This is a genomic window from Rhizobium sp. CCGE531, assembly GCF_003627795.1.
GTDB lineage: Bacteria > Pseudomonadota > Alphaproteobacteria > Rhizobiales > Rhizobiaceae > Rhizobium.
Window position 1 is genome coordinate 1 of record NZ_CP032688.1, and the last position, 56,974, is coordinate 56,974.

The window sequence follows — 56,974 nt, forward strand, 5'->3', positions numbered from 1 at the left end:
TGGTGTTAGTTGCGACTAACTACGCCAAATCTCTGAAATTGTGTTGGTTTCTGGACTGCTTCGGATTCTGCTTCGACCCATGAATCTGGATCTGGCATCAAAGGCGCAGGAACTGTGATACTGAAGGGACGGAAATCCAGCTCGTCGCTGTCCAACTGCGGGTGAGGGCGTGTACAAGAGACACGGCAGCGCTTAAGGCTTTCAAGGCGTTCGTTTTTACTTCTCGGTTTAGGGAAGAAGATAAGGGCTAGCGGATCCTGGCCGGAAGCTAATCGCAGGCTCTCGACGACTCGAGCCAGCGGTCGTTAGTCGTGACTAACCAGGCCAAGCGATTGAAATCGAGCCATTTTCTTAGATGGTGATCAGCGGCCTGCCACCGCCCGGGCCGCCAGGGTGGCGCTATTTTGAGCTGGACCCTTCGGAGCTCCATTGCGGTTGCCAGCTCTTCTGCATACTAGACCGACGACTGCCGCGATCTGGTCGCCCGACGTAGCAACCGTGAGATCGTCGAGCGGGGGCGTTACGCGTTGCGGTGCGACATCCTGCCCGCATCCGGCCGAAAGCGAGCATGATATCGGCATCGTCAGTCGGAATGTTCCAGCCCGTTGGCGGATCGGCGTCAATCCACGGTCGTCTGTTAGAGAACTTTCGCCCGTTCTCCGTAGGACCACAGCGACCGTCTCCCGCACAAGAACGATCCAGGATCACTATTGCCGCCTATACTACTGGATCACGATGCGCTGTTTGTCCCGAGCCGGCGCCTATGAAGGACAAGGAGATCGTCCTGCGTGGCAAAACTTGGCTCTTTACTGGCCGATTGAGCAAAGTGTGGCGGAAGTTTCGGGACTTTGCGCGAGCAGAGGGCTTACCGATGAGTTTTAAACAGCTGCGCTTTTTCTGGCGGCCACCAAAAAGGCACTTTCCAGCCGCGGCAGCAGTGGCGAGCCAGTCGTCGGGCCATCGATCCCGAAGATCCGCAAAGGGCGCATCATCGTGAGGCGCTCGATCTCCCCGCGCTGTTCGGCGTGTTTGATCGGATTGTCGTTCTTTAGCTTTTGCAAGTTGAGGATCTTCCAGCGGACGGCCGGCAACGCGAGTGCGTGCGGCAATCCGATAACTTCGAAGTTGGGTTCACTATCGTGAAGCGACAGTAGAAACGTGTGAGCCTTATCATCAAGGCGCGCCTGGATGTCTTTCAGGAACCGCTCCCGGACGTCCAGCAATTTGTCCAGTGAGACCTTGTCGATTGTCATCCCATCGAATTCCTGATTGAAGACATGCGCGATGTCGGCTCGGCTGGGTCGCAGCAACTCGTGGGGTGGGCGTCCGGAACTCGCCACGTAGACGAGGAAGGTGCGAAACAGCGGGTCCGTCAGTCCCTCGTGTTCGTAGAGCAACTTGATGTCGAAGAGATCGCGCGGATGCTGGCGATCGACCGCTGCATGCATCTTGCCGCCGAAGAGATCTTCGAAGGCGACAACCTGCATTTCTGCAAAACCAAATTGGTCTTCAACCCGCTCGCTGACCCTGCGTCGTTCGACGGGGTGTACCGTGCCGCGGGCGACCGGAGAGGTTTCGATCTTAATTGCGGTCTGAGCCCGCCTCACCTCGACGCGCGTATCGCCGCCGCCACCGCCGGCTATTCGCTTTGCCCGGACGCCCTTGATCCTTTCGACCTTCGCAGCGACGCGGTCGAGGGCCTCGTTGATTTCGACCAAGCTTTCATCCCTCGGTTTGAGCGGAAGGTAGGTCAGGTCGATATCGACCGAGAGGCGCGGGAGGTCTCTGTAGAAGAGATTGATGGCAGTTCCACCCTTCAATGCGAAAACCGGTTCGTCGGCAACCATCGGCAAGGCCTGAACTAGGAGTTCGAGCTGGGAAATATACTGGTCACGGGCCATCGCTGCCCTCGGGCTTTTCAGGAAGGTACTCTTCGGGAATGGTGATACGGTATGTGGGATGCAGTTTGCCACCCTTGATGAATGAGCGGTCGCCGCTTCCAAGATCTATGATCGATCGGTCGACATGCTTGAGCCAGGCGTGCTCGTGGCGGTCGGCAAAAACGAAGAAGAGCCGTTTCACCTGGACCTTGGTGCAGTCGGCCAGAAGCTCGGTGATGCGGCGCGGCCGTATGTTGGTCAGACCCTCGAAGATCGTATCGATGTTGTGAAAGCTTTCGTTGTCCGGCAGTTCGTCCAGCGCTTCGAGGATGGCCCGTTCCGGCGTTGAGGCCCATATCGTCCAATTCTGTAGAGACAGGATGGCGTTGCCGTCCGGTTCGGCCGCGAGGGGTTCGATCCCGAGATCTGCCGTCTTGAACAGACGCGTGCTGCGGAGGAGGGGGAGGCCGTTGATGGGGAGGTTTGCGAGCCAGCGTGGCGCATCGCCATAGAGGAAGATTTTTTCGGCGTCCCCCAGCGCCAGGTAATGCACATGTCCACGAAGCCCCAGTGCCGTGCGACCGCCGACATGGAACTGGTACTCCATGATCGTCTGTGCTGACATGACCGCAATGCGCCAGTCGATGCGTTCTTTTGCTGAACCATCCCGCCCTAAGGGACGCCGATAGACGCCATGCATGACGGGTTCCAGCCAGCCGCGGCGGAGATAATCATATGTCGAGCTCCGGCGGATCTCCATTTTCCGCATCCATGCGGAATCCACGATGAAGCCTGCCGGAACCTCATCGAGCATTGACTTTAATTTGTCGCGTTTTAGATCGCTCATGACGGACAAAAATGGCACTAATTAAAGTGCCTGACAAGGCCACTTTAGAAAGAAGGAGAAATGTCCGTTTCTAACGGACTTTCGAAGCCCATCATGGGGTGGCGAGACCCGCCTGACGGGACCGGAAGGTGCAATCATGGCCGGTCGTGTGGCACGCTCTTGGTCGACGGCGAGGATGTCGGAAACGTCCTGATCGGGGAGGGCTTGCGGTCCCCTTCGTATGCAGCGGTTCGCGCTGTCCCCCCACGCCGCGCCCGTGGTGCGGCTAACCATCCGTTCGGCCTGCTTGACGCGTTGTCGCACGCCGGTCGTGTTTATCAGATGGACGACATATACCCACCCGATGTTCCCCGTTTCGGAGGCGCAGGAGCCTGCTGCCGTATCGGCTGAGACCGAAATCGACCGGCGGAAAAAACAACCGGCAGCAGGTGACGACGGCTCTGGCGCCGCATCCAGTGTTCTGTGCGTCGCACTTGCGGGCCGGGCTGTCGGCGGAGCGGAGGCTCCCTTCCGGTCTTCCCCCTGCGGGCGTCCATCCCTGACGCTGAAGACCAGCGTGGCCTGTTTATCTCTGAGGAATGAGCATCGGGAAAGCTTGATCGGAACCGCTTGCCGGAGGCAGTCGGTCCCGGTTTCCGCCCGATGGGCGGCGCTATGCTAAACCTCCTGCGGCTGCCCTTTTAACCGGCCAAGCGGTGCGCGAACTGGCTCCGGCCGCGCCGCGCCCTTCGCCTGGTACGCTCTTCTTACCGAGCTGGAAGAATTGCCGGCGCGGAAGCGCCTCGCATCACCGATGAACCCTAAAATTTTAGGGTATTCGCAATCCGTGCCGCTTGCGACCTATCTGCCGCAATCCTTCAGCGGACGCAGGCTGATCAGGGTCTGTGAGGCGGCGACATTGACTCTTGCACCGACCTGACCGAAAACGCGTGGAATAACCTGAGGATCATCGATGGCTGACGAAGAAGTCCTTACACCGCCTGATAGCACGGCAACAAAGCCTGAAGCGGAGCATGCAGCGACTGCCGTTCGGGGTAGACGGTCAAGCTCCAAGAAAGCAGCGGCGGGGAAGGCTGACGCGGTCAGTCAAAAGGCGGCAAAACCCAAGTCACGCGGTTTGAGTGATGAAGAAAAGCTCATGAAAATCAAACAGGTCGAAGCTGCCGTTGCCGGTGGCACGACATTGAAGGATGCCGTGAGTGCTGCAGCGATATCCGATCAGACCTACTACACATGGAAGAAAGCCTTTGCGGCGGCGAGTGGTGAGGCTCCGGCAGGCACGGTCGCATTCGACGATGAGCTCGCCGAGTTCACCCAGCTTGAGGAAGAAAATCGTCGGCTACGCAAGTTACTCGCAGAAAAACTTCGCGCCGAAAACGCCGCGCTGCGTAGGCGGCTGGGCATGAGCTAAACAAGGCAGCAAATTTCGGATGACACAATTAACGATTCAGTGGTCACCACGCTGCTGCAATCGATAGGCATTGGACGAGCGATGAAAACACCACGGCGCAACTTCGTGGTCGAATACAAGACAAATCGGCGGCAAGCCCCAGCAAGCCCTCCATCCATTTGGGGCAATCTTGATCTGCAGGCGGTCGCGCGGCAGGTAGAGGCCGATGGCATCTTGGTTGACGCGGCTCGGCTCGATCCGCATGTCACGAACAGTGGCAAAGCTCCAATCGCAGCGATTGCCCCCTCGCAACATTCCCAAGCGCCAGTCGAGGACCCTACTCTCGCTTCAACCGAGCTGACGGTAGCTAGTGACGACGGTGTATCCCAGGAAGAGCTTCCACAGGAGCTTCCGGCCATTGAGGCGCCAGCGGTGCACGATCACGGGCGGATCGCCGATAAATCCGCCAATTCTTCGATTCGTGACGAGCGCGTGCCCATTCAGGAGCGGACCGTCGTCGAAGGTTGCTTCGAAGTTTCCGCTCATCGCGACGGCGAGGACGACCTTGACGCGCTCGAGGAAGAAAATCGCGGATTGAAGAGGCTGATGATCATCAAGCTTCGTCAGGAAAACGCCGAGCTGAGATCGATGCTGAAGCGTTTCGACGCCGAGTAGATCGAAAGATCTACCTGAATACTGGTCTATGGGTTCTGCGCTTGATTGGAGCGACTGAAGATCTTTCGTTTTCTTCGCGTCGCCTTTCGGACAGTGCCGGCCGCCGTCTTTCGGGCTTCCCACACGATTCATCTGGACGAAACCTGATCTCTTGTCATCTAATCGAGTCCGCGCTCTTTTCATGCGGGCCAGCGCGCCGGCATGAACAGCTTCTTTGGGCTGCGATCCATGCCTTGTTGTGAGTGAAAAGATGAAAGATCGTCCCCGCTCGAAACCGCTGCTCGGCGAATACAGACCGCTTAAAGGCAGAGTGCGCAAGCCGCGCGACCCGTCCCAGCCGAACCTGCCCTTCGATCCGATGCCAGAACGGGTCGAGCCGTGTCTGGCACTTCTCAAACAGAAGCCGCCGTCCGGACCACAATGGCTCTACGAGGTCAAGTTCGACGGCTATCGGCTGGCGATCCATGTCGATCATGGGCGCGTACGTGTCGTCACCCGCGGCGGCCACGATTGGACCGATCGATTTCCGGCCATCGTCGCCGCCGCGCGCAAGCTCGATGTCGCCACTGCCATTCTCGACGGCGAGGCCGTGGTCCTAGACCAGGAAGGGCGGCCGGACTTCGGCGCGTTGCAGCAATCGCTCGGCGGGCGCGGCGGCAGATTGCCGTCCGACGCGATCTTTTATGCCTTCGACCTTCTGTATTTCGACGGCCACGACATTTCGGGGATGGAACTGTCGAGCCGGCGCCACCTGCTCGAAAGCCTTGTTCACGGCGACGATAGCGCGATCCGGCTTTCCGAGACAATCGAGGGTTCAGGCGAACAGATCTTCGAGGCTGCCTGCAGCCACGGTCTCGAAGGCATCATCGCCAAGGATCGAGACAGCGCCTATCGGTCTGGACGCACGGGCGACTGGCTGAAGATCAAATGTGCCGCGAGCAACAGTTTCATGATCGTCGGCTACGAGCACTCGGCTGCTGCGCGCGGCCGGATCGGCAGTCTCATCCTGGCGGCTTACAGGAAAGCCGTGCTCGTGTATGTCGGCTCTGTCGGAACTGGGTTCAAAGAGAAGCAGGCGGCGGAGCTGCGGAGCCTTCTCGACCGGCTGGTGACCAAGAAGCCGCCGGTCGCCGTCGAGGGGCGCCGGCCGGATGTCGTCTGGGTGGAGCCGGCGCTGATCGCCGAGATCGAGTACCGTGGCTTCACACATGATGGAAAGCTCCGGCACGCCTCCTACAAGGGGCTGGGGGAGGTGCAGGACAATGCCGCCGTCTTCAAGATCGAGGACTGAGGTCGTTTAGCCGCTCGTCATTGGACGATGCCAAAACTCCTGGGTTAATCGACGGACATTGCGGTATTGGCTGAATTCAACCGATCCTGCATCTCCTTGCCTGCCTTGAAGAATGGTACCCACTTTTCTTCGACAAAGACGGACGTGCCGTCTCTTGGATTGCGGCCTGAACGAGGTGCGCGGTTGCGAACGGAAAATACCCCGAACCCGCGAAGCTCAACCCGTCCGCCCCGTGCGAGGGTCTCGGCGATTTCCTCGAGGACCGTCTCCACGATCCGTTCCACGTCATTGTGATAGAGATGCGCGTTTCGACTGGCGATCAGCGAGGCGAGCTCGGATTTTATCACGTGGGACCTCAACTAAAAGGGAGGGGGCAGGCGCCGAACAAAAGTATCGAATAGCGGGTTGCGCGGACGCTGATCAACCAGGCGGTGGGGGTGGATCGCGGCGGGGTTCAAACGGGCGGCATAGAGGGAGAGGAGGGAAGGGGGATTTGTGGCGGGTCAGGAGGCTGGAGAGAGGCTCCGGCCGGCTCGCCGCGGAGAAACGACATGGCTCAGGCTATGGAGAAAATCACCCTCAGTGCAGCCAGGGATATTCCCTTCAACAAGCTGGTGCTCAGCCAACAGAACGTCCGCAAGATCAAGGCGGGCGTCTCGATCGAGGACCTGGCGGAAGACATCGCCCATCGCGGGCTGCTCACCAGCCTTAACGTCCGTCCAGAACTCGATGGCGAGGGCAAAGAGACCGGCATCTACCGCATCCCGGCGGGTGGGCGCCGTTATCGCGCCCTTGAGCGGTTGGTTGCGCAGAAGCGACTGGCCAAAACCGCCGGCGTTCCCTGTGTCGTCAGCAAGGGCGAGACGCTGGAGGTCGAGGACTCGCTCGCCGAAAACGTCCAGCGCGTCAGCCTTCATCCGCTGGATCAGTTCCGCGCCTTCCAGACCTTGCGCGAGCAGGGGCTCGATGAGGAGGAGATTGCGGCGCGCTTCTTCGTCTCGGTTGCCACCGTCAAGCAGCGCCTGCGGCTGGCCTCCGTCTCGACGCGACTGCTCGACCTCTATGCCGAGGACGAGATGACGCTCGAACAGATCATGGCGTTTTCGATCACGAACGACCATGTTCGTCAGGAGCAGGTCTGGGATACGGTCTCGCGCTCCCATAGCCGGGAGCCTTATTACATCCGTCGCTTGCTGACGGAGACCGCGATCCGCGCCAGCGACCGCCGCGCCGTCTATGTCGGCATCCAGGCTTACGAGGCTGCGGGTGGTGTGACGATGCGCGACCTGTTCGACCAGGACCAGGGCGGATGGCTACAGGATCCGGCCCTGCTGGAGCAGCTCGTAATGGAAAAACTGAAGGCCGACGCCGAGGCGATCCGCGTGAGCGAAGGCTGGAAATGGGTCGAAGCCGCCTTCGATTTCCCTTACGGCCACACGTCTGGTCTGCGCCGCTTCTACGGCGAGCAGGCCGAGATGACCGAGACGGACTTGGTCCGCTATGACGCCGCCCGTGCCGAATACGACAAGCTCGACGCGGAATATGCGGAGGCAGACGAGTACTCGGAAGCGACCGAACAGAGGCTGGAGGAGCTTGGCAACGAACTCGACCGGCTCAACTACCGTCCGCACGTGTTCGATCCGCAGGAGGTCGCCCGCGGCGGTCTCTTCGTCTCGCTCGGCGCCAGTGGCGAGCTCAAGATCGAGCGAGGCTTCGTGCGGCCTGAGGACGAGCCGAAGGATGAAACTGATCCCTCGGCTGATGTCGGTGACGATCGTGGCAGTGATCTTCCGGCAACCGGTGACGCCGGCGGCGAGGGCACCCAACCGGACGACGAGGACGAAACCATCAAGCCGCTTCCCGACCGCCTGATCTTCGATCTGACAGCAGCGCGCACGGTTGCCTTGCGCAATGCGCTCGCGAACGATCCTGTCATCGCCTTTATCGCGGTCCTGCATGCCTTCGTCCTGAAGACCTTCTACGTCTACGGCTCGGATTCATGCCTGGAGGTGACGCTGCAAAGCGCCCGCTTCAGCCAGACGCCGGGGCTCGGCGATACGGTCTGGGTGAAGGAGATCGATCAGCGGCATGAAGGTTGGGGCCAGGATCTCCCCAATGATCCCATCGATCTCTGGGATTTTCTGATCATGCTGGACGAGGTCAGCCGGCAGGCGCTGTTTGCGCATTGCGCCTCGTTGTCGGTCAACGCGGTGATTGAACCATGGAACAAGCGCACCCGGGCGATCGGTCATGCCGATCAGCTGGCCCGCTCGATCGGATTCGACATGGTGGAAGCCGGCTGGACACCGACCGCGGACAACTATCTCGGCCGTGTCACCAAGGCGCGCATCCTGCAGGCGGTCCGGGAAGCCAAGGGTGACCAGGCGGCAGAGCTGATCGGCCATCTCAAGAAGACCGACATGGCTCGTGAGGCCGAACGGCTGATGACAGGCTGCGGCTGGCTGCCTGAACCCCTTCGCATGACGGTCGTGGATGGCATCAGCGAAAGCGACGCTGTCGTCGATGACACCTCCGTCGGGTCCGATGAGGGGAAGACTGCCTCGGAACGTCCCGGCCTGCCGGCCTTCCTGCTCGACGAGCCGGAAACATCTGACGGCGAGACAGAAAGTGCGATCGACGGCAAGCATCTCGCCGCCGCCGAATAGGTTCAACAGCATGACATTGGTCTGACCCGATCGCCGTGGCGGTCGGGTCTTCCTTGCAAAACAGCCCGGCCAACGCGCCGGGCTTTTCCGTTTCAGGAGGCACCTATGCCAGACTTCACCATCGAGACCACCTACCACCTGCCGGTCTTCCGGAATCGTACCTATTCGGCTGACACGCTGGAGGCGGCGTGCCGTGCTGCCATCGCAGATGATGACTGGGACAATTCCAAAAAGGACTACGATTCCTGCGGCGAAATCCATGTCACTGGTATCTGGGAGGGCGCGGACACTGCCTATGCGCGGCCGCCAATTCAAATCCCTTCCCAATTTGAAGAAGCCGTAATACGCCGTGCATACCATTTTGAGATCCTGCTCGGACTGCTGAAGATCCTGTTCGACGACGTCCGAGCGGCGCGGCCACCGTCGCTCGATTGGCTCGCCCGATCGGCTCGGGAGATCGCCCGAGGGCAGGCCATTCTCGCCGGAGAGCCGGATCCTGAAGAGCCGGTCAACCTGCCCAAGCCTTCCCACGTCCTGATCCGGCTTCAGGAGGATGGTGTGCGCGGCGCTATCACCGCAGTGCTTGAAGTCGACCCGAGTTTTAAAGCTGTACGGCCGGAGGCCGTGACCGACGACGAGGTCCACGCCGCGTGCGTTTCCATCGCCACAACAATGGATTTCTCTGACGCGGTCGGCAGTGCCGAATTTCAGGCGGCGCTCTTGGCGATCCGGTCGGCGCACCGCCGGCTGACGTCCGATTGATGCTTCTTCGCCCCCAGACATCCCTCAACCTCGCCCGGCCATCGCGCCGGGTTTCCGATTTATGGAGACAATCCAATGAATACCCTGGCTTCCAATACCCGGACTGTTTCATCCGGCTTCAACGTCGACATCTCCCGCGGCGAGCGGATCGCCCGCGTTTCGTCGGAATGGTTTTCGCGTCCCGATGACGAACGCTTCCTGTCGCTGACCGATCTCTACGATACGGTCCGATCCCGCGCCGAGCGCGCCCATACCAGAACGATCGAAAGTGCTGCTATTCGCGTCGAGGCGACACGCGACAATGCAGAACGGCTTGAGCTTCTCGTTCCAGGTCAACGCCAAGCCATCGCACCGACTCATTGGAGCTACGGCCAGCTTTGCAGTTTGGTCGGCGCACCATCCACCTATATGCGTCAGCTGCCGGCGCCGCTGGCTGCCATTAACCTGCAGCACGGCCTGCTCAATCACCGTGCAGAGCTGGTAAAAACGCTCGAGATGGATGATGGACGGATGGAACTGCGGGCCGTCACCGGACCGGAATACGGCCGCATCTGGGACCATGAACTGGTCTCAGCCGTAATGAAGATTGCCGGTAACGGGACCGGCGACACGATGTGGAAGGTGCCGGGCGTACTGGATTGGGCGACGATGACGCACAATCCGTTTGTCGACATCACCAAGGATACGACCACGCTTTACGCCAGCGACCGCGACGTCTTCCTGTTTCTCGTTGACGATACACATCCTATCGAAGCCGGGCGTCTCCCGAACGGCGAACCGGATCTCTACTTCCGCGGCTTCTACGCCTGGAATTCCGAGGTGGGTTCAAAGACGCTCGGCATCGCCTCCTTTTATCTCCGAGCTGTTTGCGCTAACCGAAACCTCTGGGGAACCGAAAACTTCGAAGAGATCACTATCCGACACTCGAAGTTTGCCGCCCAGCGCTTCGCGCATGAGGCGGCGCCTGCGCTGACAAGCTTCGCCAACTCGTCTCCGGCACCGTTCATCGCCGGCATAAAGGCGGCTCGCGAACGGATCGTCGCGCGCAAGGACGACGACCGCGAAACCTTCCTGCGCCGGCGCGGCTTTTCGAAAGGCGAAACCGGCAAGGTGATCGAGATGGTGTTGTCGGAGGAGGGTCAGCCGCCGGAATCGATCTTCGATTTCGTGCAGGGCATCACCGCGCTGGCACGCACCAAGACCAATCAGGACACGCGGCTCGAACTCGAAGGTAAGGCGAAGAAGCTGCTCGAAAGCGCCTCCTGACATGTTCATGGGCGCCGGGCTCAGACCCGGCCGCGTCTGCAAACCCCATCGTCGTCATCCCAGAGCCCGGTCAAGCGCCGGGCCTCATTTAGTCTGGAGCACACCAATGGCTATCCCCGATCATGCCCGCGTAAACTTCGACACCCTGCTGCGCGCCGCAGCCGACGGCAATCTTGCTCTTATGGAATGCCTCGACGCCGCCACACGCGAGCCGCGTTATGTGCTTTGCGCCGTCGGCCGCAGTGACGGCGAATACGTCTTCACGCCGTTTGGCCATCTTGCCGACGCCAACCCGTACGACGCCTACCTGCCGCCTGATCCCGACGATCCCACCGGTTTCATTGTTAGCCCGGCAACCTGAGCACTGATGATCGCCGACAATTTTGGCCGGCGATTCCCGATCCCTCCCTGGCTGCCCCGATTTCGCTCCTCCGACCCCTTCGGCAGGGCGCTGGGCCCCGCCGTTCTTTCCTCAATCTGGAGCATCTTTCGATGAATATCATCTCGCATCCTCAAACCGTTTCCACCTCTCCACGTCCTGCGACCAAAACCGGCGCTGAGGCACTTCTCAAGGCTGCCGAACAAGTCACGTCGCTTATGGAGCATGGTAAAGTCGTCACTGCGGGTGACTTGCGGCAAATCATGACGGCGATATTCGGAGGCAGCGATGCCGAGGGTCTTTGGCTCTGGAAAGATGCCTACGAGGCGACCGAAATCGCACAGCTCATGTTTCTGCGCAAATTCCACGCGCTCGTATCCCGATCCCAGTCTCCCCAATCGACGCTCGTGATGCTGACGAAAGTGGCAAGGCTCCTGCCGACCCATACACGCCGATCCGAAGAGAGCCAGGCCCTGCAGCAGTTCTCGACTCCGATCCCGCTCGCCTATGTCGCATCACTTGCTGCCGCCATCAAGACCGATGACGTGGTGCTCGAACCGTCAGCTGGAACCGGCCTCATGGCGATCTTTGCGGAGCTCGCGGGCGCGCGCCTGGTGCTCAACGAATATGCTGCTGTCCGGCGCTCGATGATTGGCCAAGTTTTCCCCGGTGTTCCGACATCGCAGCACGACGGCGCGCATATCGACGATTACCTCGACCGTTCCGTTCGGCCGACCGTGGTGCTGATGAACCCGCCATTCTCCGCTGGTGTTCATGTCGAAGGTCGTGTCACCGACGCTGCTTGGCGGCATCTCACATCCGCATTCGCCCGCCTTGCCCCCGGCGGTCGGTTGGTCGCGATCACTGGGGCCAGCCTTTCTCCGGAGAATTCGACATGGCGCGATGCTTTCGTTCGCCTTCAGGGGCAGGGCACGGTGCTGTTCGCCGCGGCGATCGACGGAAGCATCTACGCCCGCCATGGCACGACGATGGAAACGCGCCTGATCGTCATCGACAAGATCCCGGCGGGCGATCCCTCGAAGCTGGTGACGTCGAGCGGCACTGCGCCCGATCTGGAAACATTGTTGACCTGGATCACCGGTCTTCCAGCCCGCTCGCCCGCGACGGCGCCGAACTCTACCGGTGCGCTCTCCAACGGTCTGCTGCACGCGGACACAATGCGTCCAGCAGCAAGCGCCACGTCGCATCGCCATGCGGTTGGAGGACAGGCGAGGCCTGCAGCAACGGTGCGTCCGATACCTGTCGATGATGAGATCATCGAACTCTCCTATGAGGTGCGAGACGCTCGGCCGAAGGATGAGACCAATGCCGCGGATGGCATCTACGAGGCCTACCGGCTGCAATCGATCCATATCCCCGACGCAAAACCGCATCCCGACAGGCTGGTTGAATCTGTGGCGATGGCATCCGTCACGCCGCCGAAGCCGAGTTATCGTCCACACCTGCCGAAGCGCGTCGCCACCAGCGGGGATCTTTCCGACGCCCAGCTCGAAAGCGTTATCTATGCGGGCGAAGCTCATTCCGGCTATCTCGCTGGCCATTGGAGCGTCGATTCCTCCTTTGACAATCTGAAGGCGGTCGCATCGGATGCAGAACATGCTGTCCGCTTCCGTCGCGGTTGGTTCCTCGGAGACGGAACAGGCGCCGGCAAGGGTCGCCAGGCCGCCGGCATCATTTTGGACAACTGGCTAAAAGGCCGCAGACGCCATGTCTGGATTTCAAAATCGGACAAGCTGATCGAGGATGCCCAGCGCGACTGGAGCGCGCTTGGGCAGGAGAAGTTGCTGGTGACGCCGCTATCCCGTTTCCGACAGGGCAAGCCGATCAAGCTGGAGGGGGGCATCCTCTTTACCACCTTTGCGACGCTGCGCATTGACGAGCGTGAGGGCAAGCGCTCGCGTGTGCAGCAGATCGTCGACTGGCTTGGAAGCGATTTTGACGGTGTTATCATCTTCGATGAAGGCCACGCCATGGCCAACGCCGCGGGCGGCAAGACCGAGCGCGGCGATAAAGCGGCATCGCAACAGGGCAGGGCAGGGCTCCGCTTACAGCGCGCCCTTCCGGACGCCCGCGTCGTCTATGTCTCTGCAACCGGCGCAACAGACGTCGAATCCCTCGCCTATGCGGAACGGCTCGGTCTCTGGGGCAGCAGCGACTTTCCCTTCCCGACCCGTTCCGAGTTCATCGCGGCTGTCGAGGATGGCGGTGTTGCGGCGATGGAAGTGCTGGCCCGCGACCTCAAGGCCATGGGTCTTTACGCATCGCGCTCGCTCTCCTTCGAAGGCGTGGAATACGAAATCCTCGAACACGAGCTGACCGAGGAACAGGTCCGCATCTACGACGCCTATGCCGTGGCGTTCCAGGTCATCCACAACCATCTCGACGCTGCAATGGAGGCCTCGGGTATCACTGGGAAGTCCGGGACGCTCAACAAAAACGCCAAGGCGGCCGCGCGTTCAGCCTTCGAAAGCTCGAAGCAGCGTTTCTTCAACCATCTTCTGACCTCGATGAAGACGTCGGCCCTCCTCAAAGCGACCGCTACGGATTTGGACGATGGTCATGCTGCCATCGTCCAGCTCGTCTCGACGGGAGCGGCTTTGACAGAGCGCCGGTTGGCGCAGATCCCGACCGAGGAATGGAGCGATCTGCAGGTCGACGTCACGCCGCGGGAATATGTCATCGACTACCTGATGCACTCCTTCCCGGTGCAGTTCTTCGAGGAGTTTTCCGATGCTGATGGCAATCTGAGTTCCCGGCCCGTCCATGACGTGGATGGCAACCCTGTCATCTGCCGAGAGGCCGAACGGCGTCGCGACGAACTGGTCGAGACGCTGGGCAGCCTGCCGGCCATCCCGACGGCCCTCGACCAGATCGTCCAGCATTTCGGCATCAGCAAGGTCGCTGAGATCACCGGCCGCTCCCGCCGCATCATTCTCCGGGAGGACAGCAGCTCCATCGCCCGCTATGCCGTGCAAAACCGACCGGGCAGCGCCAATCTCGACGAAGCCCGTGCCTTCATGGATGACGAGAAGGGCATTCTTGTCTTCAGCGACGCCGGCGGAACCGGCAGATCCTACCACGCGGATCTTGCCGCCAAAAATCAGCGCCTGCGTCTTCATAACCTCCTGGAAGCGGGCTGGCGCGCCGACGTAGCAATCCAGGGGCTTGGGCGCAGCCATCGCACCAACCAGAAACAGCCGCCCCGGTTTCGGATGATCGCCACTAACGTCAAAGCAGAACGACGCTTCCTCTCGACAATCGCCCGGCGCCTCGACACGCTCGGCGCCATCACACGCGGTCAGCGCCAGACCGGCGGGCAGGGGATGTTCCGGTCCGAGGACAATCTCGAATCGCAATATGCCCGCGACGCGCTGCGGCAATTCTACGGACTGCTGCATGTCGGCAGGATCGAAGGCTGCTCGCTGGAGACTTTCGAAAGCATCACTGGCCTGTCGCTGACCTCGGAGGAGGGCGGACTGAAGGATGAGCTGCCGCCGATCCAGACCTTCCTCAATCGCATGCTGGCACTAACGATCGCGATGCAGAACGTGCTGTTCGAGGCCTTCGAGCAGTTGCTGGCCGCACGTATCGAAGGGGCGATTGCCGCCGGCATCTATGACAAGGGGCTTGAGACGATCACCGCCGACAGCATGACGGTTACCGACCGGCGGCTGATTTACACCCATCCCGTCACCGGCGCCCAATCGCATCTCTTGACCATCGAGCGCCGGGATCGCAACGCACCGATGCAGCTCAAGGACGTTCAGAGCCTCGTCGGGCAGGATTCACGCGCCAGGCTGATGATCAACGGCAAGTCGGGTCGGCCGGCGGTGATGGTCCCGACCCGCTCGATCATGCTGGACGACGGCTCCATTCAACCGCGCGTGTCGTTGATCCGGCCAATGGATGAGCTCCGCTTCGAAGCCCGGCAGCTCGAAGAGACGAGTTGGGAAGAAGCCGACGAAAAGGTCTTCGCAAATGCCTGGGATGCCGAGGTCGCTGCCGTGCCGGAATTCTCGACGTCGACTATGCATATCGTCAGCGGGTTGTTGCTGCCGATCTGGAAGTTATTGCCGCAGGACTTTTGCCGGGTGCGGCGCCTGCAGACCGACGATGGCGAACGGATCGTCGGCCGTGTCATTACGCCGGATCGGCTGGCCAGCCTGTGCCGCAACTTCGGCATCGATCAGACGGAGGCGCTGAGCGCTGACCAAGCGTGGGCGTCGCTGCTCGATGGATCCTCCATCGTCGGGCTTGCCAGCGGCATGACGCTGCGCCGGGTGCGGGTGATGAACGACTACCGCGTCGAACTAATGGAATTCACGGACGGCATGCGGGACTGGCTGCGGTCGATCGGTCTGTTCTCCGAGATGATCAATTGGAAGCTGCGTTTCTTTGTGCCTGTCACAGACGAGGGTGCGGCGATCCTGTCGAAGCTGATGCTGCGTCATCGCCTCGTCGACATCGCGCGTCGGTCGTGACGGAGGTCTGTCATGCTTTCCGCCTCCGATCTGGCGGGCCGTCTCGCGAACGACGCGGAGGCGGTCTGCCGCCACTATCTCTCCGCCGGCCGCCGGGCCGGCAACTACTGGCTTGTCGGCGATGTCGGCAACAACAAGGGCCGGTCGCTCTACGTGCATCTGACCGGCCCGCGCGCCGGCCGTTGGACGGATGCGGCGACCGGCCAGTTCGGTGATCTGCTCGATCTCGTCCGTGAGACCTGCGGCCTCATCGATTTCCGGGATGTTGCCGAGGAGGTGCGTCATTTCCTGAGCCTACCGAAACCTGCGCCTATGTGGTCAAGTAGGGCTTACGGCGATGACAATCGCCCTCTCGATAGGCCAGCCGCGGAACGGGCGCGCCGACTGTTTCGGATGACCGTACCCCTGGTCGGCGCTTTAGCAGACGCATATTTGCGCGAACGCAGCATCCTACGGGCGTCCTCGCATACAGCGCTCCGGTTCCATCCGTCCTGCTACTACCGCGATCTCGTCACCGGCCGGACGACAAGTTATCCGGCACTGATCGCAGCCGTCACCGATGCGGCCGGAGCGATTACCGGCGTCCACCGCACCTGGCTCGATGCGGATGGCGACGGCAAGGCCAAGGTCGACGATCCCCGCCGTGCGCTCGGCGGCCTGCTCGGCAACGCGGTCCGCTTCGGCTTTCCGATCAACGATCCTGTGCCGGTCCTGGCGGCGGGCGAGGGGCTCGAAACCATGCTGTCGCTCTCGCATGTGATGCCCGCCATGCCGATGGTCGCCGCCCTGACGGCCAATCACCTCGCGGCCTTCAACTTCCCTCCCGAATGCCGGCGCATCTATATCGCCGCCGACGCGGATGCGGCCGGCCGCCACGGGATCGAGGGACTGAGCCGCAGGGCACAGGGATGCGGGATCCTGCCGCTGGTGCTGTCGCCGGAACTCGGCGACTTTAACGAGGATCTGCGCTGGCTGGGTCCCGACCGGCTGACCGCAAGCCTCAGGGCTCAACTCACTCCGGAAGATGCGACGGCCTTCCTGCCCTGATGAGGCTGTCGGAAGGGGCAGGCGGGATTGCTGCGGCGTGGGCGATGGACGGTCCACGGAGCCTGGCTCCCGTGTGGGCGCGCGCCCGCGGGCCTGCCGAGAGGCGACCCTTACCACGCGGGCCTCCGGGCCTTCAGCGGGTCAGTCGGGTTTCTTCCCCTGCCGGTCCATTTTTACGCATCGGTTCTTCCGAAAACCGGTTCCCGTTTTTCGGGCCGATGCGGTGGCCCGTCATTCCTCGCGGACCAAGAAACCCTTCTTCCGCCGCCCGGCGCTTCGCTGGGCCGCTTCGCTTCGCTTGCGGTTCCGGCCTCGGCCCGCGTGACGGGGTTCGCCGTCAGGCCGCGAGAGGCGCGGCCCATGAACGGAGACCACCATGGACCTGAACCTTCACCCCGACGACGGCATCGAGCCCCACCATGCATCCTCCCCGACCGATCGCTTCATCTACGAGATGCAGATCTTCGGCTATCGTCCCTTCCAGGACGAGCCCGATCCGCGGCCATTGCCGGAAGAGCCACAGGTCCAGTCATCGATCACCGCGATCTTCGGTGCCTTGGCCGAGATGCTCGGTGACACACGCCTGGAGCCCGATCTCGAAGACCTATTCTGGTCGATCCCCAATCTCTTCCATCGCGCCGGCGAGCGCATCCAGCGCGAACTCGACCGCAATGAGGAGGCGCAGCGCACCGGACAGGGCGAGCAGGACGGCTCGGAGGTGAAGAGTGTCGAACTCGAACGCCTCATTGCCGAAGGCATCACTTTGCTGGAGCGCCGCAACGCCTTCGAGTTCATGCGCGACTACGCGGCCGACCTGTTCGAGGCGCAGACGGGTTCGTCCTGGCGGCCACGCACCGGCTCGAAGGTCAACCACGCCAATATGACGGCGGCGATGATCGACAGCCGAGACTTCCTCTCCGCCCGCCGCCGCGCCGAAACCGAGGTGCTGATACCGGCCGGCACCAAGATCGCGTTCGCCGGCGGTATGGACTACAATGATCATGAGTGGATCTGGGCCAGGCTCGATCAGGCCCATGCCAAGCATCCCGACATGGTGCTGTTACACGGCGGCTCGCCAAAAGGCGCCGAACGGATCGCCGCCTGCTGGGCTGAAGCCCGCAAGGTGACGCAGATCACCTTCAAGCCCAACTGGACCAAGCATGCGAAGGCCGCCCCCTTCCGGCGCAATGACGAGATGCTGTCGGTCATGCCCGCCGGATTGATCGTTTTTCCCGGAAACGGCATCACCGGCAATCTTGCCGACAAGGCACGTCGCCTCGGCATCCCGGTCTGGCAGGCTTCAGGAGACGGCGCGTAAGCGCCGTTTTCCTCGAAGATGAAAAATATGGAAAACATGGGAAAATTGGATTATATGGAGAATCGTACTGGAGACCATCGCGATGAAGCAGTTCACGACAGGCGACTTGAACAAACAGATCGGCGATATCACCGATGCGGCGAGCCGCGAGCCGGTGATGCTCACCCGGCACAAGAAGCCGCGTTTCGTGCTGATGAGCTACGAGCACTATGAGCGCATGCGCACTGGCGGCGACCCACGCCGCGCCTACCATATCTCAGAGATGCCCGACGAGCATGCAGCACTGTTCGATGAGGCGCTCGATCGACTGGCCCGTGGCGAAGGCTATGACGATGAGCCGTGAATTCCGTCCCGGCGAAGTCATCTCCTATCCCTACCTTTGGGCCTGGCAGCAGCAGCGCGGCGAAACTGAAGGCCGCAAACAACGCCCCGTCTGCGTCGTCATTGCCATCCGAAGCGCCTCCGATCGAAATACCCATCTGGCGCTTCTCGCCATCACCACCCAGCCACCGCAAACGGGTCGCATCGCTCTGGAGATCCCTGAAATAGAGCGCAAGCGTGCGGGCTTGAGCGATCTGAAGCAGTGCTGGATCATGGCCGACGAGTACAATTACGATATCGTCGAACGCTCCTGGTACATCGAACCCGATCAGGACATCCTCGGCCGCTTCAGCAAATCCTTCATGGTGAAGATCGCCAGATTGTTTGCCGACGCGCGTGGACGAACCAGTCGAATCAACCGGCTCGATTGAGACTTTACGCCGCTTCATGCCGCATCTTCCCCTTTTTGTTCCCCGCCGCCCCCTGGCACGCGTCTCCGCCATAGCTGATCTCTGGCGCTTTCTGATCGATTGGGCCACGATTGCTGGATTGGCTGGCCCATCGCGGACCTGTTCTCGATTGATCTCGATGCCTCTCATCGCCTCCCTACAAGGCGACATGCCTTAATATCACGTCTGTCACGCCGGTCCTGCTCCGTAGAACCGCAGTCGCGTCAGAAGGGGCCGATAATTCAGGCTCGCGCCGACGGAAGCCATCTTTGATGATGAGGCTGGGATCATAACGGTGCTGATCTATCGCGTCGCGACTGGTTGACGGCCACCGCCCGTTGACCCCGAACACCAGCGACGCATGTCACGAGCGTGGCTCTTGGCGGGTCCGCAAAGGGCAGCCGGGGCAAGGTCTCCTGCTGACGTCGCAATCAAGGACCATTCCCGTTCTTTATGTCGCCTTTCTAAGGGACCGGCCGCCATCAGCGTCAACCCCGCAAGGGGGTTCCCCTCCGCTTAAGCTTCGGTGACGCCTGCGGCGCGGCCCCTTCTTCGGGCGCCATCGGGAATGGTCCCGATGCAACGAAGGAGACAATCCCATGGCTACCACGATCGCAACCCTCACCGAAAAGACCGACGGCACGCTCGAAGGCGTCTTCGCCACCATTCGGGTCAATGCCCCGATCGCCCTCATCCCGAATGCCAGCAAGGCGAGCGAAGAAGCCCCGGACTACCGCATCATCCATCGCAAGACCGGTTTTGAGATCGGCGCAGGCTGGAACCGCATCTCCCGCCAGACCGGCGAGGAATACATCTCCACGAAGCTCGAAGCGCCTGAGATCGGCGTGATTTTCGGCAACGTCGCCCCGGCGCCCGGCGGCGAGCCCGGCAAGAAGGTCATCCTCTGGAACAGCCCGGTCTGAACTGACCGCCGGCCCCGCAATCGGGGCCGGCGTCCCCCATCTCAAAGGAGGCCGACATGAGCCGCTATACAATCACGGTCATCAGGACCGCGTCCCGCCACTCAGACCCGGATGCCACTATCGGCTACGACCGCCCGCTTCAGACGTTCTTCCTCCAGGCATTTCCTGATCCCGAAGCCGAGGATCTTGAACTCTGGCTGGGTACGGATTTCCGGGAGTTCGAAACACTGTCGCAACTGCGTACCGCCGCAATCGCGCTCGGTTTCGACTTCATACCCCTGGCATCAGGCATTCTTCACAAGCTGTTGGACGACCATGCTCGCGAAGCCCATCACGCGGTCAGCGACTCGATCATCCAGGACGTTCTCAACGGGACATCCGCCCGCTGACGCACACCGAAAACGAAAATAGCCCGGCACGGCGGCGCCGGGCTATTTTTTTATTGCTGACAAGATTACTTGTTCAGCGCATCCTTCAGTGCCTTTGCCGGCGTAAAGCCTAGCTTCTTCGCTGCCGCAACCTTGATCGTCGCACCAGTCGCAGGGTTGCGTGCCTCACGCTCCGGTGTCGCCTTCACCTTGAACTTGCCGAAACCGGGCAGCGACGTCTCGTTGCCGGCAACTGCAGCTTCGGTGATGGAGGCGATCACCGCTTCGACGATGGCTTTTCCCTGCGCCTTTGTAAGGCTGTGTTCGGCCGCGATCTTCTCGGCGATTTCGTTGGTCGTGGTCATTTTTGTCTCCGCATCGTTTCAGATGCAGAATCCCTGCCATTGCCGACCCGAGCTGTCATCGACACGCTGCGGCAAATTGCGCGGAAAGCCCCGGATCTCCACAGTTATTCACGTGGTCAGCTGTCAGATAACCCGAACACGGGCATCGAGCCCGTCCTCGCGTTCGGGTGCGATACGGAGAGGTAATGTCTGCTCAGTCTGTCCGAGGATGCCATGGGCGCATGACGGCCTCAAGGACGAGCGGTGCCCCCAATTTTGCCGGCGCTCCGGTTCCCTGCACTCCGACAAAATCGGCACCCCCACTCGCCGCCGCTGGCGGTCGCGTTCCGCGATCCTTGACCCCGCCACGCCCCCATGACCGCGCGCGTCGTTTTTCACAAACGTCAAGGAGACGACGACGATGCTTCTGGAACAACACATTGAAGAGCTGCGGGCCGAATTGCGAAATGCCGTGTACCCCGGGGAACGCCGCGAGATCGAGGTAGAGCTGGAACTCGCCTGTGCCGAATTGGCGGTGATCATGGCCGAACAGGAGGGCGCAATCGACGCCGAGCCGCCCTTCTGAGGGTGGCTTTCGCCCTATCGCCTGGCCTGACGCGCTGGGTCGACCGGCGCTTCAGGCCCGAAGCTTTGCTTCGCCATCGGCGCGTGCCAGAATCTGCCGTGGTTCCTATGGGAAGCGCGGAAGCGATCGGACACCCACATCCTGTCTCGATCCTATGCCATCGACGTGAAGATGGCATTGCCTCCACGGCGCTCTCTTCGCTATCGATCCCCCCGATGCATCTTGCCGGATAAGCGGTTTCGGCGTGTATCCGCGCGACCGTCTTTTTCGCAAAAGCCGCAGGAAAAGCCTGACCGCTTCCTCCTCTCGCGCGAAATGATGCTCCCGCCTTTGGCCTTTCGCGCCGATGCGACCCCATCGGCGGATGAGACAGGCCTCGCCGAACAGGTTGGGCTCGATCGACATGGCATAATACCGGGCCATGTTTTTCTTGGCGTCGATGCGTTCGACATAGAGCTGGTAGCGTTGCGCAATCATGGAACGGAGAATCGGGCAAGGCGGAATCGTCGTCCAACGACATATTTGAATCGGTCGGTCTCGACTGATTCATGCTGATGATGGGTTGTCGCCGGATGATCCGGGCGAGCCGCCTGCGGCGGACGGTGCTATTCGCCGTCGCTCACGGAGCCCGCAAGCGGTCTCCGCCCATTCGGGTCACGCCCCTCTCGCAATTGCCGCAGCGGCGGCAGGAATTCTCCGCGATCATGGACGAGGATAGATGCATGGCCGGCTGAACGCCGGATACGGACACGGCGCCTGGGGCGCCGTGGTCTATCTCTCTCTGACGTCGCATTGTGCACCCGCCACTCCGGCGTCAAGGACTGCGCGGCCCCTCCAATTTTCAGCCGGCACCCTGAAGGCGCCGCCAGAAAATCGGTTCCTCCGCTTGCCGCCTCTGGCGGCCGCGTTCCGCGATCCCTGACCCCTCGCGGCTACGGTGCGGCCTCCTTTCGTCAGAGACAGAAAGGAGACACTGATATGTCCGATGATTGGCACTACGTTGATCAGCTCGCTGTGCTTGCGGGCTTCAGGCTTATCGTCCTCTCAAATCGCATCGGTTGCGAGGACGAATTCCGATTGAAATTGCATGACAAGCTCATCGAGGGACTGGCATGCGCAATCGCGCGGCTGCGATCCATCATGGCGCTGGAGCGCCAGCTCGCCAATGACACGGACGAAGAAGGCTTCGCTGCCTTCCAGCTTCATGGCGAAGAGGAGTGCCTTGCGCGTTTCCGGATTACGCTGCTCGATGATCTCGAAATCGACTTCGACACTCACGAGTACCGTGTGAACGGCGGCGAATGGCACTATGCGCTCTCGGCCGATTGCGACGGTATCGAGGTCTGCTATCCGAGCCTTGTTGCCCTCACCGACGACGAGTTGGGCACGCTCGCGCCGTTCGTCCTCTCCATTCGCAATGAGGGCGGCATCGCCATCAGCATCGCACGCGTCGTCTACAATTGATGCGGCGGCGAGAGGCGGCCTCGGCCGTCTCTCGCCTCTTCCGCTGGCTTGACCGCTTGCGGGCGTCGAGCCTGCACGCGGTCTTGAGGGGAGAGACTTACCGCCTCTCCCCTCAATCACCCCTCTCCCTGCGGAGCGGGTCGGGACCCGCCCGGCCTGTCGGGCCGGTAGACGGACGCTGCCGCGACTTCCCCAAACAAGACGGAGTTGAGGATCACCTCGCGCTGCGCCCTCATGCTTCGGGCATCCGCTCCCGGTGATTCCTCAACTCCTGCGGTGCGCTCGCCGTCTCATCGTTCGCGTACCATCGATGTCCACTCCCTTCGATCACGGACATCCTGGCAGCTCACGACGACGGCTCGCTTCAGCATCTCTCAAGAAACCGGTCTGGCCACCGCGCTGTTCCTCCGGCGCGGATCACAGGCTTGCGCCTGCGATCGCTGTTGCTTTGTCTGACGACTCGCAACAGCATTGGCGCCTCGGGCACGATGGCCAGACCGGTTTCTTGAGAGATGGCAGGATAGGCTATTGGTATACCAATATCCGTTTCGCCCGAGGGGCGATTGTCGCTAGGGGGGAGCCGGCGACGGAGGCATCGTCCATTTCCCGCCGATCCAGAGACGAGACAGCACAGCGAAAAGGCGCCGGCCCTCCGGCAACTTGGGGGCAGGTGTCCACTTGGGTCATCGACCGCCGGATGCGATCGGGAACAACAGATTTTCGGCGAATAGGTGAATGCGCGAATGAGCGAATAGACAAAATGCCGATCCGCCGAATGAGAATTTCGGCGGTTGGGTAGATCGGCAGGTCGGTGGACAGGGGTCTGAGCGCAGCGGTCTTTGAGACAATAAGCCGCTCGGTGAATCAGCGCATGCGTGAACCGGCGAATAGGTGTTTGCGGAAGCTGGCGAATAGGTGACGCGCCGATCCATCGAATGACCAATTAGGCGATTGGGTAAATCGGCGCATGAGCGAACGGGGCTTTACGCGTATCGGCGACTGAGTGCATGCGAGACTCAGCGAATAGGGAATTGTGCGAGTGAGCGAATAGGTGAATCGCCGATCTGCTGGATGGGTTTTAGGCAATTATCATCGGGCGATGAAATGTACCCAGGTCCCGCTAGCGAAGGCACCTTTCACGAGTTCTGAGGGCGAGTCTGCTGCACGACGCATTCGAGCAAAGTGTCAGGATTCAGGCTCCGCCGGTTGCAAATAATTACACTCAAGTATAAGTTCGCGCGGCACTAGTTTTAGCCCTCTGCCCGGTCGTTCCGGCTGCCATCCCCTTTTTATGAACGCACGTTTTCGATGACACAAAGCCGATCTCTTCTGACCAAGGAATGGTACAAGGTCCCGCTTTGCGTCGACTGCCCGAGCTGCGGCGCGCAAACGCGATCTGCTGGCATCGTCGTGGGGCCGTCGAGCTTGATCGGAGATCCCGCCGACTCCGCCGAAAACGATATCCTGACGAGGCCCCCGGCTTCACTGGACGGGTTTGCATTTGTCGAAACGCTGAGCGGTCGAACTCAAAACATCGAGCGGTTCGTCGTCAACCGCCTCCATGGCATGTTCGCTTTCAGAAACGAGTGCCTGATGCCGATTTGTGAGCATTGCACCGAGGCTCTCCCACCGCCCACGATGCGATCTTCAGTGATGAATGGTTTCGTCCGTTTGGGGCAGAGGCGGCTGCTAGTGAACGAACGGCTGCTGATCTTCGCGTCGAACGCGGTCCTGACAGAATTTCACGGCGGCACATCGATCGAGGAAACCGACTTCCCGTATCCAGACTACGCGGTTGTGCTCGTCTGCGACACGGAGAGCCCAGGTGGCGATACTGGTACACTCGAATTGTGGCATAGCATCGCGCGCAACGACTACGCCGTTCTTGTCAGGGGGCATGACGGTCGCGAGGTGCTTCGCGACGCCGTCAACGACGATTTGGCCAGTGTGGTGGTAACGGTTTCCGATCTTGGATTGGTGCTGACACAGCTTCATCTCGCGCAGGCGTCGTCACCATACTGCGCGCTTGCCCGCGATCTCTTTCTCAAAGCGCTTGGCGACGCCGGGTATCAGCAGGAACATCAGGAGGCGGATCATGCAGATCTTTAGAGCACTATCGCGACTTCTCGCTATTCCGCTCGTTCTTTCTGGATGCGCGCAATTACCGCCACCAGCGCGGCCGTCGCCAGCACCACCATTTGCATATCTGAGCCTCACAGCCTGCCGAGACTATCGAAGCAATATCGTCGAGTGCCAACTGGAATATGGCACGAAGTTTGGGCGACATCGCCTTGGCCCGGTGCAAGAGGTCGGGCTCGCCCTGGCGACCGATCGTGATGATGTTCGGTATCAGGTATCGTCGTGCTCGCCCGCTCCGAGAGTCCAGCGGGAGTTGCCAAATTTCGTGTGCCGAATCTTTGGGGCTCAAACAGGCACTGATGCCGGCTCTGTGTTGATCAAGGGCGGCACGGCGGTTCGCCTGGCGCGAATTCTGCGCGATCGGGAACAATTTGAATACCGGTGGATGCCTGACCCGTGGTCGCGTCTAAGGCATTGAAGTTTCTCGTGAATTTTTTGGCGCAGAGCGTGAAGCTTTCCACGAATTATACTCAAGTGCAATTTTTCGGTTGATTTCCAGGCTGGGATGCAGTTCAAACTATTATACCGCAGTATAATTCATGAACTGGTTTGACCATGTCTCTCAGCTCGCTTTCTCCCCTCCAGAGACCGCAAACCGTATGGTCACGACACGTTTGTTGGCCTGCACTGACATCTGTTTTTCTCCTGACCTCTTTCGCCGCCAGTACCGGGAAGAGCGGTCAGTTTATCGCAGCCGAGCAACCGCCTCACCGGGGTGACCGGCTGCGCTCTGTTGACAATTTCAGATCAGGCTTCGCTTCGACCCAGCCGCGCGTGGCTGCCGTGACCGCGAGGACTACGGTGAGCGCAGCCGCTTCGCCGGCAATCGATTGGAGCAATTTCTCACAGCGGATCGGTGACCCCGACACCGTCGATAAGAAGACAGCCAGCCTTTCTCCACTGGGGACAGATGTTGTCGACACGATGGAAAGCGGCCTTGACGCGCGAGGCACGGCCTCGACGGGAGGTGCCGGAGCCAAACCAGGCGTTTATTCGTCGATCGGCGTTTTTTCCGCTGATGATCAGCCGGAGAGCGCGGCCGTCAACCAGGCAGGCGAGCCTCGCAAGACCAGCGCGACGGCCGGAGCGCGACCTGACCTTATCGCCCAAATGCCCCAGGAGTATACCGCGCTTGCCATAAAGATCGCCGTCGAAGAGGGCGTCGATCCGAACTGGGTGCTGTCGATCATGCGCGCCGAGAATGGCGATTTCGACCCCGAACTGGTGAGTGCCGGTGGCGCCATCGGCCTGATGCAGGTCATGCCGAAGATTGGGAGGGCTTTCGGCGCTGCCGACCTTACGGATCCCGAGCAGAATATCCGTGCCGGTACCCGCTTCCTGCGCCTCCTCATCGACAAATATCGCAATCCGGTTCTCGTCGCTTCCGCCTACAATGCCGGCGAACCCCGCGTCGACGCGCGTCATTCCTTGCCGCTGATTCAGGAGACTGCAGACTATGTGACGCGGGTCGTTGGCTACTACACGGGTACATCGTCACCTTCATCAGCTTCCAGCACTGCCAACCCAACTCCGTCCGCCCCGGCCCCTGGTCGTCCTGCAGGTCGCGCTGATCGGGCTAGATCCCCAATGCTTGTCTTTTCCATTTCAGGCACGCCCGTGGCGGCAAGCCGCAGCCAAGAGGAGGTAGCCGAAATCCCATTCGGCGTACCGGTAAAAATCGTCAAGGAAGAGGTGCACCCATGAATCGTTCCGAATTTGCAATCCAGGTCCTCGTCGTCTACGGGCGCGCGGTCTGGTACTCGCTGATGAGACAGAAGTGGATCGGCAATGCCGCTGTCATCGTCACCGCCAGCCTGATCCTCCTCATCAGTCAGTTTGAGCCAGCCGCTGCGCAAAATCTCGATGCGTTGCAGAACGCCGCCGACCGGCTGGTACAATTCTTCACCGGACCCTTCGGCCGATCGGTCGGGGCGATCGCTTTCATCGGAATGTTTCTGGCGGCAGCCTTCGGATACTGGTCCTGGGGAGCGCTGCTTCGCGTCGGCGGAAGCCTTGCCGGCATGTTTGCCGCCGCCGAACTCGTCGACTTCCTGGCTGGCGGCGGATCCTGATCATGGCCGGGTCGACAAGCAATGCAGACGGTGGCGACGACTATATCGAGTGCCACCCCGTCATTCTCGCGCTCACCCGGCCGCCGACCGTGATGGGCATACCCTACACCTATTTTCTAGCGGAATGCTTTGTCTCGCTGATGGTGTTCATGATCTTCGGCTCGATCCTCTGGTTTCCGGTCTCCTTCGTCGTCCTGCACACCATTCTCTATGTGCTCACCGTCAAGCTCGACCTCTGGTTCTTCGACATCGTCGGGAGGCTCAGCCTGTGCGGCATCAACCCGCTCGGTCGTCGGCTCGGCGGCGGCATCCGAACCTACGGAGCTTGACCCATGAGCACGATGGCAAGATCGCTGAAAGGAACCTTATCGAAGGGATGGGAGATATTTGCCGACCGCAGTATCTCGACCCATGTTCCGTTCTACGTGCCGATCGAAAACGGCATAATCCGGCTTAAGAACGATTGCCTGGTCTCGACCATTAAGTTGACCGGCTTCTCATTCGAGACAGCTGATATCGAGACGATCAACATGCTGCAGCGCCAACGCAACTCGGCGTTTCGGGCAATTTCGTCCATCGGCAATTTCGCGCTCTACACCCATGTTATCAGGCGCAAGGTGGCGCCATCGCTGCCATCAGGCTTTTCCGACCCCTTCATGCGGCGCCTCGACGACGTCTATCAATCGAGCATCTCTAAGAACGAAATGTTCGTCAACGACACCTACGTGTCGCTGGTCGTCCGGCCCTTGTTCAGGAAGGGATCGGCGCTGTCGCGGATCATGGGCGTCGGCGGCAATGTCGTACGCAGGGAGCAGTTTCGGGCTATGCGCGATAAACTGGTCGAGGCGACACGCGCGCTTGAGAAGTCCCTTGCTGTCTATGGCCCGAAGGTTCTGCGCGACATCCAACGCGTCGAAGCCGATCTTGGGAACGGAAGGAAGATCTATCGCGACATCTCCGAAGACATGGTGGTCGAGGAGGGCATGCGGAAGATCTGGTTCTCGGAACAGTGTGAATTCTTCTACACGCTCCTGAACGGTGGGCGCGTCCGACCGATCCGGCTTGGCAATATCCCGATCGACCAAATGCTTCCCGCACGTCGAACCTCGATCGGCAACCGGGTCGTCCATCTGCAGGGCGATACGCAGGACGATGATCGATATGCCGCGATGGTGTCGCTCAAGGAGTACCCGCCTGAGACCGGGGCCGGCATGCTCGACTATGTTCTCAAGCTGCCATTCGAGATCGTGCTGACCCAGTCGATGTCATTCATCGACGACATGGCAGCGCGCAGCCGGATCGAGAGGCTCGACCGGCAGATGTCGAAAGCCGACGAGGGCGGTTCTAGCGTCCAGGCCAATCTCGACATTGCCCGTGACGAACTGGCTCGCAAGCGCGTCGCCTTCACGGAGCACCATCTCACCGTCATGCCCGTCGCCAAGTCAATGGCCCAACTGGACGACGCGGTGGCCCTCATCGGCAATGAATTGGGAGCGCTCGGCGCCTCCTACGTTCGCGAAGACCTGAATGCCGAGCCAGCCTATTGGGCGCAGCTTCCCGGCAATCAGGCGTACATTGCCCGCCGAGCCTTGATCTCGACCCTTAATTGCGCGGGTTTAAGCAGCTTCCACGCCTATCCCTATGGCAAGCCGGACGGCAACCATTGGGGGCCGGCGATCACCATTTTCGAGACGACGTCTGGCACACCCTACTTCTTCAATTTCCATCAGGGCGACGTCGGGCACACCACCGTCTTCGGCCCGACCGGATCGGGCAAGACCGTGATCATGGCTTTTCTGATCCTGCAAGCCTACAGGGTCAGCCCGCGCCTGAAGACGATCGTCTTCGACAAGGACCGCGGCCTCGACATCATGGTACGGGCAGCGGGCGGAACCTACATGTCGCTTGAGCCCGGCCAGCCGTCGGGATGGAATCCGCTGCTTCTTGACGACAACGAGGAGAACCGCGTTTTCCTTTACGGGCTCCTAAGCTTCATGCTGAAGCCATCGAAGGAAGGTGAAAGCCTGACGCCGCAGGAAGAGGCGATTATTCGAAACGCCATCAAGTCGGTCCTGAAGACGAAGGACAGGTCCTATCGTCGTCTGTCGTCGCTACGTGCTCTTCTCGCTGGCAGCGAGAGAACCGAGGGGAGCCTGATCGCGAGGCTCGATAAATGGGTCGGCCATGGCCCCTATGCGTGGCTGTTCGACAATGCCGATGACAATCTCGACATTTCCAGGCCGATGATCGGCTTCGACATGACGTCGATCCTTGACGATCCCACGGTGCGCACCGCAGCACTTCTGTACATGTTTCATCGGCTCGACGCGATCTATGACGGCAAGGCGCCGATCATCAACCTGATGGACGAAGCCTGGAAGCTGCTCGATGACGACGAGTTCAAGCGCACGATGAAAGACTATTTCAAGACCATCCGTAAACGGAACGGTCTTGTGATCTTTGGCACGCAGTCGGCCGACGACGTGGTTCAATCGAGCGTCAGCCGGACGATCATCGAGCAGACGTCGACCAACATTTTTTTCGCCAATCCGAAGGCCGACGAGAACTCCTACATGGAGCATTTCGGGCTTTCCAGGGCCGAATTTGACTGGGTCAAGAACGGCGACCCAAGTTCGCGCTTCATGCTGATCAAGCAAGCCAAGAGCAGCGTCATCGCGCGCGTCGACATGTCCCACATGCCGGAATTCATCAAGGTGCTTTCTGGGAGGGAAGAGACCGTGCGGGAAGTCGAGCTGCTGCTCGACGAATACGGCGACGATCCGAAAGGCTGGCTTTCGAAGTTCTGCAACTGGGAGGGAGGCGCGTCCGATGAAGACCGCAAGGCTTTCTGAGCTGGCGACCGTCAGCCTCCTGGCGCTCGCCGCTGTGACGACCCCGACTGCCTACGCACAGGTGCCCGTCATCGACAACACTCGTCTGAAGATCCAGCAGGAGACGTTGAACTGGTACAAAAATTATCAGGCGGACACTCAAGGGGTAAAGGGCGCCACGGGCGGAACGACCGACAGCGTGGCACCCGGGCAAGGCTCGGGCGCACCGGCCGATTGTTCGGCGGAAGGTATGGCAGGGAACACAGCGCCCGCCGCTCCATCGAAGCAGACCCCGAGCCAACAGGAGGTCGCTCGCATGGTCGCGGACGAGGCGCTGCGCCAGGGCGTCGATCCAAACTTTGCTATGGCAATTGCCGAACAGGAATCGCGCTTCCGGCAATCCGCGCGTTCCGCCGTTGGCGCCACCGGCGTCATGCAACTGATGCCTGGAACCGCGGCAGGGCTTGGCGTCAATCCCTATGATACGCGCGACAACATTCGTGGCGGCGTCAAATACATCAAGCAACTACAAGGAATGTTCGGCAATCGCTATGACTTGATCGCCGCCGGCTATAATGCAGGGCCGTATCGGCAGTCGCTGCAGAATGGACAGATCCCAAACATTCCCGAAACACAGGACTACGTCAAAAAGGTTTCGGCCTATTACAGTCGCAACAAGGCGCAGAATGGCGACCGCACTCCCCCCGCTGGCTCCGAAGCCGAGCCGGAAACTGTCAGCGATAGCACCGGTTGCGGTGAGCAACTGAAGAAGGCCGTCGATCGCAACACAGAGGCACAGATCGAGCGCGGCAACGTGTGGAACGCCTTTGTCGAAAAGTCGACGGAAGCGAACCAGCAATATTTGCAGCGTCTTCAGGCCGGGTTGCAATCGTCATCGGCGAACCTGCGCGGCGCTGGCGGCGGTAATGCGAAGGACCAGGACGGTTCGCTTGTCATGGCGCAGATCCAATGCCCGACGACGATCGCCGATAGCGGCAGTACCCGCTGCTTTGCCGTGCCGTCGACGGCGACGACCGAACAGATCCAGCGCTGGCTTGAGGACCTGCAGGAACAGGCGCGCGCCAACGGCGACGTCGCGACCTTCTCGGTTATGCGGGATCCAGCACTGGGTCTGGTGACGGTCGTCGACGCCAGACCGACAGCAAACTGAACGAGAAGAGAGGTTAGGCACATGAAGACATTCATTATCGCGGCGGCTCTTGGCATCATCGCCGCCTCGCACGCTTACGCGCAGGTGCCGGTCAAGGACGCCGAGAACATATCTCTGAGCGAGGAGATCAAGCGGCTATCGTCGCAGATCCAGCAGGACACGTCAGTCGTCAAGGACAATACGACGAAGACGCTGCAGGCGATCACCGGCGATCGCACCCAGGATGCCAGCCAATTTGCCAAGCTTGCGACCGGCAATGGTTTCAGCATGGGGCAGGCGCCGGATTTCAACAGCATCTTGTCCGGCAACCAAGCTGTGTTCGGCGGTATCGGCGGCCAGTTCCAGAATACGGCCGCCAAGCTGATCAATGGCCTGAATCTGGTGAAGATGATCGCCGATACGGTCAAGGGGGGCGAGCTCTCCGGTGCCAATCAGGCTTACTCGCAAGGCATAAACGCCCTGACGACCATGACGGCGCTCACCGACGCGATGAACAGCGCCACCAAGGATAGACAGAACTCCTTCATGCAGGCGACACAGCAGGTCGGCACCGCGCAGGATCTGAAGGGAGCGCTGGAGCAGAACACCCAGATGGTGCTGCAGGGCAACCAGACCGCCAACGAGGCCGTCGGCTCGCTCAACAATCAGGTCATGCTGTTGAACCAGCAATACAAGGCCGCGCTCGCGACGTCGTCTCAGAACCTGAAGACCTTCGCGACGCTGCCCGACAGCGTCATGCGTGATGACGGTGCCGGTCAGCAAGGCGTCTCCGTGCGGGATCAACTGAAGGCGTTCGAGGAGCAGTCACAGTGAGGCTGATCCTCGTGCTTTTCCTCGGCTGTGTGGCGCTTTCCGGCTGCGCCGGTAAACAGGAACAACTGGCGAAGTGCTCCGCCGACGAGAACCCGGTGCCAGCACTCGGCTTTGATAATGAGCAGAAGCCTGGACCCGCTGAACAGGCACTGGCAGCCGTCGTGAACGATTGCGGGTCCATGCGACCCGTCAATCAATTCTAGAAGCCACTTACAGGATGCGACATGGATCCGGTCAGCTACGCGATCAATTTCTATGGCGATGCGCTTCGATACTTCGACAAGATCAACCAAGCGTCGCTGGAACGAGCCTGGGGTCTGTTTGCCGAAAACGGCAATCTCGTCTCTGGGATCCTCGCGATCTTCCTGATCCTGTACTTTCTCTGGGGCGCGCTCGGGTTTTCCAGCGTGTCGTTGCAGGATATGGCCGTCACGGCATTCAAGCTCGCGCTCGCATACGCCCTGATCATGTCCTGGGCTACGTTTTACGACAATATCGGCCAGTTCGTGCTGTCGACGCCACAGGATCTTGGCTCGGCGATTTCCTCCGCAATGGGTGGGCAATCGGCCGGATCGGATCTTGCCAGCCAGGTCGCCTCGATGGCGCGCAAGGTCTACGACTTCGCCATGCAGCTCTTCAATTCCTATGAGTCCGGCTGGCTGCCGAATGTCACCGGCGCTGTCGTCGTCTTCATCGTCCTCGTCTTCGGCCTACTGCCGATGCTCTTGATCCTCACAGGCGTGACGCTGTTTGCCAAGATGATCACCGCGGTGATGCTAGCGATCGGGCCGATCGCCATCCTTTGCTACTTCTTCGGCATCACGCGCTTCGTCTTCGACGCCTGGGTAAGGGGCGTCGCCTACGGCATGTTCATGCTTCTGTTTACCTACATCATGGCCGGGCTGTCTTTCGGGTTTCTGATCGGCATGATGGACACCATCAACGGTGACATGGCGACCAAGGAGAACGCTCTCGCGATCGTGCTGGCCATGGTTCTGTACCTGGCACTGATCTCCTACTTCATTTTTCAGGTTCCTGATTTTGCCCGCACCTTCGCTTACGGCGCTGCCATATCCGGGGTGCCGGGCGGGGGTAGCGTCGACGCGGCATATGGAGCGGCACGAAGGGGACTGTCGGCCAGCAATTCGAGAGCCGGGCAGGCCGCAGCGGTTGCTCTTGGCATGCTGGCAGGCCCGAGAGGCGCGGTCACCGCGGCCGCGCTCGCCAGCCGCAGCAGCATGGCAGGTGCCGGCGCACTCGGCCGCATGCTGACCAACCGGCGCCGCAACGGCGAATGACAATCCGGCGACAGGGATGTCTCGACGATTTTGACGCCCACGAATTCGAGGTTTAAAACTTGGCATTGTTCAGAAAGCAATTGAGGGCCGCCCCGGCCGATCATGTCCCCGGCCCCCAGGATATCTACGATCAGCATTTGTCTTGGGGAGAAAAGAACCGCTCACTCAAGACCTTGATTGGTCTCATCCTGTTGGCCTTCGCCGTTGCCGGCTGGGTCGTCGCCGGCGTGCTTTCTTTTTCGGTGGCCCAGCTTTTCCCCCTTGTCCGCACCGAGGTCGTTCCTCTCATCGTCGACAAGAACACGGGATACATGGAAACCGTGACGTCGCTCGACAAAGATCGGTCGAGCGTCTCGGAAATGCAGGCCGTTCGGGCCTCCTTCGTCGGCAATTACGTCATACGGCGGGAGACCTACGATCCGCGCTATCTGTCGGACAATTTCGACATGATCGCGCTGTGGTCGGAGCCGAACTCGGAAGCTTTCAAGGACTACGAGGAGTGGATGAACCCGTCCAACCCACGAGGGCCCGTGAAAACCATGGGCGCCACCGGTGACATCCGTCCGGAGATCCTCTCGGTCAATCCGCTCAATGCCTCGACCATGGCCGTCCGGTTCGAGACACGGGAGCGCCAACGTGGCGGTGACGTCGTCAATCGGTGGTCTGCAACAGTACGTTATCGCCAGATCAATCTGCCGGCCAGCAACAGGGTCCGGCTTTACAATCCGCTCGGCTTTGTCGTTACCGAATATGTGAAGGTACCAGAGACAATGCCTTCGGGGCTCGCCCCATGAAGAGATGCGCCGCCGCATTTTTCCTCGTTCTGCTCATGACCCCAGCAGTCGTTCATGGCGAGCTCCTGGCACGGCCGGGCCGGCTTGACCCGCGCGTCCGGTCACTGCCGTATTCCGCCGAGCAGGTATTTCTCGTCACTGGCACCTATGGGCTGGTCACGACCATTCTCTTCGGTACTGACGAGGAGATCACACAGGTCGTCGCGGGCGACACCGTCTCCTGGCAGATCCTTACCTCGGCCGACAGGCGTTCGTTGACATTGAAGCCGATGGAGAAGGACGCGGCGACAAATTTGTCGGTTGTGACCACGAAGCGAACCTATTCCTTCGATCTGCGCGTCAACGACAGCAAGGCGATGCAGAACCAGACCTTCAAGCTGACATTCACCTATCCGGAAGATGCCGGCTTGAAAGGAACTGCCGAGCTCTGGAAACAGGCTCAGGATGCCGAGCGTAATCCGAATATCAAGAACATTCGTCGCGACAAGGTCAATTACGACTATGGCTTCAAGGGCAACGATGCCGCCAAGCCCCTATGGGCCTTCGACGATGGGGTGAAGACCTTCATGAAGTTCACCGGAGACATCCCGGCGATCTTCATTGTCGACCCCAAGCGGCGCGAGAGCCTCGTGAACTACCGTCGGGAGGCGGACTATATCGTCATCGACAAGGTCTCGCGGCAGTGGTCCCTGCGCTTTGGGACCGAGGAGGAGACCTGCCTGTTCAATCTCCGGACGTCTCCCGCCGACACCCCGGCGCCCATCGAAGGTGCAGTTGCTCCCAAGCGGATTGGAGCCGGAGCCGCCAACCAGCAATCCCAATCACGATAGGAGGTGCGCCATGTCAGATCCCAGCTACCACTCGATCGACAACGATACCGCCATCGGCGGACAGGTCAGACGGTCTGGCATCGGCATGATGCGGCCGATCGCTGTCGTTGCAGCGATCGTGGGCGTGGGCGTGGTCCTGTATTTCCTCCTGGCGGGCGGAGAGAGGGAGCCGGCGGTCGACACGTTGCCGCGCGAAGAATTTCGCCCCGCGCAGGTGCCGCGCAGTGAAGGCTTCAGGACGCCGGCGCCTCCGCCGCTTCCAACGGTTGAAGTCCCAGAGGCTCCCCCGCCGCCACCTCCGCCACCGCCCGCGCCTGTCGTTCCCGCCGCTGCTCCCGTGGCACCCCCGGCGGAAGTCGATTGCACGCGAGGCAAGAACCCTGACAACCCGCGCTGCATCGAACTCGCGCGGGAGGCAAAGCTTATGGAGCGCGTACGTTCGTCGGCCATGGTTTTCGACCAATCGAATAAGACGGTCGGTGCGGCCCAAGCGTCCGCCGATAGCACGAGTGCCGGACCGTTCGGGTCAGGGGTTGGATCGGGGGCGCAGCCGAGCGCGGCGACGGATGGCAATGCTACCGATGGTGACCGCGCGTTCTTGAAGGCGATGGGCGGGCAAGGCGTGGAAGTCTCTGTCGCCTCGCAGAACCGCCGCACCGACGCCTGGATCCCCCAGGGCACGATGATCCGGGGAACGCTGGAGACAGCGATCAATTCCGACCTCGCCGGCATGGTCAAAGGGATTGTCCGCGAAGACGTCTATTCCTTTGACGGCCGTCGAATTCTTATCCCGGCCGGTTCCTCGCTGATCGGCGACTACAAGTCCGGGGTCGAACGGGGGCAGGAGCGTATCCTGATCGTCTGGACCCGCATGATCCGCGGTGACGGTGTCTCGGTGCAGCTTGGCTCCTACGGCACAGACCGGCTTGGCCGCTCGGGCATGACGGGTGTCGTCGACCGGAAATATTGGGAACGGTTCGGACCGCCGGCTCTGATGACGCTGATCGGCGGCGCCACGCAATATATCGCCCAGCTCGGCCAGAAGCCCGACCGGAATATCACCATCGTCAACGACAGTGGCAGTGTTACCAGTATCCCGCAGGACAATGGCGACACGTCACAGGATCGCGCCCGGCAAATCGCCGCCGAGACCATAGCTTCCGGCATTCAACAGCTGGGCACGGAAGCCTTCCAGGACAGCCGCAATATCCGGCCGACCATCCACATCCCGCAGGGCTCCGACATCAACGTCTTCGTCACACGCGACCTCGACTTCGCAGACCTTTATCCTGATCCGGTTCGCGAGCGGTTCGAGAGCTTGCGCAAGCAGAGATACGGCAAATGAACGCACGTCCCGCAATCTCCGCCGAGCGGCATTTTCTGGCCGAGGCGCTGGAACCGATCCGGGCCTTTCTCGACGATCCTGCAGTCGTCGAGATTTCCTGCCAGCGCAGCAACGAGATCTGGCTCGAGAAGATCGGCCAGCTCAGCATGGTCAGCCAACAGGTCGACGGCCTGGACCAGGACGCAATCCGCCACATGGCGTCTCGCGCGGCGTCTTTTACCAAGCAGACCGTCAACGCTGAGAACCCGCTATTGTCGGCGACACTGACAGGCGGCGAGCGCGTGCAGTTCGTCCTTAGTCCAACGTCGGCGACGGGGCATGCATTCTCGATCCGCAAGCAGTTCATTCGTCGGTTCGACCTCAACGACTACGAGAATGCCGGCGCGTTTCGCTTCACGAAGGTTACTGGCGATGACTATATCGATGAATTGGATATCGAGCTTTCAACGCTGCTCCGCGCCGGCAAGATTCGCGCTTTCCTGGAACTCGCGGCCGTCAATCATCGCAGTATGCTGATTTCCGGTGGGACATCCACCGGCAAGACGACGTTTCTCAACACCATGCTGACTTCCATTCCAAACCAGGAACGCTTCATCCTGATGCAGGATACGGAGGAACTCGAACCGCGACAGGAAAATGTCGTGTCGCTGCTGGTCTCGAAGGGAGGCCAAGGGGAGGCCAGGGTCACCATGACTGATCTGCTGGCCACCGCGCTACGGCTCAGGCCGGACAGGATCTTCATGGGCGAGCTGCGCGGCGACGAGGCGTTCGATTTCCTGAACGCGATCAACACCGGCCATCCCGGATCGATGTCGACCATCCATGCGAACTCGCCGCACCATGCGTTCAACCGCCTGTCCACGCTGGTGCTCAACAGCAATGTCCGCATGGAGCGCGACGATATCATTCGATATATCCGTTCGATCATCCCGATCGTGGTGCAGTTGAAGAAGAGCGATGCCGCCGGCGGCCGCGGCGTCAGCGAGATCTACTTTGCCGATGAGGTGGACAAAGATGGCAAGCGTATTCACGTCAGCGGAGACTGACCGCCCAAAATGGACTGTCCTGCAGCGTGCCTCGCTGATGACCTTGCCGGTCGCGCTGTTTTGCGCGGTCCTGCTTTGGCTTATATTTTTCACGCTGATCTACGACGCCTATATCTCCTCCTTTGGATCGGCCTCCTACTTCGACTATGTCGGGCAGGTGCGCTTCGTCGACGCTCTCCGCTATACATGGTCGATCATTCACACGCGCAACACCGCCGGATTGTCGCTGCTGGCTTTCGCGCTTGCCGCGCCATTCCTGTTTCTCCTGCTCAGCCTCTGGATGCTGAAGGGAGGCAGGGCTCTTTCGCGCAAGATCCTCTACCTTTTGCATGTCCGCTCGATGTTCAGCCTGATCGTGCATACGGCTCTCGTCTTCGCGGCTGCTTATGCCGGCGTGATCGTCTATGGCGTGGCATTTTATCTCGTGGCCACCAAAGCCGGCGAACACGCCGAGATCGCCGGCTACTATAGTAATCATCTGGCCGCGATGTATCAGGCGCCTTTCGGTGCGACCGACACGGCCGGGACCTATCAGAAGCCTTCCCGGCAGACGGTGCTCGCCGCACTTGCCGGTCTTGCCGCCGCCGGCGCTCTAGTTGGATTTCCGATCGGCGCGGCGATCCAGCGTCGCCAGCGGATGATCATGGGAAGGGCGCGTCTGGCGACCCTGAAGGATGCCGCCGATTTTCGTCTGCGCGACAAGCGCGGCATCGTCCTCGGTCTGAAGCAAGGGCTTCTGCTGCGCAACGACGGCGACCAGCACGTCATGGTCATCGGCTCGCCGGGGCAAGGCAAGTCGCGAGGCTTCGTCATCCCGACGATGATGAGTTTCGAAGGGTCGCAAATGGTCCTCGATATGAGCGGCGAGCTGTTCGAGGAAACGTCGGGATACCTGAAGAACAAGGGCTACGAGGTATTTCTTCTGGCGCCCGGCTCGAAATTCACCGACGGCTATAACCCGCTCGATCTGATCAGCACCGAGCCGAACCAGCGGATCACCGACCTGCAGAAGCTGACGCAGATGCTGTTGCCGGAACGCCTGCGGTCCGACTCTTCCGACTTCTGGGAGGAGAGTGCCCGGATCCTACTGACGGCGATGCTGGGGTTTGTGCTCGAATGCCCGGACACGCGTAAGTCGCTCAGCGAACTGTACCGCATTCTCAATTCCATGTCCGACGAGCGCAAGGCGATCGTGCAACTGCTGGAAAATTACGAGGCGGTCCTTTCCGACCAGACCCGTATGCAGCTGACCAAGTTCGCCGGCCGCCACGAAAAGCTCGGGGAGGGGATAGCAGCGGAGATCGTCGCCAAACTCAACTTCTTGCAGAACCCGCTGGTCGAAGCGCTGACCTCGATCACGTCAATCCCGATCGACACCATCAGAAAGCGCAAGATGGTGGTCTACATCCAGGCGGATTGGAACGCTATGCAGATCTACGAAAGATTGATCTCGATGTTCATCCAGCAGATGGCCGACAAGCTTGCTCAGTTGGGTCCGTTGCGCAACGGCGAGCACGAGGTGCTGATGATGCTCGACGAGTTCGGCAATGGCGGCCGCATCGATACGGTGCTGACGCTCGCGCCGCTGATCCGCAAGAACGGCGTGCGCTTTGTGTTCATTCTCCAGGATGGTGCGCAGCTCGAGCGCCTGTACCAGCGTTCCGGCCAGAAGATCCTCATGGGCGCATCGACGATCAAGCTGTTCATGAACTTCCAGAACCAGGAGGACGCGACTGCGGTCTCCATCGCAGCCGGCAAGACGACGGAATGGGTCGAGCAGTCTTCCTATTCCCATCGCCACGGACGCCGCCAAAGATCGATTTCGAAGGTGCCGGTCTCGGTCGACCTGCTTCCCGTCAACACGCTGATGATGATGAAACCCGAGGAAGCAATCCTGCAGGTAACCGGCATGCCGCTGATGCGGATCATGAAGCTCGATTCTGGCGGCGAGCGGATGTTCGCCAAAGTGCGCAAATTCGGGCCAGTGTCGCGACCACGCATGGAGCCGGTCGAATCGACAATCGGCCATCGCGGCCACGCGGCCGGCACACGGTCGTGGCAAGCCAACGACGCACGCTTCATCGTCAAAGACGGTGTTCGCCATGTCTATATCTCCTCCCTCGATGAGCTTCGCGATCGGCTCGACCTGGATGAAACGCGCGAGGTTGGGGGCGGCGACGATGGTTCATCCGCAGCGGAGCAAAAGCAGCGACGAAAAGAACCTGCATCGGAACCTGTGGGAAGGCGCCGACAGGACCGCGCACCGGACCGGCATGCTCCCGAAGGTGCTCCCGACGCCGATCTTAAAATCGACGAGCAGAGGCTTACGGATAACTCATATTCTGGACCTCCCGCGCGCATCAGCCGTCGACGCCAAGGTGCCAACCACTCCACGGATCATGCCGTCTCTGGTCCTGCGGAACCAGGCGTCCTCAAACGGCAGGAGGTCAGGGAAGCGTTCGGAAGCGACTTGCGGACCTTGAACGATGCGATCTTCGAACAGGCCGACGAGCTCGCACTCGAACCAACCGACCTCAATTCGGATGTCGACCTGCTGATCGGGACCTTATCGAACCGCCTGACGGAGACGAGTTCACTGGATTACCTGCATCAGTTCGCGAGGGTGGCGCGCGATCCGTTGGGCGAGGACGTCGAGCAACCCGATGAGCCGGGCGAATAGGCGCGTTTCCCTCACCAGCGATTCAAACCGGCGAGGCAAGAAGCGCCGCGCCTTTTTTTGAGGAGAGCAATATCATGGGCGAGATCAAACACTTTTCGAAAGTGGATTTTTCAGATCCTCGGAGTATCCAGCAGATCGTCTCCGCGGCAAAGGCTGACCCAGGTTTCTGGTTGATGGTGAAAGAGCGCGAGATGGAGAGGCGGACGCTTGCCGTTAACGCGCTCATCACTGTGAGAAGCGAGGTGGGCGACACCGCTGCGGAAAGACTGACGCCGTCGATTGCCGACCTCGCCGCCGAACTGGTCTCCCGCATGTTTGGAACGTGCTCGGCTTCTGCGCTCGCGAACATTCAAGAGGCCTTGCTCCAAGCAGCGGGTGCCGAACTGCGGGAAGCTCAATTAGAGAACGCGGGAGATAGCTCCAGTTCCGACGTCGATGACGGATAGCTACGACGTATGTCCACCGCCAGATAGGTTGGAAAGATTTCCGGCGTGTCGCACCTGATCGATAACCCACGACTGCAGACGCCGGGCAGTGTCCGCCGCGTTCGCCGCAGCCAGGTCGTTCGGAAAAATTCCAAAAAGCGGTCCGAGATACTTAGCTCGCGGCAACATCACCTCCTTCGCCTGACGATACTCGTCGCTCTCCATTCCAAAGGCTTCGATGATAAGGTTTAAGGAATGGCTTGCTCCATAGCTGACGTTCAAGATGAAATCTGGCCGGCATGGACCAATGGGTGTGTCGGAGGCGAAGAGTGGTTTGGTGATCTCGATACGAAGTTCTGGTGCGGCCTCAAACAGTGACTGTTGCAGCCAGAACAGGAGATGGGTGACGTCCCGCTCAAATCCCGATTCCACCGGAAACAGGGTGTCGCCATTGTAGACGGGCTGTGCATAGGCTTGGACCGCTCGGGCCGGCCCATCGTCATCGTCTCCAAAATCCACATTCAACAGTGTCAGGAACGGTCCGCGGCTGGCTGGATCGCCACGAAGCGGCTGGCGCACTTTCGCCAGGATATCGATCTTGCGCGCCGAGGATGCCGGCATGATTGTCTGTGTCGAAACGCTTGTCGCAAACAGCGCCATGAAGCCGGTTCGACGTACAGTCTCGGGCCAGTCTGGGCGCGAGGTTGAGAGCAACCGCTGCCAACGGCTGTCTGGATCACGGTAGTCGGCCGCCCATGTCGACATCAACGCGTTGAGCGTCCAGGTGCGCAGCACCCGAAACTCACGCGCCGCGGAGCGTAGCCTTGCAAGCTGATCTCCGAGGCTGAAATCCCGCTCATCCTGCAGCGGCGGAATGACATTGGTGCCGGCTTTATCGAGCACCCTCCAGAGGATTGATCCAAGCCGGGAGGGCCGATCGTTTCGCTCGACCGATCGGATCCGGTCTGCGGCGGAGACGTCGGCAAGTCGGTCGGGAATGGCTGGGAGCGCATCGATGTAGCTTCGTTCCGACTTCGGCAACGGGCGAAGATCATAGCCGCGATCGAAGCGAGAGGGCGCGGTATCCTTGTCGACATGGAACGGGCAGGCATGTGCATGGTTTGGGCGCTCTTCATGCCGCCCGGGATCTTCGTCTTTCGGCAGCAGGCGCCGTAGGGTGTATGTGTGTTCCTGTTGAATCGGGGCAAGAAGGGGCTGGTGTCGGCCGGGCAGGCAGTCGCATTCGATCCAACCGTCCATCAACCGAGAGCGCTTGATGACGGATAGGGCGATGGCCTCGTCTTCACTGGAAGCAGCGTTGCCATACCATGCGCGCAGGGCAACTGCCTCGCATTCTTCGAGTGTGGCGAGACCGTGGGCAGGGCTATTGCGAACAACGATCCGCATGCCGACGTCTTAGTGCCCTGATATCCAGAGTTGGTAGCCTGTATATCCGCAAGCCGCTGAGGCGCTTAAAGCTGCCAATGTCTCTGCCCACGCATGGACGCGGCTGTGTTTTACGAGCCGCGCGTCCTCGAGAACGGCCGACAAAAAAACGTACACCGGGATCAGCATAACGTAACCAACCGTCAGGCTGTCGCCGATCGACAGGCGGGCCGTGATGAAAATCAGTCCGAGGATGAAAAGCGCGACGGCGAGACGCGTCAGGTCAAATCGATAGCTGGACGTCGTGAACGATGCCATCCGAATCCTCCGATCAAGCGTGACGAAAAGACTTTAACTGCAGTATAATTGTTCGGCAATGGAATTGTTGTGCGCAAGTGCAAGCCGTGTCGTCCGACATCATCGCGACGCCGATCGAAGGGCGCAGTTCGAAGCCGCCTGCAATCCAGGACCGCTTGCTGCATTGTTGACTGACGGTGTAGAGAGGTAACGAGCTTGTGAACGTCCCAACGACAACGATGGGCAACAAAGAGTTATAGGCATGGTTACGTTGATCATCTGTCGCCGTCGGATCCGCAATGATTGATTTATTTTCGAACATGTTGATAAACAGGCGCCGCAGCGACGACGCTTTTCCAAGGAATGACGCGTCCTGTCCCGGCATGTCGCTATCAACCGAACGCGGGGTATTCGTCCGATGCCACGTGTGAAGGTCGATGCCGACGTAGAACTGGACAAGTCGATCCTCACATCGCTGTCGTTTCAGGAAAGACTGGCCGTCGGTATTGGCCGTCTGAAAGCTAGGCGTCGCGTTACCAACAAGGATTTGGCCGAGCAACTCGGTGTATCGGAAGCCTACATGTCGCAAGTCACGCGCTGCATGCGTGACGTGAAACTTTCGACCCTCGACAAGATGCAGCGCGAGTGGAAAGTCGTTATCGAAGATCTGCTGAAAGTCACCGAAGACGATCTTCCTCGCGTCGCAGCGTTGAGATCGCGGCGGGGAAAGAAAAAGAGGACAGCGGAGCCCGCCGCCTGACCTCGGCACTCCGGGCAGATCGAAAACGCGCGGCTAATGATTTAGGTTGAACCAGAACCGCTCCTTGACGCCCGTGGTGTTGGGTATGTCGAAGAAATAGGGGTCGGCGCGTCGCGGGCGCGGAGTGGCAATCTGCTGGACGCAGCCGGTGTCGTCTTTTCCGAAGCTGCGACGAATGGTTTGACCGGGCAGCTTCGTTGCATCTGAACGCAGGTTCGGCGAGCGGCAGACATCGACTGTCTTGATGCACTGGTCCGGCTCACCTCTCCATCCATTGTCGCCCTGTGAGCTGTAGCCGACTGTCGTGCCGGCCGGGCATTCCTCGAAATCCTCGCGGCCTGGCTTGCCCGCATTTGCCTCGTGGCAGATAGGCCAATCAAATCCGGGTTTCTTCATGGCGGCGATCAGCCTCGTCATGGGCGGAACGCAATAGGGAACGCCATGCCATGAGGGATTCTGCGATGCAGCACATAGGAGCACCTGACAACCCCAAGAGGCGTCTTCGGCCATCGCATCAGGGATCCATATGGTGAAGCTCCCAGCGGCCAGCGCCGCGACCACGATTGAAAATCGTCTCATTACTCCGCCTCCATCCAATTCTTGAATTTGCCTCCAGGTGCCACCGATCCCCGAAGGAAAGGGCCGGCCGTCCCGACGAGGAAGGCCATTTCGGCAATGGCGAGGACATTGTCCGACTTGCTCATCGGCAGTCTCAATATCCTTCAATTCCCAGGCGCTTCAGAATGATTGCGGGATCGATTTGGCAGTCTTTTTTCCATTCCGGATGACGCGCGCAGGCGTAGGCGTACTGGCTAAGGTCTGCCGACGACAGGTCGGCAAGCCTATTGCCAACAGCCTTCCATTGCTGCACGTCCGCCGGATCACATCCGGCGCCGGCGACACCGCAGTGATCGGGGTCTCGCTGTTCGATCTGGTTGGGCGAACCAGCATTTTGCGCGCTGGCTGCAACCGGAACAGACGCAAGCAAGGCCATTGCTACGGCAAGGGTTTCGAGAACACGTTTCATTCAGCCTCCAGGCAGGTTGTTCAACTTAGCGCGTTGTTTGATTGACAGGCAGCGGCAACGGCAGTCCCGGTTCGGATTCCGGCACCCTGCGGTCCGACGTGTCTGCCTTCGCCACCGAAGCATCGTATAGCCAGGGCGGAAGCAGGTCGGGTGACGACCAGACTCCATACCCCAGACCCCTGGCTTTTCTTTCGATGTCGAAATAGGCAGGCACCTGAGGCTCGCCCGGGTAGTTGAACGCATAGCCGATGCCTTCGGCAATTGCTGTCGCTGCCAGATTGGTCTCTCCGACGAAGCAGTGGGCGATCAACACTCGGCTGGCGTCGCGTCCGATCGGCCCGCAGTTGACGTTTTGGCCAAGCGTCCGAAGGATCATCCATGCACGTGACACCTGACCGGCAGGCCATCCTACCCCAGCGCTCGTCGCGGTCTGCTCCAGGCGGGGCGCCTCGTAGCCGGCCAGACGGACGACCTGTCGGCTCTTCACGAATTCGAAAGTCGTTGCATCAACGACCTGAACCATGCCGTAGATCTGGCGGGGCACATCGGCTGGTCGACTTTGTGCGAGCGACGCCGCTGGTATCGCCATGAACAGCATCATCGAAACGGTCACGACTTTCATCGTTGGGTCCTCGCCTGCTGCGAGAGCAACGAAACCGGATGCGGCATGTCAGGATACGCCCAAAGCCCGGCGCGTGCGGATCGCGCCGCCTCCTCAGCCGTCCTATATCCAGGGACGATCAAACGGCCCGCCCCGTCGACTGCGGCAAATCCCCATCCCTGAGCGATCATATAGGTCGCCAGATCGTAGCGGTGTTGGCCGGTGGTTGTCTGGCACGCCACGACCGCATTGTTCTGGTCGAGATCTCTGATGGTGGCGCAGACAGGTCGGGTGTCCCGGATCAATGCTTGCACCATGATGAGGTCTAGCTCCCCGCAGTCGCGCACGACGCCGGCAGATACCGTTATATTGGTTCCTCGGAGGCACGATTGCAGGCCGTAGAGGCGATACCGCCGGCCGCCGGAAATCCAGGTGTCGCCGGTTTCGAATTGCGCCTGTGAAGGAAAGGGAAGGAATTTGGACTGATCGTCGTCGCGCGCGCCAGTGGCGGGCAACTCTTGTTCAGAGGCCTGAACTCGGACGACCGGTGCAGAGGCTATCGGCGTTACGTCGGCTTGTGCAAGCATCGGCATGATGTTCATCGCTGCATAAAAGCCGGACACTGTGATCGTGGAAATCAGCATGAGTGATCTCACCCGCATCAGTTCGTTGATAGATTGGCACGATAGCGAGCGCCGTAGGGATGGACGAAATAGGCGTTCGCCCAAATCCCCGCCTTGTCCCGGCGAGCCTGCTCCTCGGCTTTTGCGTATTCCGGAAAAACAGGACGCTCGGCACCATCACGGGCAGCAAACGCCAGTCCTCTGCTGATGAGCGTTTCTGAAAGCGATCGGACCGCGCCATCTTCGACAAAGAAGCACTCGGCATAGTGGACCGTGGGCGTTCCAGGCGCATTTCCGAAGACATGACAGGGAAATGCGTTGCCCGCACCTACCTCTGCCTCATTGAGGGTCGCTGTCATTCCGGCAAGCGAGACCATCGCGCATGTCGTCCGCAACCCAGTGAACTCTACTGCTTCTGTCGAAAGGCAGCCCTGAACGCCGGCCAGTTTGACAATCGTCCCATCGAGCGCGACGAACCCAGTGCCGGTAAGGGCACTTTGAGGTCTGATGGTCTGCAGGTCGAGCCGCGTTGCAATCGAGGATGTGTCGAGCGGCGGGATTGGCGCCGGTATCAGATCGCGCCCCTGCGCGTAGGCGCGTTGGTAGTACTGGACGAAGTCCGCAGCGGTATCGGTATCGGCGTCGGCCGCAGCAGCCTGGGGCAGCTCGATGAGGATGTTGACGAGGGTGTAGGAGAGGAGGCGATCGAGCCGCCATGCGCCATTCTTCACGTCCGCATCCGTCTTGTTTCGACTTTTTCGACCATGCACGAAATTATACTGCAGTGCAAGTCTGGAAAAAGCATGCGGATTGGAGTATGTCTCTTCCAGGCACCGAAAATCGCACGTGGAGAAGAGCGGATGTCAGCGTTCAGGCAGTCACTTAAGGTCGTTGTCTTCCCGTTTCGGGCGGCGTGGTTCGTCGTGTTGAGCGCCAATTTTATCATAGTGTCGGCCGTGGGCCTGTTTTTTGCGTCGTTCGTCGCTTGCGGCGTCGCGCTGGTATTTTCATATGCGTTTCTCCCCACAGAATGGACGCAAGCGCTGTGGCAATGGGCAGCTGATCTCTACGCTCATTCGTCCTGGTTCAAAGCGGCCACGATCACATTCTTCGCACTGCTTTTTTTACCAATCCTTCGCTTTTGGCCGGGCAGGGATCTGGTTGCGGATGCAAATCGTGAACGCGAAATGACACGGCTGAACGAGGATCTGATCGCCGCTCGGCGGCAGGAAGAGCTACAAGCCAAACTTCGGGCATGACGAGGGCAGGGTGGGTTCGTTCGGAGCGTGCGGAGACGTCCGCAATCTTTTGCCGCCACCATCGAACTCCCTTCCTCCCAACAGATGCAAGATGGTGAAGAATTCCATGGCAGTGAAACCCCTTTCCCTCGCGATCTCGACGTTCAAGGGCGGTGCCGGCAAATCAACCCTGAACGTCAATCTCGCAGCCGAGTTCGCACAGCAGGGACATCGAACGCTCCTGATTGACTGCGACGAGCAGGAGTCGTCAACGCGCTGGTACAATGTCTCGATGAAGCGCGGGCTGCTCCCGACAGACGGCACGTTGCTGCATCTGCGGGTCGCACCTGGCGACAGGTTTCGCGACCGCCTGGCCGACGCCCCTGAAGCGGATATCCGTATCTATGACGTCGGCGGCTACGTGCATCAACGGGCTATCGAGGTTTATCACGAGTGCGATGCGGTCCTCATTCCGATCATCCCGGAGCCGACCGCTGCCACGTCAGCAATCAAGGTGGCGACGATCCTGAAGGAAATATCCAAAAAGCGCGCTGCAGGGCCGATCCCCTATGCGGCCATCTGGAATTACATCGACATGATCGCGCTCAAGCACAACAGGTCACTTCCCGAGGTTCATGCGATCCTGACGAGCGGCCGGATTCCGATGGTGGAGACGGTCATCCGGAAGAGCAATCATTTCAGCGATGTCGGAGCCGGTTTCGGTTCGCTCTATTCCAAACTGGCCAGTATCGAGAACAATTCCTCGCTCACCCCATCGGCAAAGCGGCGGGCATCCGAGAGCGTGCTCGATGCGATCGATCTCGTAAAGAAGATCAACAACGAATTCATCGGCCTGCTGCAGGCGGAAGCGGCCTAACGTATGTCGAGGGAACGGACGCCCGCCGGCAATATTCTTGCCCTTGCACGGTCCAGGGAGGACCAGGCGAAGGACGTGGAAGAGAGTGCCACGTCTTACATGCCGACGGATATCGATCTTGAGACGCTGATGCCGGATAAGGTTTCCGAGGCACAAGACGACAGAGCTGTCGCAACCGTTGAGCCTCAGCAACCGCGGATTCCAGCCAAGAACCACCGCCACGGACGGTTGCCGTCGCAAGGTACCTCGACGGGCGCTGAAACAAAGCGGAAGCGCATCTCTCTCTACCTCGATGACGACGTGCTGACCAAAATATTCCGTGTGTCGTTGGAACAGCATGAACAGCTCTCCTCGGCGACGCACCGGCTAATCGTCGAGGCGCTGAAGGCCAGGGGGTTGTGATCAGATGCGCGAGCCAGCTGTGATGTTCCGCCTTCCATCCCACATTTTAAGCAATCTCGAAGCCCTTGCCCGCAGGCTGAATGTCTCAGTCAACATCATCGCCAAGCTGATCGTTACCAGAGAGGTGATGCAGATCCCGGCGATGCTCGAGGAACATGATCGCCAACTGGCAAACATCCACCAGTTCCTGCGAGAACTTGCATTTCGAAACGAGGAGTTCCTCTCCGGAGGAGACGTTCGTGCTGCAAGCGCAAAAGCGATTGCGCAGCAGCTCGAGAACGTCATGGGTGCGCTCGATGCTATCAGAGACGCAGCCTACGTCCGGCCCTCAACCTTTATCGCCGATTTGATCAGGAACCATGATGACCGACATGTCCAAAAGTCGCTTCGCATCTAGGTCCCAGGGCCGCCGACTGCCGGGCTACTTCGAGCTTATAGAAGACGAACTCCGGCGACGAGGCGGCGGTGGAGGCGGCGGCGCAAAGCGACCATCGTCGGCGAAGGCGGTTCCGCGCGCCGGCAAACATCCCGGCGCTGCCTCGGCTTTCAGTCGTGCTTCCGGCAACAATGCGGTTGTCGTCAAAGTCTTGTCTTATGGGGCGGGCGCGGCTTCAGCGCGCAACGTGCTCGCCTATCAGAGCAAGGAAGAGAAAGCGCACGACCACGATGGCCGCGAGGTTACCGATCTGCGAGAGGCTGTGCGCTCCTGGGAGCGGGAGTTCGGCAACCGGAATGGCAGTCAGGATATTCTTCGCCTGACCTACGAACTGGAGAATGCCAACCGCGACGATATCGCTCGTGGTCTTGCTTCTCTCGCGGAAGATGGTTTCCGTCAGTCCGGCGACACAGATCGGACCTACGTGTTCAGCGTCAGCGAAGGCGTGAAGGGAGGAACCCGTCTGCAGTTTGCCCTGGTCATCGCTCACGAGAAGAAAGACAGGTCGGATCGAAGCAGCGCGAACCGGGTTCCTGCGGAAATAGAGGATGTGCGTGCGATCGACGATCGATTGGACAGGGCTCTGCGGGACGCTGGGACTACTCCGGTTTCGCGCTATCCGGCGGAGTTTTCCTCTGGACCCAAAGGCCTGACGGCAACCCTGCATGCCATGCAGCGAGCAGGGGCGGAGGTCACGCTTTCTACAAAGGCACGCATCGAGGAGCGGCCTGGCAGGAGCGGCCGGTATGAACTCGGCGAGGTGCGGCGCGAAGTCACGACCAGGGACCACAAGGTATTGACCGCGGAGGGGAGGACCGTTGGGGTTCTCATGCAAACCCGGCAACCGCGGGATTTCATGCACCTCTTGCTCTCAGGACCAGCGAATGTGGATCGCGACCAGTTCATCCTCGCGGGCCGAGATTTTCTGCGGGAGCAATTCGCCGGGCATCGTTATGCCTATGCTGTCCACAATCGGCACGATCTTCAAAAGCACCCACACCTGCATGTGATCGTCGCGCTACGCAATTCCAACGGGAAGACCCTCAACCCCAACATCCGTGACTTCACCGAATGGCGCGTCCGCTTTGCCGAAAAGGCACGAGAGCGCGGTATCCCGATCGATCGTCAGAAGCGCATCGAGCGAGCTGGTCCACCGCCGGTGAAACGATGGGAATGGGAGATGTTCCGGCGGATGGGCGCAACGGCTCCGGGCAACGTCGTTGATAAGGTCATGGCGAGGGTGCGTGACACACCGACCATACCAAAGCGCCAGGATGCTCGGATCCGGCTCGAACAGAGTCAGCGGTCCGTCGGACGTGTCATCGAGATGCTGGAGAAAATCGCAAAAGATCGATCGGCCCCCAGCACCGCACGCGATCTTAGTCACGATCTGTCCGTGGGGCTTCGTCTTGAATACCAACGGCTCGAAACAGCGGTTCAAGAAGGCCGCGATCCCATGCGAGAGAAAGGCGAAGAGCACATGCTACGATCCAATCCCATTAGTGCCGCGCAGGCGAGGGCGGCGAAAGAAACGCTGGCGAACACCGCTTTGAGCGTTGCTGCCAAGATCCCCAATCCGTCTGATCGGTTGATCTTCGAGCAAGCGACAAAGATCATCGGCAAGGTGGTTGGGCTGCAGCTCGATTCCCGCGTCGCGAAAAATCGGGATCGGACGGAGGCTGGCAAGGATAAGCGCGCTTCGGATAGCCTTGAGACGAAGTCGGCGACCGGACGCGACCATGTTGCGGAGCAGGGCGTCGTCAACAAGAGTTCGAGCAACCGTGCTGTCGATCAGTCGCGCATAGCTCGTTCGAATGCCGAGCATGATAGCTCTGAAAAGCGGCCGGACCGCCAGAGAAACCAACAGCGCGATCGCGAGATACCGAAATCGATCAAGCTGCGTCCGCCGCAGGAAAAGGATCGGGACCGCGGTCGGTAACGGAAAAGGCGAAGCTGCATCAATGAGAAAGGCTTCACCAGACTTCATCTGGACTACAGGAACCCGCTTACTCTAGATCCAAGGCATGCTTGATCATCGTCTTAAGCCACCCGACTGTCGCCCGCTGGCTGGTGTTGGAGGGCGCGCGGGCGCTTAATCCTGGATAAAAAATTTCCGTGAGACCCGGCATGTCTGGGCTGACTAGGGGGGCTTCTGCTTTCCGCACTAAGACCGTCCGGTTGAGATCGGCTTCGTACCATCCCGTCAGTTTCGTTATCAAATCGAGTTCCGATCTGCTGTGCGAACGCTGGTGCCGTCGGTCCGATGAATAGGCTGCGTCTATCCAGAAGTCGGGTAGGGCGCCTGATACCTTCAGAAGATCGTCGAGCAGCCGTGTCAGTGTCGCGCTATCGATACGGACACGCGTGTCGAATGGCGGGGCTGGATGATGGGAAATAAACCCGAAACGAACATCGAGGTCACGCATGTCCTGAAGCATTGCCACGAAATCAGCATCGATATCGCCGAGTGTCTGGTCTTCGAACTGCGGCTTGTGCCTCAGGAGGATGTCGTCACGCTCGAAAATGACCAAGCCAGTTGAACCCACTTGCCTGCGGATGCAATGCACGTCGAATACGTCAGAATCCATAGCTACTCTCAAAGCTGAAATAGCTTCCCCTGTGCGCTGTCGATTGCGATGTGTGTCCGTTCAGAATAAGCGCTAAGGCTCTGCTTCCACTGGAGCCGCGCCTTGCTGAAAACTGACATTTGCTAATACGGTGCTTACCGCAGATTGCGTGATGGAATGCGAATCCTAGCGAAACCAAACGAAACGCCGGGCGCAAGGCATTGATTTAGAACAAAAAATTTTTTATGGACGCGTGAGCGAGCAGAGCGGGAGGCCCGCTCTGCTTGTCGGCCATCAGCGGGATTCCTTGCGGTCCTCGTACTTTAGCCTCGTCGCGACAGAAAACGCTTCAGGCTCCAACCTGCGAGCAAAATGTACGGGGGCATCGCGAGGGAATAATGACCGCAGTTCAGCTCCAGGACGTTTGGCCTCGCCCCGACTTCGTGTAGTTTTTCGATGAAGTGTTTCGATAGTTTGGGTAACACCACCTTGTCTCTGGTCGCGATCACCGCGTGAAGAGCAAGATCGGGTCGCGCCAGTTTATGCGCGTAGTTCTCCAAATCCAGCGGACCCCACGCCCTACGAAGATCGGTGATCTCGATCGCACGCTCCAGGCCATCACGTATCGCCCGGGTCGCACGGCCTGTCCAAACCATGTCAGCGAGGCTACCCGCCGTCAAAAACAAGGACGCCTTTGTTACGGCCGGTTCATGTGCCGCGATCAATCCCGCAACCCAGGAGCCAAGGCTCATGCCGAGAACCGAGATCTCCCGATAGCCTTCGCTTTTCAGCCAGCGGATGAGCTTTCGTCCGTCCCATACGGCCTGCCTTACAGACTGGATCGTTCGGCCGAGATTCGCGCTCAGCATGTCCTCGGCATAAAGCGAGCCAGGACGGCTTCGCTCGAAGTGATAGGGCATAGCGATCTCGACCGTCGTAATACCACGCTGCGAGAAATACTTGGCGATCTGATAATTTCGGCGGCTGGCATTCCAGTGATGGAAGATCACCAATGCCTGACTACGCGAGCCGCTTTCGGTTACCTTTGCCCAAACAGAGTTATTCTCTTCGACGTCCGTGGAAATGTCCGAAGGAAATTTCAACCACCCATCTTGTATCTCAAAGCGATCATCGCTCTCGCTCGGTTCGTCATAAAAGCTTGAATCAGCCAGAGCTTGGTCGGCAAGGGCACAAAACTCCTCGATAGTTCCTACCCTCTTCTCACCCGGGAAAGCGAGGCAGCTGTCGAGAACGAAAGCTGTCGTTTTCTTCGCTTCCTCACCACGCTGCGCCCGCTGTTCGTCCCAATGATCAAGCCACTTATGATACACTCTGATTGCCTTCCAATTCAGCATTTCGCCGTTGCCCGAACTCTGGATCAAAGAGGCCGTATACGGCGAGTAGAACACTAACGCCGAGGAAGATCGAAAAGCCGTCAAAGGCATCGATCAACAGATAGCTGGCAAAGAGCAGGCCTACGACCGCTGCCATCTTCCACAAAATCACACGGAACCTCTTTCCGAGAACCAAACGAAGAGAACCGTATACAAAAACGACACAGGCCGAAATGGCGACAAGCAGGCTGCTGTAATGTGTCGGCATTCGATAGACCAAGCTTTCGCTACCATCGGGGTGGCCGTCGAGGACCGAAGACATATCGTGGATCAGCCAGGTCACGACGTCTTCTCCATTCGAGCTCAAGTATGCACTTTGGATCTTCATGCACACGGCGACGAGAACACCAAGGACGGTGCAGCGGAAAATTCCCCGCATGATCCTAAGGCGAATTTCCGCTCGTTCGCGCTGATGCTCTACGTCTGGCTGCGCCTTTACGTCTCCTTCGATTTTCCAAAAGTCGTGGACAATCGTATGAAGCAAAATCAGGCCCGCGAAAAAGAGATAAAAGCAAAGGCTCATGTAAAGGTAGGAAAGCGCGGTGAATACGATCTCCGCAGGTACCGATATGAGATCAGGTTGCACAATTGCTATCGTGCCCCAGCTGATCGCGTAATCGTCACTTCCCTCCAGTAGGGGGACGACACACACGCCGATCCATTGAAGAACGCCAGCTACCAGGATGCAGATCAGGAAAACTGCCCAATACGAATATGAATAAGCGCGAACATTGCTCGTCCAGGCTTTGGCGCTTTCCGAGCTATCGGCCTGTGCTACTAGGCGTAATCGTGCGTTCTGTTTCCAAAAGGCCAGCAGCTCAATCACGACTGCGAAAAATAGCGGCAGGAGTACCATGAAGAGTAGGGTCCAGTTTGGCGCCCATAGAAAACCGACCTCCTTAACGACGCCGTCCGGCCGCCCATAGGTGATACTGGCGATCCCGACGATGTACGACAAAAACCCGAGGGCAGAAACACCGGCGAATATCGATGCCGGAAGGTTCAAAGGGGATCCATGACTGAAAAGCGCTTCCGATCTCTCCGCTAAGTTGAAGCCTTGTCTTTTTTGGGAAACTTGACTGTCTTGTGCGAGGCCGCCTGCAGGTTGGATCTCATCACCAGCGGTCACAGACGGCGGCGCCTCACGAATGACCGATGCCGAGCTCGCTTTCTTTGAATCTCGCCTTTTGGAGGTGAGCCGCGATTGCGCCGCGCTGAGCTCCATGAGCCATTCGCTCGTTGCTTCGGGATCATCGCAGCCATAGATCCGTGCGAGCCAGCGGATGTTGGAAGGGCTAATTCCCTTATCGTTTTCTTGAAACCAGAGCTGGACTGTTCGCAAATCCACGCCGAGCCGGTTGGAGTCGATCTGTGATATCGCCTCCGCCAATAACTCCGGCGTCCACGGGCCTTGAGGAAACCCGTCCCGACCCAATGGCCGGCCCGCTCCCACGGCGGCTAACTGCTTGAACAGTTCTTTGAAATCGCGTCTGTCCTTCGGAGGAGGGACAAAAATCTTCCCGTTCTTTTCCAATGGCTCAAATGCTCAAATTTGGTTTCTTTTATTGACCGAGAGGTCACATCCCCGCGATCCTGACGCAGGTAATCTACCTGGAGTATATTTGTCTCCTTACGATTGATAAAGCATAAAGCTTTCCTCAAAAGGAGAAGCCGTAAAATTTACGTGTGGTTTCAATAGGCATAAAGGTTTCGAACATCACAACGCGCGCGCTTCGCTCGCAGGGGTGGGGAACAGGCCGCCGTTGCAGATTGCAAACACAGATTGCAATGTAAGAATCGCATAACCTAATTTATAAAACCAGCAGAGTCACCGGGAGACAGTTGAAGCGCTTTTCTCTTCGACCCATGTCCTATCAAAGGCCGCTAGAGGCTGCCGGCCACTCAAAGTCATCTTTTCGCGCTCAGGTCGCTCGAAAACCGCCATGCCGCGTCAGCATGAAGGCGCTGCATAGATGGAGAGCGTCAAGCGGCTCTTTAGAGGAACCAGACTCTTCGTCGCGTCAGCTTCAGTCCCTCCTGGATAAGGCAATGTCGCCATCAAGCACTGGAAGCGGTGGTACGACGCTACGTTCGCTGCGTCCTGCCTTTTCGCGTTTTTGCGGAACCCGACCCCGCAAGCGAGCCCGAGGGGCCGGACACCGAATGCATGGTTCCCCGCCGATCCAAGCTGTCCGCTAAATTTGACTCCCGGATGGCCGCGGAAGTCGGGTCACACGCAACGGAGGGATGTTGCCGGATTTCTATCGCGGTGTTCAACAGCGGCTTTGCCTCCAGACGGTACGACGTCGACGAGATGCCGCTCTACGTCAACAACGGATCGGCACTCTGGATCGGCTTCGCCTTAAACTCGGCATCCATTCGGAGCTCAATCAGGCTCAAGAAGCCGTGACACTCTGAAGCCTATCACGGCTCCCCTGAGACAGCTCCCTGAGGATAAGTGCGCAAGAGGTCGCCCCAGCATCCAGGACGCCAAGCGATCTTCCGCCGAGCCGGCTGGCTCGACCGATCCGCGCAATCAAGTTTACTGTCGAATCGCGGCCAGTCTCCGCTGCCGCAACGAGGAGTTCCAACGCTTGATCGAAGGATTTGCCTTCCGCTGTCGCTTTGTCAAAAGCTTCGACAGCGGGCACCAACGTGTCCAGCAACGTCTTGTCGCCGACTTTGGCCGAACCAATTTCCTGTATACCCGTCAAGCCAGCATGCAACATCCGGCTGAACGTCTTGTCGTCGATCTGGTCCACATTAGCGATCTGCCCGGCAAACTCGGTGAACATCACGCCGTAAAGCGGCCCCATCGACCCGCCAATCTCGGTCATCAGTACTGTTCCGAGCGTCTCAAGCGCTTTTGCGAGCGACAACTCCTTGCCGCGGATCCGATCGGCCATAAGTCCGAAGCCCTTGGCCATATTGATTCCGTGGTCACCGTCGCCGATCTTGCCGTCGATCTCGCTGAGGTAGCTAGCGTTTATCGATGATCGCGCTCGCCATGGAGAGAACGATGTCGCCGGCTGCCGCGTTTTTCAATGTTTGCATTGTTCCCTCCTTATAGTGCTGTCGCGCAGCGGACCTCGACGTCCAGCAGCGCCTTGAGTTCGTCATCGAGCGCCATGACCGTCAAAGTCGCTCCGACCATCTCAAGAGACGTGAAGTAATTACCAACATACGCTTTGTGTATCCTGAGGCCGCGGCCGGAAATCTCCTCCTCGACTGTGTCGAAGAGAATGTAAAGTTCGTTCAGCGGCGTTGCGCCAAGGCCAGATACCAGTACGGCCACTTCCGTCCCCGAGGCGAGATCATGGTCATCAAGCACGATCTGGCACATATCCTTGGCGACCTCGGATGCGCTCTTGAGCGCTTCTACTCGCACGCCCGGCTCGCCGTGATGGCCGATACCGACTTCAATGGTGCCAGGCTCGATCTGGAAGTTCGGGTGTCCGACCGCCGGAAGAGTGCACGGTCCCAATCCGACACCGACCGAGCGGCAATTGTCGATGGCCTTCTGCGCTGCGTCACGAACCTCGGATAGGCTGGCGCCCATCGACGCTTTCGCTCCGCCGACCTTCCACATGAAGATCTCTCCGGCAACGCCTCGGCGCTTCGCCTGCTCCTCGGCGGGGGCGGAGCATACGTCGTCGTTTGCGACGACCGTGGCAACCTCGATGCCGTCCTTTGCGGCGAGCTTCATCGCGATCTTCACGTTCATGTTGTCTCCGGCATAATTTCCGTAAAGGACAACGACCCCTTTTCCACCATTGGCTTCGCGTATGGCATCATTAAAGCTCTTGGCCGTTGGCGACGAAAATAGCTCGCCGACGGCGACTGCATCGAGCATGTTGCGGCCCGTATAGCCAATGAAGGCAGGCTCGTGTCCGGAGCCACCTCCAGTCACGACACCTACTTTTCCTTGCGCGGGCCGGTCGATCGCCGTAACCACGCGTGGGTTTTCGGCAAGGCGCACGATGTCTCGGTGTGCCTTCACAAAGCCCTTGACGGTATCTTCCACGACCTCGTCGCGGTTATTTACAAAGCGTTGCACTGCGTCCTCCTCCAGACACGGTCATTGATTGTCGTTGAGCGCTCGCCGGACGACCTTGAGCGACCGAGCGAGCGAGTCCTCGATCGTTGACAGCGGCACGGGATCTTGGCGGCGAAGCGGCTGCGCCCGCCGATTTCGATGCAGTCTCAAGGGGAGTTCGATACTGACGGGGAAGCCATCGACCTTTGCAATCGCAGCCAGGAGGCGTTCGCAGCCGACCTTGCCGTCCCCGATATCGCAAAAATACCAGCCTTCATCGGTTTCGCGGACATCCTTGATATGGGCGTGCGCCGATCCCAGCAGCGCCAGGATCCCATCACCTGCGAGATCGTCCATGTCCGGTCGATGTGACGCCGTATTTGCGGCGTCGTAATTTAACCTCAAAAAGGGCGAACCGAATTCCTCAACAAGGGAAATACCGTCCCGCGCGGTGTTGATCAGGCTATCGCTGCCGTCTCCTGGGTTCTCCAGGCCAACGACGATATTGAAGGCTTCCGCTCTTCTCAGTATGATCTCGACGTTGCGACGGAATGCCGCCTCTCTTTGTCGGGCGGCGGCGTTGGTCGCAATAACCTGGGCTCCAATCGCCGCGGCGAATGCCATGCGGCCCGTAAACACTTCGACCGAATCTTCGAAACCAAGGTCGATATGCGACGACATAGCGTGGCATGAGAGCCCCGAAGACTTAAGCGCGCTGCGCCAACCGGTCATCTCTGAAGGTGTGAAGGCGGTCTCGTCAAAGGGTTCTGTATATCCAACGATAAAGGCCGGCTCGAAATGTGTGAATCCGAGGGTTGCCGCGCTCTCCAGTGCGGCCTCTCTGCTATGCCCATCGTACGGCGCTCCCGACACGGAGATCACCCGTTCAGCCATGCATTCCTCCCCTCGCGAAGAACGGCGCAAGCTCGCCGCGCCGATGGGCAAAGTGTTGAATACGCTTCATCCGGACAAGCGAATTCCATCGGTCAATGCATGAATCCATCTCAACAACTGCATCATTTGCGTTAAATTTCCTCATGGAATATAGAGGAAGGGCGTCCTCCAGCGTACTGAGTGTCTCTAGCGGGAAAGGTGGCGAGGCACGCGTATACGGGAGGAGGGGTGATGAGCGCGTTGGAGTTTCCTTCATTGCGATCGCTACAGGTATTGGAAGCTGTCGCACGTCTTGGATCTTTTGGAAAAGCCGCCGAGGAACTGAGCATCAGCCCCTCGGCCGTGAGCCATCAAATGGCCGCGCTGGATTCGGAGCTCGGAATTGCCTTATTCCATCGCTCCGGGCGTTCAATCATGCTGACCGACGCGGGTAGGGCTTACGCCGAAGAGATCAGCACCTCGTTTCGAAGGATCGAGAGCGCCACGCGCAATTTCACGAAGAAGGGCAAAAGTG

Annotated in this window: 56 protein-coding genes and 4 pseudogenes (1 of these 60 cut by a window edge); 40 read left to right on the forward strand and 20 right to left on the reverse strand. The window is 59.7% G+C overall.

Translation table 11 applies throughout. The features are described 5' to 3' along the window. Positions 1–878: 878 nt before the first annotated feature. Positions 879–1,901, reverse strand: a complete 1,023-nt coding sequence (locus CCGE531_RS32685; protein ID WP_245459625.1) for a nucleotidyl transferase AbiEii/AbiGii toxin family protein — start codon at positions 1,899–1,901, stop codon at positions 879–881. Then, positions 1,891–2,727: a type IV toxin-antitoxin system AbiEi family antitoxin domain-containing protein gene (locus CCGE531_RS32690; RefSeq protein WP_120671027.1), complete on the reverse strand. Its 837-nt coding sequence runs from the start codon at positions 2,725–2,727 to the stop codon at positions 1,891–1,893. The genes CCGE531_RS32685 and CCGE531_RS32690 overlap by 11 nt, the downstream gene beginning before the upstream one ends. 114 nt (positions 2,728–2,841) lie before the next feature. Between CCGE531_RS32690 and CCGE531_RS35125 the strand changes: the two are divergent. From CCGE531_RS35125 to ligD, 4 genes and pseudogenes are all read left to right on the forward strand, one after another. Continuing rightward, positions 2,842–2,996, forward strand: a pseudogene (locus CCGE531_RS35125) (thermonuclease family protein); the annotation flags it as partial. A 683-nt stretch (positions 2,997–3,679) separates the two neighbouring features. After that, on the forward strand, positions 3,680–4,138 hold the full coding sequence (locus tag CCGE531_RS32700; protein ID WP_120671028.1) for a transposase: 459 nt from the start codon (positions 3,680–3,682) through the stop codon (positions 4,136–4,138). A gap of 39 nt (positions 4,139–4,177) precedes the next feature. Then, positions 4,178–4,792, forward strand: a complete 615-nt coding sequence (locus CCGE531_RS32705) for a hypothetical protein (protein ID WP_162944162.1) — start codon at positions 4,178–4,180, stop codon at positions 4,790–4,792. A gap of 250 nt (positions 4,793–5,042) precedes the next feature. Further along, positions 5,043–6,083, forward strand: coding sequence for a non-homologous end-joining DNA ligase (gene ligD, locus CCGE531_RS32710; protein ID WP_120671030.1), 1,041 nt, complete (start codon positions 5,043–5,045; stop codon positions 6,081–6,083). Between the two features lie 44 nt (positions 6,084–6,127). Here ligD and ihfB read toward each other — a convergent pair whose 3' ends face one another. Then, on the reverse strand, positions 6,128–6,430 hold the full coding sequence (ihfB, locus tag CCGE531_RS32715; protein ID WP_120671031.1) for an integration host factor subunit beta: 303 nt from the start codon (positions 6,428–6,430) through the stop codon (positions 6,128–6,130). A 204-nt stretch (positions 6,431–6,634) separates the two neighbouring features. On the opposite strand from ihfB, the gene CCGE531_RS32720 reads away from it, so the two are divergent. The 11 genes from CCGE531_RS32720 to CCGE531_RS32770 all read left to right on the forward strand — a co-directional run bounded on the left by CCGE531_RS32720 (position 6,635) and on the right by CCGE531_RS32770 (position 20,105). Further along, positions 6,635–8,749: a ParB N-terminal domain-containing protein gene (locus CCGE531_RS32720; protein ID WP_120671032.1), complete on the forward strand. Its 2,115-nt coding sequence runs from the start codon at positions 6,635–6,637 to the stop codon at positions 8,747–8,749. Positions 8,750–8,854: 105 nt separating this feature from the next. Continuing rightward, positions 8,855–9,511 (forward strand): hypothetical protein, encoded by a 657-nt coding sequence (locus CCGE531_RS32725; RefSeq protein ID WP_120671033.1) that lies wholly within the window; start codon positions 8,855–8,857, stop codon positions 9,509–9,511. Between the two features lie 75 nt (positions 9,512–9,586). Beyond that, the gene (locus CCGE531_RS32730) at positions 9,587–10,777 is read left to right on the forward strand and encodes a DUF932 domain-containing protein (protein ID WP_120671034.1); all 1,191 of its coding nucleotides are present in this window, start codon (positions 9,587–9,589) and stop codon (positions 10,775–10,777) included. Between the two features lie 106 nt (positions 10,778–10,883). Beyond that, positions 10,884–11,138 (forward strand): DUF6117 family protein, encoded by a 255-nt coding sequence (locus tag CCGE531_RS32735; protein WP_120671035.1) that lies wholly within the window; start codon positions 10,884–10,886, stop codon positions 11,136–11,138. A 131-nt stretch (positions 11,139–11,269) separates the two neighbouring features. Beyond that, complete coding sequence (locus tag CCGE531_RS32740; RefSeq protein ID WP_120671036.1) at positions 11,270–15,658, forward strand: strawberry notch-like NTP hydrolase domain-containing protein; 4,389 nt, start codon at positions 11,270–11,272, stop codon at positions 15,656–15,658. Positions 15,659–15,670: 12 nt separating this feature from the next. Next, complete coding sequence (locus CCGE531_RS32745) at positions 15,671–16,705, forward strand: toprim domain-containing protein (protein ID WP_120671037.1); 1,035 nt, start codon at positions 15,671–15,673, stop codon at positions 16,703–16,705. Between the two features lie 376 nt (positions 16,706–17,081). Further along, complete coding sequence (locus CCGE531_RS32750) at positions 17,082–18,023, forward strand: DUF2493 domain-containing protein (RefSeq protein ID WP_120671038.1); 942 nt, start codon at positions 17,082–17,084, stop codon at positions 18,021–18,023. An 82-nt stretch (positions 18,024–18,105) separates the two neighbouring features. Continuing rightward, positions 18,106–18,366, forward strand: a complete 261-nt coding sequence (locus tag CCGE531_RS32755) for a type II toxin-antitoxin system prevent-host-death family antitoxin (protein WP_113402551.1) — start codon at positions 18,106–18,108, stop codon at positions 18,364–18,366. After that, entirely contained in the window at positions 18,356–18,775 is a 420-nt protein-coding gene (locus tag CCGE531_RS32760) for a hypothetical protein (protein WP_120671246.1), read from the forward strand. Before CCGE531_RS32755 ends, CCGE531_RS32760 begins: the two co-directional genes overlap by 11 nt. 617 nt (positions 18,776–19,392) lie before the next feature. After that, positions 19,393–19,716 carry a DUF736 family protein gene (locus CCGE531_RS32765; RefSeq protein WP_120671039.1) on the forward strand — a complete coding sequence of 108 codons (324 nt, stop codon included), beginning with the start codon at positions 19,393–19,395 and terminating at the stop codon, positions 19,714–19,716. A gap of 56 nt (positions 19,717–19,772) precedes the next feature. Continuing rightward, positions 19,773–20,105: a hypothetical protein gene (locus CCGE531_RS32770; RefSeq protein ID WP_120671040.1), complete on the forward strand. Its 333-nt coding sequence runs from the start codon at positions 19,773–19,775 to the stop codon at positions 20,103–20,105. 65 nt (positions 20,106–20,170) lie between these two features. Here CCGE531_RS32770 and CCGE531_RS32775 read toward each other — a convergent pair whose 3' ends face one another. After that, complete coding sequence (locus CCGE531_RS32775; protein WP_120671041.1) at positions 20,171–20,449, reverse strand: HU family DNA-binding protein; 279 nt, start codon at positions 20,447–20,449, stop codon at positions 20,171–20,173. 400 nt (positions 20,450–20,849) lie between these two features. On the opposite strand from CCGE531_RS32775, the gene CCGE531_RS34615 reads away from it, so the two are divergent. After that, positions 20,850–21,014, forward strand: a complete 165-nt coding sequence (locus CCGE531_RS34615; protein ID WP_162944164.1) for a hypothetical protein — start codon at positions 20,850–20,852, stop codon at positions 21,012–21,014. Positions 21,015–21,239: 225 nt separating this feature from the next. On the opposite strand, the pseudogene CCGE531_RS32785 reads toward CCGE531_RS34615, so the two are convergent. Next, positions 21,240–21,491 (reverse strand): annotated as a pseudogene (locus tag CCGE531_RS32785) (WGR domain-containing protein); the annotation flags it as partial. Between the two features lie 501 nt (positions 21,492–21,992). Between CCGE531_RS32785 and CCGE531_RS32795 the strand changes: the two are divergent. The 16 genes from CCGE531_RS32795 (at position 21,993) to CCGE531_RS32870 (ending at position 39,943) form a co-directional block, all read left to right on the forward strand. After that, a complete protein-coding gene (locus CCGE531_RS32795; protein ID WP_120671043.1) occupies positions 21,993–22,478 on the forward strand; it encodes a hypothetical protein in 486 nt (161 codons plus the stop codon). Positions 22,479–23,903: 1,425 nt separating this feature from the next. Further along, positions 23,904–24,587, forward strand: coding sequence for a hypothetical protein (locus tag CCGE531_RS32800; RefSeq protein WP_245459626.1), 684 nt, complete (start codon positions 23,904–23,906; stop codon positions 24,585–24,587). An 831-nt stretch (positions 24,588–25,418) separates the two neighbouring features. Continuing rightward, the gene (locus CCGE531_RS32805; protein ID WP_245459627.1) at positions 25,419–26,321 is read left to right on the forward strand and encodes a lytic transglycosylase domain-containing protein; all 903 of its coding nucleotides are present in this window, start codon (positions 25,419–25,421) and stop codon (positions 26,319–26,321) included. Beyond that, positions 26,318–26,689 carry a TrbC/VirB2 family protein gene (locus CCGE531_RS32810; RefSeq protein ID WP_120671046.1) on the forward strand — a complete coding sequence of 124 codons (372 nt, stop codon included), beginning with the start codon at positions 26,318–26,320 and terminating at the stop codon, positions 26,687–26,689. The genes CCGE531_RS32805 and CCGE531_RS32810 overlap by 4 nt, the downstream gene beginning before the upstream one ends. Positions 26,690–26,691: 2 nt before the next feature. Then, on the forward strand, positions 26,692–27,018 hold the full coding sequence (locus CCGE531_RS32815) for a VirB3 family type IV secretion system protein (RefSeq protein WP_120671047.1): 327 nt from the start codon (positions 26,692–26,694) through the stop codon (positions 27,016–27,018). A 3-nt stretch (positions 27,019–27,021) separates the two neighbouring features. After that, positions 27,022–29,541 (forward strand): VirB4 family type IV secretion/conjugal transfer ATPase, encoded by a 2,520-nt coding sequence (locus tag CCGE531_RS32820; RefSeq protein ID WP_120671048.1) that lies wholly within the window; start codon positions 27,022–27,024, stop codon positions 29,539–29,541. Further along, entirely contained in the window at positions 29,519–30,691 is a 1,173-nt protein-coding gene (locus CCGE531_RS32825) for a transglycosylase SLT domain-containing protein (RefSeq protein WP_120671049.1), read from the forward strand. The genes CCGE531_RS32820 and CCGE531_RS32825 overlap by 23 nt, the downstream gene beginning before the upstream one ends. Positions 30,692–30,712: 21 nt before the next feature. After that, positions 30,713–31,504 (forward strand): hypothetical protein, encoded by a 792-nt coding sequence (locus tag CCGE531_RS32830; protein ID WP_049730560.1) that lies wholly within the window; start codon positions 30,713–30,715, stop codon positions 31,502–31,504. Continuing rightward, entirely contained in the window at positions 31,501–31,707 is a 207-nt protein-coding gene (locus CCGE531_RS32835) for a hypothetical protein (RefSeq protein WP_109701265.1), read from the forward strand. Before CCGE531_RS32830 ends, CCGE531_RS32835 begins: the two co-directional genes overlap by 4 nt. Before the next feature lie 21 nt (positions 31,708–31,728). Continuing rightward, positions 31,729–32,802: a type IV secretion system protein gene (locus CCGE531_RS32840; RefSeq protein WP_120671050.1), complete on the forward strand. Its 1,074-nt coding sequence runs from the start codon at positions 31,729–31,731 to the stop codon at positions 32,800–32,802. A gap of 59 nt (positions 32,803–32,861) precedes the next feature. Further along, complete coding sequence (locus CCGE531_RS32845) at positions 32,862–33,596, forward strand: type IV secretion system protein (protein WP_120671051.1); 735 nt, start codon at positions 32,862–32,864, stop codon at positions 33,594–33,596. After that, positions 33,593–34,426 (forward strand): TrbG/VirB9 family P-type conjugative transfer protein, encoded by an 834-nt coding sequence (locus tag CCGE531_RS32850; protein WP_120671052.1) that lies wholly within the window; start codon positions 33,593–33,595, stop codon positions 34,424–34,426. Before CCGE531_RS32845 ends, CCGE531_RS32850 begins: the two co-directional genes overlap by 4 nt. Positions 34,427–34,436: 10 nt before the next feature. After that, positions 34,437–35,771, forward strand: coding sequence for a type IV secretion system protein VirB10 (gene virB10, locus CCGE531_RS32855; protein WP_120671053.1), 1,335 nt, complete (start codon positions 34,437–34,439; stop codon positions 35,769–35,771). Next, complete coding sequence (gene virB11 / locus CCGE531_RS32860) at positions 35,768–36,817, forward strand: P-type DNA transfer ATPase VirB11 (RefSeq protein WP_120671054.1); 1,050 nt, start codon at positions 35,768–35,770, stop codon at positions 36,815–36,817. Before virB10 ends, virB11 begins: the two co-directional genes overlap by 4 nt. Further along, positions 36,786–39,497, forward strand: a complete 2,712-nt coding sequence (locus tag CCGE531_RS32865; RefSeq protein WP_120671055.1) for a type IV secretory system conjugative DNA transfer family protein — start codon at positions 36,786–36,788, stop codon at positions 39,495–39,497. The genes virB11 and CCGE531_RS32865 overlap by 32 nt, the downstream gene beginning before the upstream one ends. 74 nt (positions 39,498–39,571) lie before the next feature. Further along, on the forward strand, positions 39,572–39,943 hold the full coding sequence (locus CCGE531_RS32870) for a hypothetical protein (RefSeq protein WP_120671056.1): 372 nt from the start codon (positions 39,572–39,574) through the stop codon (positions 39,941–39,943). Here CCGE531_RS32870 and CCGE531_RS32875 read toward each other — a convergent pair whose 3' ends face one another. From CCGE531_RS32875 to CCGE531_RS32885, 3 genes are read right to left on the reverse strand one after another with little or no spacing between them, the layout of a single operon-like run. Next, positions 39,944–41,329: a hypothetical protein gene (locus CCGE531_RS32875; protein WP_120671057.1), complete on the reverse strand. Its 1,386-nt coding sequence runs from the start codon at positions 41,327–41,329 to the stop codon at positions 39,944–39,946. A gap of 9 nt (positions 41,330–41,338) precedes the next feature. Further along, entirely contained in the window at positions 41,339–41,626 is a 288-nt protein-coding gene (locus CCGE531_RS32880) for a hypothetical protein (protein WP_120671058.1), read from the reverse strand. A gap of 13 nt (positions 41,627–41,639) precedes the next feature. Beyond that, positions 41,640–41,990 (reverse strand): hypothetical protein, encoded by a 351-nt coding sequence (locus tag CCGE531_RS32885; RefSeq protein ID WP_120671059.1) that lies wholly within the window; start codon positions 41,988–41,990, stop codon positions 41,640–41,642. A 33-nt stretch (positions 41,991–42,023) separates the two neighbouring features. On the opposite strand from CCGE531_RS32885, the gene CCGE531_RS32890 reads away from it, so the two are divergent. Then, positions 42,024–42,365 (forward strand): helix-turn-helix domain-containing protein, encoded by a 342-nt coding sequence (locus tag CCGE531_RS32890; RefSeq protein ID WP_049730571.1) that lies wholly within the window; start codon positions 42,024–42,026, stop codon positions 42,363–42,365. Between the two features lie 33 nt (positions 42,366–42,398). Here CCGE531_RS32890 and CCGE531_RS32895 read toward each other — a convergent pair whose 3' ends face one another. The 6 genes from CCGE531_RS32895 to CCGE531_RS32915 are packed head-to-tail and all read right to left on the reverse strand — an operon-like array spanning position 42,399 to position 45,347. Continuing rightward, positions 42,399–42,944, reverse strand: a complete 546-nt coding sequence (locus CCGE531_RS32895; protein ID WP_120671060.1) for a hypothetical protein — start codon at positions 42,942–42,944, stop codon at positions 42,399–42,401. Beyond that, a complete protein-coding gene (locus CCGE531_RS35280; RefSeq protein ID WP_281024492.1) occupies positions 42,944–43,069 on the reverse strand; it encodes a hypothetical protein in 126 nt (41 codons plus the stop codon). Before CCGE531_RS35280 ends, CCGE531_RS32895 begins: the two co-directional genes overlap by 1 nt. Before the next feature lie 8 nt (positions 43,070–43,077). Further along, positions 43,078–43,392: a hypothetical protein gene (locus CCGE531_RS32900; RefSeq protein WP_120671061.1), complete on the reverse strand. Its 315-nt coding sequence runs from the start codon at positions 43,390–43,392 to the stop codon at positions 43,078–43,080. A 25-nt stretch (positions 43,393–43,417) separates the two neighbouring features. After that, positions 43,418–44,014 carry a nuclease gene (locus CCGE531_RS32905; RefSeq protein ID WP_120671062.1) on the reverse strand — a complete coding sequence of 199 codons (597 nt, stop codon included), beginning with the start codon at positions 44,012–44,014 and terminating at the stop codon, positions 43,418–43,420. Next, the gene (locus tag CCGE531_RS32910) at positions 44,011–44,637 is read right to left on the reverse strand and encodes a thermonuclease family protein (RefSeq protein ID WP_120671063.1); all 627 of its coding nucleotides are present in this window, start codon (positions 44,635–44,637) and stop codon (positions 44,011–44,013) included. The genes CCGE531_RS32905 and CCGE531_RS32910 overlap by 4 nt, the downstream gene beginning before the upstream one ends. A 17-nt stretch (positions 44,638–44,654) precedes the next feature. Further along, positions 44,655–45,347 (reverse strand): thermonuclease family protein, encoded by a 693-nt coding sequence (locus CCGE531_RS32915; protein ID WP_120671064.1) that lies wholly within the window; start codon positions 45,345–45,347, stop codon positions 44,655–44,657. A gap of 129 nt (positions 45,348–45,476) precedes the next feature. On the opposite strand from CCGE531_RS32915, the gene CCGE531_RS32920 reads away from it, so the two are divergent. The 5 genes from CCGE531_RS32920 (at position 45,477) to CCGE531_RS32940 (ending at position 49,508) form a co-directional block, all read left to right on the forward strand. Beyond that, on the forward strand, positions 45,477–45,875 hold the full coding sequence (locus CCGE531_RS32920; protein WP_120671247.1) for a hypothetical protein: 399 nt from the start codon (positions 45,477–45,479) through the stop codon (positions 45,873–45,875). A 106-nt stretch (positions 45,876–45,981) separates the two neighbouring features. After that, entirely contained in the window at positions 45,982–46,731 is a 750-nt protein-coding gene (locus CCGE531_RS32925) for a ParA family protein (RefSeq protein ID WP_245459628.1), read from the forward strand. A 3-nt stretch (positions 46,732–46,734) separates the two neighbouring features. After that, positions 46,735–47,133, forward strand: a complete 399-nt coding sequence (locus tag CCGE531_RS32930; protein WP_120671065.1) for a hypothetical protein — start codon at positions 46,735–46,737, stop codon at positions 47,131–47,133. A 4-nt stretch (positions 47,134–47,137) separates the two neighbouring features. After that, complete coding sequence (locus CCGE531_RS32935) at positions 47,138–47,530, forward strand: hypothetical protein (protein ID WP_120671066.1); 393 nt, start codon at positions 47,138–47,140, stop codon at positions 47,528–47,530. Then, positions 47,505–49,508: a relaxase/mobilization nuclease domain-containing protein gene (locus tag CCGE531_RS32940; RefSeq protein WP_245459629.1), complete on the forward strand. Its 2,004-nt coding sequence runs from the start codon at positions 47,505–47,507 to the stop codon at positions 49,506–49,508. Before CCGE531_RS32935 ends, CCGE531_RS32940 begins: the two co-directional genes overlap by 26 nt. A gap of 67 nt (positions 49,509–49,575) precedes the next feature. Here CCGE531_RS32940 and CCGE531_RS32945 read toward each other — a convergent pair whose 3' ends face one another. The 3 genes from CCGE531_RS32945 to CCGE531_RS32955 form a co-directional block, all read right to left on the reverse strand. After that, positions 49,576–50,157, reverse strand: a complete 582-nt coding sequence (locus CCGE531_RS32945) for a hypothetical protein (RefSeq protein WP_120671068.1) — start codon at positions 50,155–50,157, stop codon at positions 49,576–49,578. A 302-nt stretch (positions 50,158–50,459) separates the two neighbouring features. Beyond that, entirely contained in the window at positions 50,460–51,467 is a 1,008-nt protein-coding gene (locus tag CCGE531_RS32950) for a dienelactone hydrolase-related enzyme (RefSeq protein WP_120671069.1), read from the reverse strand. Next, positions 51,457–53,064 (reverse strand): hypothetical protein, encoded by a 1,608-nt coding sequence (locus CCGE531_RS32955; RefSeq protein ID WP_120671070.1) that lies wholly within the window; start codon positions 53,062–53,064, stop codon positions 51,457–51,459. The genes CCGE531_RS32950 and CCGE531_RS32955 overlap by 11 nt, the downstream gene beginning before the upstream one ends. A 729-nt stretch (positions 53,065–53,793) precedes the next feature. Between CCGE531_RS32955 and CCGE531_RS35130 the strand changes: the two are divergent. After that, positions 53,794–53,940, forward strand: a pseudogene (locus tag CCGE531_RS35130) (metallophosphoesterase); the annotation flags it as partial. Here CCGE531_RS35130 and dhaL read toward each other — a convergent pair. The 3 genes and pseudogenes from dhaL to CCGE531_RS32980 form a co-directional block, all read right to left on the reverse strand. Next, a pseudogene (dhaL, locus tag CCGE531_RS32970) lies at positions 53,927–54,584 on the reverse strand (dihydroxyacetone kinase subunit DhaL). The pseudogenes CCGE531_RS35130 and dhaL overlap by 14 nt on opposite strands. 10 nt (positions 54,585–54,594) lie before the next feature. Then, positions 54,595–55,587 carry a dihydroxyacetone kinase subunit DhaK gene (locus tag CCGE531_RS32975; RefSeq protein WP_120671071.1) on the reverse strand — a complete coding sequence of 331 codons (993 nt, stop codon included), beginning with the start codon at positions 55,585–55,587 and terminating at the stop codon, positions 54,595–54,597. 21 nt (positions 55,588–55,608) lie between these two features. Then, entirely contained in the window at positions 55,609–56,460 is an 852-nt protein-coding gene (locus CCGE531_RS32980) for a TIM barrel protein (RefSeq protein ID WP_120671072.1), read from the reverse strand. Between the two features lie 231 nt (positions 56,461–56,691). Between CCGE531_RS32980 and CCGE531_RS32985 the strand changes: the two genes are divergently transcribed. Beyond that, positions 56,692–56,974, forward strand: the beginning of a protein-coding gene (locus CCGE531_RS32985) for a LysR substrate-binding domain-containing protein (protein ID WP_120671073.1). 647 nt of this gene lie beyond the right edge of the window; the window shows 283 of its 930 coding nt (coding positions 1–283); the start codon lies at positions 56,692–56,694; the stop codon falls past the right edge of the window.

Bases quoted from the DNA above. Each gene is read 5' to 3' on its own strand.
- CCGE531_RS32685 (WP_245459625.1), bottom strand. From the start codon at position 1,901: ATGGCCCGTGACCAGTATATTTCCCAGCTCGAACTCCTAGTTCAGGCC.
- CCGE531_RS32690 (WP_120671027.1), bottom strand. From the start codon at position 2,727: ATGAGCGATCTAAAACGCGACAAATTAAAGTCAATGCTCGATGAGGTT.
- CCGE531_RS32700 (WP_120671028.1), top strand. From the start codon at position 3,680: ATGGCTGACGAAGAAGTCCTTACACCGCCTGATAGCACGGCAACAAAG.
- ligD (WP_120671030.1), top strand. From the start codon at position 5,043: ATGAAAGATCGTCCCCGCTCGAAACCGCTGCTCGGCGAATACAGACCG.
- CCGE531_RS32720 (WP_120671032.1), top strand. From the start codon at position 6,635: ATGGCTCAGGCTATGGAGAAAATCACCCTCAGTGCAGCCAGGGATATT.
- CCGE531_RS32725 (WP_120671033.1), top strand. From the start codon at position 8,855: ATGCCAGACTTCACCATCGAGACCACCTACCACCTGCCGGTCTTCCGG.
- CCGE531_RS32730 (WP_120671034.1), top strand. From the start codon at position 9,587: ATGAATACCCTGGCTTCCAATACCCGGACTGTTTCATCCGGCTTCAAC.
- CCGE531_RS32735 (WP_120671035.1), top strand. From the start codon at position 10,884: ATGGCTATCCCCGATCATGCCCGCGTAAACTTCGACACCCTGCTGCGC.
- CCGE531_RS32740 (WP_120671036.1), top strand. From the start codon at position 11,270: ATGAATATCATCTCGCATCCTCAAACCGTTTCCACCTCTCCACGTCCT.
- CCGE531_RS32745 (WP_120671037.1), top strand. From the start codon at position 15,671: ATGCTTTCCGCCTCCGATCTGGCGGGCCGTCTCGCGAACGACGCGGAG.
- CCGE531_RS32750 (WP_120671038.1), top strand. From the start codon at position 17,082: ATGGACCTGAACCTTCACCCCGACGACGGCATCGAGCCCCACCATGCA.
- CCGE531_RS32755 (WP_113402551.1), top strand. From the start codon at position 18,106: ATGAAGCAGTTCACGACAGGCGACTTGAACAAACAGATCGGCGATATC.
- CCGE531_RS32760 (WP_120671246.1), top strand. From the start codon at position 18,356: ATGAGCCGTGAATTCCGTCCCGGCGAAGTCATCTCCTATCCCTACCTT.
- CCGE531_RS32765 (WP_120671039.1), top strand. From the start codon at position 19,393: ATGGCTACCACGATCGCAACCCTCACCGAAAAGACCGACGGCACGCTC.
- CCGE531_RS32770 (WP_120671040.1), top strand. From the start codon at position 19,773: ATGAGCCGCTATACAATCACGGTCATCAGGACCGCGTCCCGCCACTCA.
- CCGE531_RS32775 (WP_120671041.1), bottom strand. From the start codon at position 20,449: ATGACCACGACCAACGAAATCGCCGAGAAGATCGCGGCCGAACACAGC.
- CCGE531_RS34615 (WP_162944164.1), top strand. From the start codon at position 20,850: ATGCTTCTGGAACAACACATTGAAGAGCTGCGGGCCGAATTGCGAAAT.
- CCGE531_RS32795 (WP_120671043.1), top strand. From the start codon at position 21,993: ATGTCCGATGATTGGCACTACGTTGATCAGCTCGCTGTGCTTGCGGGC.
- CCGE531_RS32810 (WP_120671046.1), top strand. From the start codon at position 26,318: ATGAATCGTTCCGAATTTGCAATCCAGGTCCTCGTCGTCTACGGGCGC.
- CCGE531_RS32815 (WP_120671047.1), top strand. From the start codon at position 26,692: ATGGCCGGGTCGACAAGCAATGCAGACGGTGGCGACGACTATATCGAG.
- CCGE531_RS32820 (WP_120671048.1), top strand. From the start codon at position 27,022: ATGAGCACGATGGCAAGATCGCTGAAAGGAACCTTATCGAAGGGATGG.
- CCGE531_RS32825 (WP_120671049.1), top strand. From the start codon at position 29,519: ATGAAGACCGCAAGGCTTTCTGAGCTGGCGACCGTCAGCCTCCTGGCG.
- CCGE531_RS32830 (WP_049730560.1), top strand. From the start codon at position 30,713: ATGAAGACATTCATTATCGCGGCGGCTCTTGGCATCATCGCCGCCTCG.
- CCGE531_RS32840 (WP_120671050.1), top strand. From the start codon at position 31,729: ATGGATCCGGTCAGCTACGCGATCAATTTCTATGGCGATGCGCTTCGA.
- CCGE531_RS32850 (WP_120671052.1), top strand. From the start codon at position 33,593: ATGAAGAGATGCGCCGCCGCATTTTTCCTCGTTCTGCTCATGACCCCA.
- virB10 (WP_120671053.1), top strand. From the start codon at position 34,437: ATGTCAGATCCCAGCTACCACTCGATCGACAACGATACCGCCATCGGC.
- virB11 (WP_120671054.1), top strand. From the start codon at position 35,768: ATGAACGCACGTCCCGCAATCTCCGCCGAGCGGCATTTTCTGGCCGAG.
- CCGE531_RS32865 (WP_120671055.1), top strand. From the start codon at position 36,786: ATGGCAAGCGTATTCACGTCAGCGGAGACTGACCGCCCAAAATGGACT.
- CCGE531_RS32870 (WP_120671056.1), top strand. From the start codon at position 39,572: ATGGGCGAGATCAAACACTTTTCGAAAGTGGATTTTTCAGATCCTCGG.
- CCGE531_RS32875 (WP_120671057.1), bottom strand. From the start codon at position 41,329: ATGCGGATCGTTGTTCGCAATAGCCCTGCCCACGGTCTCGCCACACTC.
- CCGE531_RS32880 (WP_120671058.1), bottom strand. From the start codon at position 41,626: ATGGCATCGTTCACGACGTCCAGCTATCGATTTGACCTGACGCGTCTC.
- CCGE531_RS32885 (WP_120671059.1), bottom strand. From the start codon at position 41,990: ATGCCGGGACAGGACGCGTCATTCCTTGGAAAAGCGTCGTCGCTGCGG.
- CCGE531_RS32890 (WP_049730571.1), top strand. From the start codon at position 42,024: ATGCCACGTGTGAAGGTCGATGCCGACGTAGAACTGGACAAGTCGATC.
- CCGE531_RS32895 (WP_120671060.1), bottom strand. From the start codon at position 42,944: ATGAGACGATTTTCAATCGTGGTCGCGGCGCTGGCCGCTGGGAGCTTC.
- CCGE531_RS35280 (WP_281024492.1), bottom strand. From the start codon at position 43,069: ATGAGCAAGTCGGACAATGTCCTCGCCATTGCCGAAATGGCCTTCCTC.
- CCGE531_RS32900 (WP_120671061.1), bottom strand. From the start codon at position 43,392: ATGAAACGTGTTCTCGAAACCCTTGCCGTAGCAATGGCCTTGCTTGCG.
- CCGE531_RS32905 (WP_120671062.1), bottom strand. From the start codon at position 44,014: ATGAAAGTCGTGACCGTTTCGATGATGCTGTTCATGGCGATACCAGCG.
- CCGE531_RS32910 (WP_120671063.1), bottom strand. From the start codon at position 44,637: ATGCTGATTTCCACGATCACAGTGTCCGGCTTTTATGCAGCGATGAAC.
- CCGE531_RS32920 (WP_120671247.1), top strand. From the start codon at position 45,477: ATGTCAGCGTTCAGGCAGTCACTTAAGGTCGTTGTCTTCCCGTTTCGG.
- CCGE531_RS32925 (WP_245459628.1), top strand. From the start codon at position 45,982: ATGGCAGTGAAACCCCTTTCCCTCGCGATCTCGACGTTCAAGGGCGGT.
- CCGE531_RS32930 (WP_120671065.1), top strand. From the start codon at position 46,735: ATGTCGAGGGAACGGACGCCCGCCGGCAATATTCTTGCCCTTGCACGG.
- CCGE531_RS32935 (WP_120671066.1), top strand. From the start codon at position 47,138: ATGCGCGAGCCAGCTGTGATGTTCCGCCTTCCATCCCACATTTTAAGC.
- CCGE531_RS32940 (WP_245459629.1), top strand. From the start codon at position 47,505: ATGTCCAAAAGTCGCTTCGCATCTAGGTCCCAGGGCCGCCGACTGCCG.
- CCGE531_RS32945 (WP_120671068.1), bottom strand. From the start codon at position 50,157: ATGGATTCTGACGTATTCGACGTGCATTGCATCCGCAGGCAAGTGGGT.
- CCGE531_RS32980 (WP_120671072.1), bottom strand. From the start codon at position 56,460: ATGGCTGAACGGGTGATCTCCGTGTCGGGAGCGCCGTACGATGGGCAT.